Source organism: Pseudomonas sp. GW821-FHT02C04, from assembly GCF_059421845.1.
On the sequence record NZ_JBWKVT010000014.1, the window covers coordinates 1 to 56,663 of the forward strand.

A 56,663-nucleotide genomic window follows, 5' to 3' on the forward strand; every position below is an offset into this window, starting at 1 on the left:
GCGTCCCCTAGGGGACTCGAACCCCTGTTACCGCCGTGAAAGGGCGGTGTCCTAGGCCACTAGACGAAGGGGACACACTACAACATTCACTCCCTGCTTCGTATCGCTGTGTGCTTTACGCTGCAAGTGGCGCGCATTCTATGGATGGATTGGAAGGTCGTCAACCCCCTGATATAAATTTATTTAAATCAATGACTTCGACCTGCTTTACGCGCCGATTCGGACTTTTCCGTCGCCCGACGATTGACGCCTATATTCCGCCACTCGCCAAGGCGTTATAGTCCACGGCACAGGTGATGGCAATCTGCACCCCAAGGGCCAGCATTTATATAAGCAGCCCTGCGGCCGATACAGATTGAGCTTAGCCGATCCAACCCGTCGAGCGGCGCTAGGCTCCTATATGCCAAGCCACTACACTCGCACGTGAACCCTAAAAGAGGTCTTACCGGTGACACCACTCATGATCACCCTGCTAGTCATAGCCGGGATCGCAATCTTGATCGCCATTGGCTACATGAACCATGTGGTGGAAAACACCAAACTGGAGAAGGCCCGCACCAAGGTCGAACTCAACGACCGCCTGCGCCGTTGTGGCGAACTGACCGAAACCTTCCCCGGCCAGTTCATGACCCCGGCCCTCAAGCTGTTGATGACCCGCCTGGAACTGAACGTCTGCCAGCGCCTGCTGAACCTGGAAAAGACCAGCGCCACGACCAAGGCCCGCATCACCGAACTGAGCGCCCTCGTCGCCCAGGGCGAATCGATCCCGGTCAACAACCCGCCGGCCCCGATCCAGACCGAAGCCAAGGCCAAGGACGTCCGCTTCCTGCTCGAAGCCCTGCACGGCCAGATCACCCGCGCCGCTCAGGACGGTTTCCTGCCACCAAACGAAGCCAAACACTGGATTCGTGAAGTGCGCCATATTCTGGTGCTGCTGCACATTGAGTTCTTCAACAACCTCGGCCAGCACGCCCTGCAACAGAACCAGCCAGGCCAGGCCCGCCTCGCCTTCGAACGCGGCGTGCAATACCTGCGCAAACAGCAGGACCCACAGATCTACGCCGAACAACTGCAATACCTGGAAAAACTGCTGGCCCGCGCCAACGCCCAGGTCATGGACAAGATTGCCCCGGTCGAAGGCGAAGAAAACCAGCTGACTGCCGGCCTCAAGGATGTCGAGGCTGATGCGGACTGGAAGAAGAAAGTGATTTACGACTGAGTGCAGTCAGAGAGAGAAGCCACCGAGAGGTGGCTTTTTTATTGGCCGCTGGAAAGATCAAAATCAAAAGCGCCCTCACCCTAACCCTCTCCCGGAGGGAGAGGGGACTGACCGAGGTGTTTGGGAGAGGTACGCCGACGTGAGATACCGAGTCGAACTCGGTTTTTGAAACTCATGCAACTCGACTCCTGCTTTGGCTTTGGCTTTGGCTTTGGCTTTGGCTTTGGCTTTCACCACTCAACACGATGAGCGTTAGCTCGAGTAAGGCTTTTGACGTGCCGGCCCCATCGGAAGGCTGAGTGGAGGGATTTATCCGGGGGTGGGCGCGCAGCGCCGTTCGACGAAGTCGAACACATCGAGAGGAGGTGCAGCGAAGCAAACCGGAGGCGATGCCCCGGGATAAATCCCGTAACGAAGGAACCCCGAGCCCCAGCGAGCGGGCCGAACGCCGGGGCCCAGACCTTTGGTTCCTTTGGGGCGTTTGCCAAAGGGACTCGCCGTAAGGGCGAAACCGCCAGCGGCAGCACCCAAAGAAACGGATATTCACACCAAACAACCAGCAACCTGGTCGGCCCAAAGGCCGCCAAGGTCAAAACAAATCAAAGCCTGAAGTGCCCCACCATCCCCCTGAGCTCACTCCCCAACTGCGCCAGCTCAACACTCGAAGCCGCATTCCCGCGCATCGCAATCGACGACTGATCCGCACTCGCCCGAATACTCGTCACACTGCGATTGATCTCCTCGGCCACCGAACTCTGCTCCTCGGCCGCCGCCGCAATCTGCTGATTCATCTGCTGAATCAACGAAACCGCCGCCGCAATACTCCCCAGCGCGCTTTCCGTCTGTAACGCATCACTCACCGCCAGCTTCACCAGCTCGCCACTGCTCTGAATCTGCTGCACCGACGAATGCGCCGCCGAGCGCAAGGCACTGACCAGTCGCTCGATCTCTTCGGTCGACTGCTGGGTGCGCCGGGCCAGCGCCCTCACCTCATCGGCGACCACCGCAAAGCCCCTGCCCTGCTCGCCCGCCCGGGCCGCTTCGATCGCGGCGTTGAGCGCCAGCAGGTTGGTCTGTTCGGCAACACTCTTGATCACCCCGAGCACCGTGCCGATGTTCTGGATTTCCGCGCTCAGGCTTTCGATGCTCGAACTGGCCGACGTCGCCGAATCCGCCAGTTGCTCGATCCGAGCCATACTCTGACGAACCACCTGCTGGCCACTCTCGACCTTGTCGTCGGCAGTCTGCGCTGCGAGCGCCGCTTCTTCGGCATTGCGCGCCACGTCGTGAACGGTGGCGGTCATCTGGTTCATGGCCGTGGCGACCTGCTCGGTTTCCTCTTTCTGGCTGCTGACTTCAAGATTGGTCTGCTCGGTCACCGCCGACAGCGATTGCGCGGAGCTGGCCAACTGCTCAATGCCCGCCTGCAACCCGCTGACGATGGTGCTGAGGCCCGCGCCCATCTGCTGCATGGACTGCATCAACTGGCCGATTTCGTCACGACGGGTCACCTCTACCGTTGCACTCAAGTCACCGGCAGCGATCCGCTGAGCGACATGCATCACGCTGCGCAACGGCGCGACGATCAACCGGGTGATCACCCACGCCGCAATCAGCCCGACCAGCAGCGCCAGTGCTGACGAGCCAATGATCAGCACCGAGTTCTTCTTCAACTCACCCTGCATCGCGACGTCTTGGGCGACATAGGCCTGATCGACCCGCTCCACCACCTGGGCGGCACGCTGATGCAGTTGTTCGTAGACGGTTTTTTCCTGAGCCAGAAGCCCGGTGTACTCGGCGAGTTTGTCATTGAAACCGGCGATGTGGCCTGAGACCTCATTGAGGACCGTCAGATAACCTTCGTCCTTGACCGTGGATTTCAGTTGTTCGGCTTGCGCCTGGGCCTGGGCGGCCTGTTCGATGTTGCCCTTGGCGCTGTCGTCGCCCTTGCGACTCTGATCCAGCCGCACCCGCGCTTCATTCATGGCCTGCAACATCAGACGCGAGACCTGGCTGACCTGACTGGCCTGCTCGATGAACTGGGCCCCATCCTTGCCCTCGCTGTCTTTCAGCGTATAGGCACCGTCATCGGCAAGCCCGGCCTGCAGGACGTCGAGGTTGTTGGCGACGCTGGACACCGACCAACTGGCCATTTCCAGCGCCAGATCCTTGGCCTGGGTCAAGGACACGAACTCATCGAAGGCTTTGCGGTAAGCGCCCAACGACTGCTGGACGTCGTTCATGACCGACTCATTGCCCGGCGACAAAGTCTTGAGTTGATCGGCCATGGCGATCAGACCATCCACGCCCTCGTGCAGGGCATCGGCGGTTTTCGGATTGCCGTGCAAGGCGTAGTCCTGCTCCAACAGGCGCACTTTGAGCAAGCCGCTGTTGAGCGAGGACATCTGTTTGAGCCCGTCGAAGCGCTGACTGATGGTCTGCAGGGACCAGACGCCGATGGCCGCCACCAGCGCGGTCAACAGCAGTACCAGCACAAACCCGATACCCAGTTTTTTCGCCATACCGAGGTTGGCAAAACGTCCTTGCACGGCCGAAATCATTGCGCGTAGTCCCCTGCCAAAGTCTGTTGCCGAAGAGTCGCAACGGCCATGAACCAGCACAAGACTCTGGCGTCGGAATAATGGCAAAAAGCTAGGCATGCGTCGTTTTCAGAACACTTGAGGTCGATCCACGGCTGTACTGCGGAAGAACTGCCGCGCCCTCGGATCGCAAGCATAGGCCACATTGATCCGCTGCCAGTCACTGGCTTCGCCACTGGGGCTGAATGATGTCGCGCAGGACAGTTGCACACCATGACGCAAGGCCTGCCTGCGCAGGTACTCGTCATTCGCCAGCGGCGAACGGGCCCAGATGAACAGCCCGCCGGTGGGCTTGCCGAATACTTCCCAATCGGCATCCTCCAGCGCCTGCAGGGCCGCCGCGCGATCGGTATTGAGCCGCTGGCGCTGGCGCTGCACCAGTTTGCGATAGGCACCACTGGCCAGCAGCGCCGCCAGAACCGCCTCGCTGAACCTTGAGGTACCCATGCAGCTGATCATCTTGACCCGCGCCAGTTGCTCGATCACCTCAACACTGGCCATCACGAAACCTGCCCGCAACGAGCTGCTCAGCGTCTTTGAAAAACTGCCGACGTAAATCACCCGCCCGTCTTCATCCAGTGCCGCCAGCCGCGTGCCGCTGCCATTGTGCAGATCGGCGTAGACGTCGTCTTCGATCAGCCGCAGGTCGTAGGTTTTGCTCAATTGCAGAATGCCCCGCGCCGCGGCCGGCGCGAGACAGCTTCCTGTGGGATTGTGGTGATGACTGTTGATGAACAGCGCCGCCGGCCGGAATTGCTGCAACAACGCCTCAAGCGCCTCGAGGTCCGGCCCGCCAGGCGTACGGCGCACCTCCAGCATGCGCACGCCGTGCAGCCGCAAGAGATCGAACAGCGGCGCATAACCCGGTGTTTCCACCACCACACAGTCACCGGCCCTGAACAGGGTACGCACGATCAGATCCAGCCCGTGGCTGGCGCCGGCAGTGGTCAGCACCCGTTCGTCGTCAGACTTGATATCGAGCAACCCGAGTCGTTTGACGATTTGCTCGCGCAGCGCGGGGAGCCCGAGGGGGGTGTTGTAGTTGAACAGGCTGGCCATGTCGGTGCGGGCCACCTGACGGATCGCGTAGCTGAGATCATCGGGCTCTCGCCAGCTCTCGGGCAAAACCCCGTCGCCCAGCTTCAGCCCGCCACGCCGTTGCGGATCCGTATCAAAACCGTGGCGCTCGCCCTCGAAAGCCGGACTGTCAAGAGACTTGCAACACTTCGGCAACGTGGTTGCGACCATGAACCCCGCCCCTTGCCGCGAGGCCAGAACGCCCTGTGCCACCAGACGCTCACAGGCCTCCATGACGCTCGACTGGCTGAGCAGGTTCAACCGCGCGATTTGTCGCACCGAAGGCAGGCGCGTGGCTGGCGGCACCTCTCCCTGCACGACCCATTCGATCAATCCATCAACAATCTGCTGCACAACCGGCACCATTGCCTGTCGGTCAATTCTCAATTCCATGAGTACCCAAACTCCTGTCCGTTTTGCCCGCGGCAGTAAATCACAGCCGCGCCGGTCAGGCTGTGCGACAACGCCGTCAAAAGCCACCGTTCTAACTATTTGATACACATTGTTTATCAACGACATGTAACTGACGGCAAGCGAAAAAAAACCCGCCGGCGGGCGGGTCTTTTCCTGCATCAGCGGACGACTTTTCAGAACGCGGTCACGCCACCGTCCACGGCCAGCGAATGGCCGGTAGTGAACGCTGCACCATCGCTGCACAGGTACAGCACGGCGCTGGCAATTTCCTCGACCTTGCCGATGCGACCTACCGGGTGCATGGCGTTGGCGAATTCGCCTTTCTTCGGGTCGGCCTCATAGGCGCGACGGAACATGTCGGTGTCGATCACCGCCGGGCAAACGGCGTTGACGCGGATTTTCTTCTTGGCGTACTCGATGGCGGCCGACTTGGTCAGACCGATCACCGCATGTTTGGAGGCGGCGTAGATGCTCATCTTCGGCGCAGCACCCAGCCCGGCCACCGACGCGGTGTTGACGATCGCCCCGCCGCCTTGGGCCAACAGCAGTGGTAACTGGTACTTCATGCACAGCCAGACGCCCTTGACGTTGACGCCCATGATCGCGTCGAACTCATCCATCGAGCCTTCGGCCAGTTTGCCTTTCTCGATTTCGATGCCGGCGTTGTTGAAGGCATAGTCGAGACGGCCGTAGGTCTTGATCACCTCGTCCATCAGATTTTTTACTTCGCTTTCGACAGTCACGTTGCATCGCACGAAGGTCGCTTCACCACCGGCGGTACGAATCAGCGCCACCGTCCCCTCGCCCCCGGCGGCATCCAGGTCAGCCACCACCACTTTCAGACCTTCAGCGGCGAATGCCTGGGCGGTCGCGCGGCCGATACCGTTGGCGGCGCCCGTGACTACGGCAACCTGACCGGAAAACGTCATGCTCATTGTTATGTCCTCGAATGCGGGGATTGATGAGGGCAGCATAGCCACAGCCACCCCGACAGCGGCAGCACTATCAGAAGGCCGTTTAACCGCCCATGAATCGCAGTGATAAAACAGTGACAGCCACTATCACCCTGTTTGATCGACCTGCATTCGCCTCGTCAGCCAACCTTGCGGCATCACCAAGGAGGGTCTATCAACAAGGCTTCATCCCGTTGAGTGCCTGTCATGACTAACCAGACCAATCGTCAGTTCCTGCTCGCCAAACGCCCGGTGGGCGCCGCCACCCGCGAAACCTTCACGTATCAGCAAGTACCGGTGGGTGAGCCGACGGCGGGACAGATCCTGGTCAAGAACGAATACCTGTCCCTCGACCCGGCCATGCGCGGCTGGATGAACGAGGGCAAGTCCTACATCCCGCCGGTGGGTCTGGGTGAAGTCATGCGCGCGCTGGGCGTAGGCAAAGTCATCGCCTCGAACAATCCGGGGTTTGCCGTCGGCGACTACGTCAACGGTGCCATTGGCGTGCAGGATTATTTCCTCGGCGAGCCAAGAGGTTTCTACAAGGTCGATCCGAGACTGGCACCGCTGCCGGTTTATTTATCCGCACTGGGCATGACCGGCATGACCGCTTACTTCGCCCTGCTCGATGTCGGCGCACCGAAGGCCGGGGACACCGTGGTGTTGTCCGGTGCAGCGGGTGCGGTCGGCAGCATTGCCGGGCAGATCGCCAAGATCAAAGGTTGCCGGGTGGTCGGCATCGCTGGCGGCGCGGACAAATGCAAGTTCCTGATCGATGAACTGGGCTTCGACGGCGCCATCGACTACAAGAGCGAAGACGTGTTGGCCGGCCTTAAACGCGAATGCCCGAAAGGCGTGGACGTGTATTTCGACAACGTCGGCGGCGACATCCTCGACGCCGTGCTGAGCCGTCTGAACGTCAAGGCGCGCGTAGTGATCTGCGGCGCCATCAGCCAGTACAACAACAAGGAAGCGGTCAAAGGCCCGGCCAACTACTTGTCGCTGCTGGTCAACCGCGCGCGGATGGAAGGTTTTGTGGTGATGGACTACGCCGCGCAGTACGCCAGTGCCGCCCAGGAAATGGCCGGGTGGATGGCCAAGGGTCAGCTCAAGAGCAAGGAAGACATCGTCGAAGGACTGGAAACATTCCCGGAGACCCTGGGCAAACTGTTCAGCGGCGAGAACTTCGGCAAACTGGTGTTGAAGGTCTGAAAACAACGAAGGGAGCCATCGGGCTCCCTTCATTGCATCTTCAGCTGTTCGATCAGGCCAGTTCGGCAACCACCGAGGCCAGCGCCTTGGCCGGATCCGCCGCCTGGCTGATCGGACGGCCGATCACCAGATAGTCGGATCCGGCATCCAGCGCCTGACGTGGAGTCAGGATGCGACGCTGGTCGTCCTGGGCACTGCCCGCCGGACGAATCCCCGGCGTCACCAGTTGCAGCGACGGATGCGCGGTTTTCAGCGCCGTGGCTTCCAGCGCCGAGCACACCAGACCGTCCATCCCGGCCTTCTCGGCCAATGCAGCCAGGCGCAGCACCTGCTCCTGCGGCTCGATGTCCAGACCGATACCCGCCAGATCCTCACGCTCCATGCTGGTCAGCACGGTCACGCCGATCAGCAACGGTTGCGGGCCGCTGCGCTTGTCCAGCTCTTCACGGCAGGCCGCCATCATGCGCAGACCGCCGGAGCAGTGAACGTTGACCATCCACACGCCCATCTCGGCAGCGGCCTTGACCGCCATTGCCGTGGTGTTGGGAATGTCGTGGAATTTCAGGTCGAGGAACACCTCGAAACCCTTGTCACGCAGGGTGCCAACGATTTCCGCGGCGCAACTGGTGAACAGTTCCTTGCCCACTTTGACCCGGCACAGTTTCGGGTCCAACTGGTCGGCCAGCTTCAGTGCGGCGTCACGGGTGGGGAAATCCAGGGCGACGATGATAGGAGTCTGGCAGGCGGACATGGGTGGGCTCTCAGGCAAGTCGAAATCGGCGCGCATTGTAGCGGAACCGGCGGCGGCGCGGCACCCGATGATCGGTAAATCGTCGCGCCGGACGTGATCAGCATAGCCTTGCAGGGTATTGTGTCGAAGCCGATACACAGCCGACACGCCGACAACATGCGTCCGCGCTAGCCTCGCCAGCCGCAACATGTCCTTACAGCAGCCCTTCCCGCCTCACGGCCGGACGCCTATGCTGAAACCACAACCTCGCAGCCTATCTTTGTGGTTGGCGGCCTACTGGCAGATGAACAGCCTCATGCACAACTCCCAAGTCTCCGTGAATGAAGAGCAGAAAGACGACAAGCGCTGGAGCATCCGGGCCCTGATCGTCGACGATGATGTGCCGATCCGCGAATTGATGATCGACTACCTGGCCCGTTTCAACATTCACGCCAGCGGCGTCACCGACGGCGCAGCCATGCGCCAGGCGATGCAGGCCGAACATTTCGACGTGGTGGTGCTCGACCTGATGCTGCCCGGCGAAGACGGCCTGTCGCTGTGCCGCTGGCTGCGTGCCGAATCGGACATCCCGATCCTGATGCTCACCGCCCGCTGCGAACCCACCGACCGCATCATCGGCCTGGAACTGGGTGCCGATGACTACATGGCCAAACCGTTCGAACCACGGGAACTGGTGGCGCGGATCCAGACGATTCTGCGTCGGGTGCGCGACGACCGCACCGAACAGCGTGCGAACATTCGCTTCGACAACTGGCGCCTGAACAGCGTCCTGCGCCAGTTGATCGCCGACGACGGCCTGGTCGTGCCGCTGTCCAACGCCGAATTCCGCCTGCTCTGGGTGTTCATCGAACGTCCGCGCCGGGTGCTCAGCCGCGAACAATTGCTGGACGCCGCCCGTGGCCGCTCGATCGAAGCCTTCGACCGCAGCATCGACCTGCTGGTCTCGCGCCTGCGGCAAAAACTCGGCGACGACCCGAAAGCCCCACAGTTGATCAAAACCGTACGCGGTGAGGGTTACCTGTTCGACGCACGGGATATCGGCTGATGCGGGCGCGCTTCGACACGCTGTTCGGCCGCCTGTTTGGCATGCTGTTCGTGGCGATCGTCCTGGCGCACCTGTTGGCTTTCGCCTGGTTCCACCATTACGGCCCGCCACCGCCGCCGCCACCACCGGCGTTTTCCGAGGGTATCGACGGCCAACAGCCGCCGCCGGATCCACGCTTCCCACGGCGCCCCCCACGCCCGTGGTTTGGTGGGCCGCTGGTGCCGCTGACCTTTCAGTTCATCTCGTTGATGATCGCTGCGTGGTACGGCGCCAAACTGCTGAGCCGCCCGATCCAGCGCCTGAGCGACGCTGCCGAACGCCTCAGTGAAAACCTCGACAGCCCGCCGCTGGACGAATCCGGCCCGCGCGAAGCACGCCAGGCGGCGCACACTTTCAACCTGATGCAGCAGCGGATTCGCGAACAGGTGCAGCAGCGCGCACGAATGCTCGGCGCCGTCTCCCACGATCTGCGCACACCGCTGTCGCGGCTGAAACTGCGCCTGGAAAAGATCGACGACGACAAACTTCAGGGCCAGATGCGTCAGGACCTCAACGACATGATCGGCATGCTCGACGCCACCCTCACCTACCTGCACGAACAACGCACCAGCGAAGCGCTGCAACTGATGGACGTGCAGGCGCTGGTCGAGTCCCTGTGCGAGAACGCCCAGGACCAGGGCGCCGACGTACAGGTCAGCGGCCACTGCGCGCCCTTGCAGGTGCAGCCGATGGCGTTGCGTTCCTGCATCAACAACCTGATGGACAACGCCTTGCGCTACGCCGGACAAGCGCATATCGAGCTGCAGGATCAGCGCGAGCAACTGCTGATTCGCGTCATCGACCACGGCCCGGGCATCGCCGCCGACAAGCGCGAAGCAGTATTCGAACCGTTCTTCCGCCTGGAAGGCTCGCGCAACCGCAACTCCGGCGGCGTCGGCCTGGGCATGACCATCGCCCGGGAAGCCGCGCAACGCCAGGGCGGACAACTCAATCTCGAAGAAACCCCCGGCGGCGGCCTCACCGCCGTGATTCGCCTGCCCCGCCACTGAAGCCGACTGTGTACCGCCCGGTACAAAATCCACATACCCACGACACCTGCCACCTTGAGGCTGCATAAGCCGGTACACAAACCGGTTTTCCAGCCCAAGGAGAGAGCCCGATGATCGGTAGCGTGAGCAACTACACGAGCTACACCAGCACCAGCAGCACCACCACGCAAAACGCCCGCAGCCAGCAACTGCAAAAAGAACTGTTCGCCAAACTCGACAGCAACGGCGACGGCGCGGTGGATCAGGACGAACTGAACAGCGCCCTGTCGCAAAAATCCAATGACGGTTTACTGGTCAACCTGAGCAAACAATTCGGCGACCTGGACAGCGACAGCAGCGGCAGCCTCAGCGCCGACGAAATGGCCGCCATGGCCCCACCACCGCCACCCGACCACAACCAGGCCCCCAACACCGACCTGGCCGACGCGCTGATCAAAGCCCTGGACACCGACGGTGATGGCGCCATCAGCGGCGACGAACTCAGCAGCGGCCTGACCAGCGCCGGCAGCACCGCCGACAGCAGCAAAATCTTCTCCGCCCTGGACAAGAACAAGGATGGCATCGTCAGCCAGGACGAACTCACCGCCAGCCTCACCCCGCCACCACCGCCACCACCCCGGGTTTCCAGTGACGAACTGTTCAGCCAGCTTGATGCGGACGGTGATGGAAATGTGACGGCGACCGAATTGAGCAGTGCGTTGCAGGCCAGCGACAGCACCTCGTCGAACAGCAGCGACACCAGCGCGGCGTTGCTCAAGGTGCTGGATAGCGACAGCAGTGGTGGCGTGAGCAGTGATGAATTGAAGGACGCGTTGCAGGCCGGGCGCCAGCGTCCGGGCGATGAACAGACTGCCAGTACTACTCAAACCACGACCGAAGCGTTGAACCGGATGATTGCCAACTTGAGCAAGCAGTATTCGCTCGATAGTGCGGCGTCGGTGGGCAAGTATTTGAATGTGGCGACGTGAGGTAATCCAAAAACAGGATGAGCGTTAGCTCGACAACGCTTTTGATCTTGATCCACCCGCCCCTTCGGAAGGCTGAGTGGAGGTGTTCATCCGGGGATTGGCACGTAGTGCCGTGCGGCGAAGCCGAACTCATCGACGAAGTCGATGCCCCCGGAGGGACACCGGAGCGAAGGAACCCGAGCCTGCGAGGGCCGAACGCCGGGGCGAGCGTTTTTTGCTTACTTTTTTAGGCGCTTGTAAAAAAGTGAGTCGCCGTAAGGGCGAAACCATAAGCCGCCGTTACCGAAGAAACGGATATTCACCCAAAACAACCCAGAGCCTGGCCGGCCCAAAGGCCGCCAAGGCCTACCGTCAACGCCGATCCTCAACCCGAACCTGACTCTTGCTCCAATCCGTCAACAAACTATAAGCAACCGCCAAAAGCGTAGGCCCGATAAACAACCCGATAAACCCAAACGCAATCAACCCGCCAAACACCCCAAGCAACACAATCACCAACGGCAGATTCCCGCCACGGCTGATCAGGTACGGCTTGAGCACGTTATCCACACCACTGATGATGAACGTCCCCCAGATCCCGAGAAACACTGCCATCCCGTACTCACCCTTCCAGGCCAACCACGCCGTGGCCGGAATCCACACCAGCGGCGGCCCCATCGGAATCAGACTGAGCAGGAACGTCACGATCCCCAGCACAAGCGCCCCCGGCACCCCGGCAATCAGGAACCCGATCAGCGCCAGGATCGCCTGCGCTGCCGCCGTGCCGATCACCCCGTTCACCACCCGCTGCACGGTGCCGGCCACCAGCTCGATGTAGTACCCGGCGCGATCACCGATCAACCGCTCCAGCAGGCTGTGCACGAACGCCGCCAGCCGTGGCCCGTCACGATAGAAAAAGAACACGAAGACAATGCTCAGGGTCAGCTCGAGAATCCCGCCGCCGATCTGCGCACTGCGCGCCAGCAACCAGTTGCCGACCTGCCCCAGGTAAGGCTTGATCGACACCATCAGCGCCGCGCCCTGTTGATCGACACTGTTCCAGAACCCGACCAGCCGCTCCCCCACCAGCGGAATAGTGCCGAGCCAGGCCGGCGCTTCCGGCAGACCATCGACCTGCACATCCTTGATGAACACCGTGGCATCGCGCACGTGATCGGCCAGGTTGAACCCCAGCCATACCAGCGGTGCCGCCACCAGCACCATCCAGCCCAGGGTCAGGATACTTGCCGCCAGAGATTCGCGGCCGCCGAGCCAACGGGTCAGCAGGCGCATCAACGGCCAACTGGCGAACGCCAGCACCGCGCCCCAGAACAGCGCCGACCAGAACGGCGCCATCACCCAGAAACTGGCGCCGAACAACACCAGCAACAGGATCTGCACCAGCAGACGATCATTATTGGGCATGTGAAATCTCGAAAAAGTCAGTCAGGCAAAGAGTAGGCGAACACGCAAAACGTGCCCGCCAGAGACACCTTATCGCAACAGATCGATGCGCAGGCCGGTACCTTCAACATTAGCGGTCTCCATGCGTGCCGCACGCACACCTTGCACGATCAACGCCTGACGCCAGGCCTCGGCTTTGGGCCCGGAGACCGTCACCCGCAACGTGGTGTCGAGGTTCAGGCCACGGGACAACAGACGCAGCCAGGTGTCATCGGGATCGCCGGCCAGTTTCGGCAACTTCAGCTCACCGGTGTCCTTCAACTGTCGCAACAGGGTCGCAGACGTCGGCAGCAGATCACCCAATGGCGTGGCGGCTTCAAACTGTTCGACGTGCAGATACGCTTTGCGATTGCCGCGAGTGATGCTGTACAGCGCCACCAACGTGTTGTCGCGAGGCGCCGCCAGCCTCAGCAGCAGATAGGCCTGCTGCTCGTCGGCGCCGTACAGCTTGGCGTTGCCGAACACTTCATTGGCCCACAGGCTGCTTTCGCCGCAATCCCTGGCCTGACACCAGAACAACAGCTCGGCGTCCTGCTTTTGCAAAGCTTCGCGGGCGACGGTGAACGCTTCATTGGCGGAATGTTCGGGCGGTAATTCGTAGGTGACCGAGGTGGTTTGCCCACGGGCGCCGACCTGGCCGTCGAAACGCAACTGGCCGCTGATCTTGCGGATCGAGCCCATCGGGTAAATCCGCTCCAGTTCCACGGGAGGGCGATAGTCGACGATCTGCGCATCGGCCAGACGCGGCACGATCGGCAGATCCTGACTGCCCGGCAGGTCGGCGGCGAGCAACACGGGACTGAAACAGCACAGCGCCAGCAGACTGAAAGATCGCATGGACAGGCTCATCGGATCGGCATGGCCGGGGCGCCTTTCTGGCTATTCGGGTTCGCAGCGGTGTAGAAATCCATTGTGGTTGTCTCCCATTTCAACCCGCCCAGCCTCGACAGTTGCCCGGAGCAAGTCAAGGAATGGCGAAGAACCGATTGAAACAGTCTGCGACAAGAACCGCACCCGACTCGTCGTTCAGGTGCAGATGGTGCCCGCCCGGCAGCTGTTCCCGGTTAAAGGGTAGACGTTCCAGCAGCTCGGGATGTTTGGCCAGCATGCCGTCGGCCGCCACCACCAATTGCGTCGGACAGGCAATGCGCTGGATGAAAGCCATTGCCTGCTCCTGAGTCAGACGCAATGGCGATGGCAGGGTCAGACGGTTGTCGGTGCGCCAGGTGTAACCACCGGGCACTGGCATCAGGCCTCGTTGCGCCAGCAGTTCGGCGGCTTCACGACTGACCGCCACCAGACCTTTCATGCGCGCTTCGATGGCCCGGTCGAGGGTGTTGTAGACCGGTTTGCGTTTTTCCCGAAGATCGAGCTGCGCCTGCAGGGCCATGCCCATGCGTTCGGCAGCGTTTTCACCTTTGTCCGTCGGAGGAATCACCCCGTCGATCAATGCCAGATGGGTGATGCGCTCCGGCAACGAGCCTGCCAGCACCAGCGAAACGATCGCGCCCAGCGAATGCCCGAGCAGGCCGAAGCGCTTCCAGCCCAGTTGCTCGGCGACTTGCAGCACGTCATGGGCGTAATCCCACAACGCATAACCCGCTCCAACCGGACGATGTCCCGAGTGACCGTGGCCGGCCATGTCCAGCGCAACAATGCGCAAGCCTTTCAGTTGCGGGGCCAGACGGGCAAAGCTGTTGGCGTTGTCCAGCCAACCGTGCAGGGCAATCACCGGCAAGCCGTCTTCAGGGCCGAAAAGATGCGCCGCCAGTTCGATATGCGGCAGGCTCATACGCACCTCTTCGACCGCCGGGCTCATGCGCAATCCTTATGCTGGCGGCTTTCCCAGCGAGTGAACAGGCTTTTCAGCAGTTGCGCGGTGTCCTGCGGGCGTTCGAGCGGAAACATGTGGCCGCCGGGCACGGTCAGCGACTCGCCCTGAGGCAGACGACCGACGAATCGGGTGTGATGGTTCATCACCACGCGACTCTTGTGCCCGCGCACCACCGCCAGCGGCACCTGAAGCTGTCGGGTACGTCCGGGACTGGTGTGCGGCACACCGCGATAAATACTGATCTCGGTGGCCGGGTCAAAGCGCAGGCGCAGCTTGTCGCCGACCTTGTGCAAACCGTGCTGCAGGTAGGCGTCGAAGCACTCGGGATCGAAGCTTCGGAACAGAGTCTTGCCGGCAAAGTAGCTGCGGGCACTGTCGAGGTCGGCGAACTCTTCACGTCGTCCCAATGTGCGACCGGCCGGGGTCAGTTTGTCGATGAAACCAAAGCGCTTGGCGGCGCGGATCACCCATTGATCGGTGCGGGTCAGCACCGGCGAATCGAGCATCACTACCCCGCGATACAGCTCCGGGCAACGCAGCGCGGCGTGCAGATGCAGCATTCCGCCGAAGGAATGGCCAACGCCCCATACCGGCTCGTCCTGTTGTTGCAGGTGATGAATGAGTTCGTCGACCAGGTGGTACCAGTTGTCACCCGCCGGAAAACGCGGGTCATGGGCATGCTGCTCCAGATGCGTCACCCGAAACTCGGGCGCCAGCGCCGAGAACAGCTTGCCGTAGGTGCCGGAAGGGAAACCGTTGGCGTGGGCGAAAAAGATCGGTTGCGACATACCGGTAGATCCATGAGCGGTAAACAGGCGTTGATTGTCCGTAAGACGGCGCCCGACAGCAATGACCGTTACTGCCAGGAATGATGACAACGTTGTTTCATCGATGCCTTGCAGTCCGTCGGAAAACAGCCTGAACCTGTTAGTTCTGACAGTTGACGCAATGTTCGACTCGGCACTAACTGCTGCGATACGAAACGCTTCAGGGAAGCTGTTCACATGCACAAGAACACGCCAACTGTCTCGGTATGGGATTCGCGAGGACTGGACATTGCTTCTGTGTCCTACTGCCGTGAGGCGCCCGGGGGGGCAGCGGTGTCGCGTATTCATCGACAAGCCTACAACGCCGCAGGACTGGCGACCGTCAGCTGTGATCCGCGCCTGCACGCCCTGATCGGAACCGATCCGGCTGCCCGACCCAATCTGACTACGGTGCACAGCCTGACAGGTGTGACCCTTCACAGCGACAGTGTCGATTCCGGTCGCCGTTGGACGCTCCCCGGCGTGGCTGGTCAAAGCCTGTCCAGCTGGGACGGTCAACAGACGCAGATTCAAACCGAATACGACCTGTTGATGCGCCCGACCAGAATCATCGAACTCGCTCATGGGATACCTGCGCGCAACCGGGCGTTTTACACCTATGGCGATAGCGACCCGTCATTGGCGTTACACAATCAGTGCGGGCAACTGATCCGCCTGGACGACGACGCCGGCACCCTGCACTTCCCGAGTTTCGCGCTCACGGGCGCAGACACCGCCCAAACCCGACATTTTCTCGAGCAACTCGACGAGCCTGACTGGCCCATGGCCGAGGTGGACCGGGACCTGCTGCATGAAACCGGCAGTGGTGCCACCACACGCACCCGCTACAACGCGCTGGGAGAAAGAATCAGTCTGCAAGACGCATCAGGCAATGTGCAGTTTTCCGATCTGGACGTCGCTGGCCAACTCACCCGGGTTCGCTTGAAACTCGCCGGGCAGTTGGACGAAAGCGTACTGCTGCGGGATATCGAATACAGCGCTGGCGGCCAGATTCAACGGCAACTGGCTGGCAATGGTGTGATCAGCGATAGCCGGTACCACCCGCAGAGCGGTCATCTGATGGAAATCATGGCCAGGGTTGCCGGACAGCCGCCGCTGCAACACCTTACGTACAGCTACGATCGCATGGGCAACATTCTCGGCATCAACGACCTGGCACAGCCCACACGCTTTTTTCGAAATCAGAAAATCGAACCGACCAGCACTTATACCTACAACAGCCTGTATCAATTGATTGCAGCCACCGGCTGGCAGCGAATCAACACCCAGAACGGGCCCCAGGAGCCCGTCTTCGGATCGCCAGCGGATCCCGGACAACTGGAAAACTACCGCCAAAGCTACAGCTACGATCCAGGCGGCAATCTCTCGACGGTAGAGCATGTGGCTGCAAGCCATAGCTGGACACAACGCATGGCGATTTCCCGCTACAGCAATCGAGGACTGGCACAAAAACCCGACGGCGGCTTGCCGAGCGAGACTGAAATCGTTGCCGGATTTGATCCCAACGGCAATAAACGCCTGTTACAGCCCGGTCAGGATCTGACCTGGACTCAGAGCAACCGTCTACGCCAGATCGATCAGGTGGTACGCGAAGATGGACCTTACGACAGCGAGCGCTACATCTACGACATTGGCGGTCAGCGTAGACGCAAGGTTCGTCTTGTTCACAATGGAGCCTCGATACAAACCCGCGAGACGCGCTACCTGCCGGATCTGACCCGACGAGAGTCGCCCGGTGAGTCCATGTCCATCAAACTCGTGCAGGCCGGACGTTGCGCCGTCGAGATGTTGCACTGGACTCGCGGTGGCCCCGGCGCCGATCTGATTCACTACAGTCTGAGCAACCATCTGGGCTCAAGCCTGCTGATGCTCGACCAGCACGCCAACATCATCAGTCAGGAACATTATTACCCCCATGGCGGCACTTGCTGGTGGGCCGGCCCGGACAAGGTGCAGGCCAGCTACAAGACCCGACGCTATGCTGGCCAGGAGCGTGATGCAACCGGTCTGTATTACTACGGACAACGGTATTACGCGCCCTGGTGGATGTGCTGGATAAGCGCCGACCCGGCGGGTGTTGTCGATGGTTTGAATCTGTATGCGATGGTGCGCGGCAATCCGGTCCGGTTCGTCGATCTCCAGGGACTGGCAGGGTTCGACACCGTCGCGGCAGTGGGTGCAACGGCGGCCCGGGACCTTCCCAGCGCCTTGATTGCCGCTGCCGTGCAATATGCCGTCGCCGGGTTCTTGTCACCCATGAGTGTGGCCGTCACGGCAGTCGGCGCCACGGCGGGCGCCATTACCGGCGGCATCAGTGGATATGCGAGTGCCAACTGGGCCAGATCCGCACTGCACATGGATGATCCCGACAGTTGGGCCCCACTGTTGGCGCAAGTCAGCGGCGCCGCAATGGGAGCGGCGCTGGGGGCGGCACCGTCCTTGCTCGGAATGCTCAATCCAAAAGGCAACACCGCAGCCGTCGCACAGATCGGCAGTGCGTTCGGCACAGTCTTTCGCGAATTGACCGCTCAGCATTTCGCCAATGCCGGACCGAGCAATCCGTCCGTGGGTCGTGCCGATTTCGTCACTGGTGCTGCCAGCATGGGAGCGGTGGGGGCAATTGGAGGTGCGGTCGGTTACGGTAGTTCGGCGTTGTTCGGCGCACAGCCGGTGGGCAAAGCCCTGCAATCGATTATTGGCGCCTCGACGTCGACCGGGCTCGGAGCAGGGGGCGCATCTGCCGTGAGGGGGCTGCGGGGCACGCCAACCAAGCCGTCCAAAGGCACGCCGGCAACTTTCGATCACAAGAAAGCCGTTGTCGGCTACAGCAGCCGGCATTTCTTTTCTTCGCTGGGACAAATCGCCAACTTTGCTGCCACGCAAATACCGGGATACAGAACGCTGGATGCAAACACCCAGGCCGCCGTGAGCCGGGCGATCAGTAGCGCCATCGGCGACTTGCGCTCGACGTTCGTGACCACCGCGACTCCCGGCTTGAGTGGTGTGCTGGGACAAAATAATTACGACGTGGAAAAAGCCAAGGCTGACGTCGGCATTACTCAGGAAAGCGTGCCGACCTCAAGCAGTGCGGCCTATGACCCCGCAGCCACCGAGATTTTCTACATCGTCAGCGAAACGACGCGGGGGCAACGTAAATATTCCCGGTCGAATCTGAGCCATCAGATGACGCACATGTGAGACCGCCGCCCCCTCATCGAGCAGGCGGTTGTTCTCCCAGCGGCACCACGGCCATGGTCAGCCGCGACACGCAACTGGCCTTGCCTTCATCGCTGGTCAGGCGAATGTCCCAGACGTGAGTCGTGCGGCCGATGTGGATCGGCTTGGCCACCGCTGTCACCCGTCCACTGCGCAGCCCGCGCAGATGGTTGGCGTTGATCTCCAGCCCCACGCAATAGAATTTGCTGGCATCGATGCACAGGTAACTGGCCATGGAGCCGACGGTCTCGGCCAGCACCACCGAGGCGCCGCCGTGCAGCAGGCCGTAAGGCTGATGGGTGCGATGGTCGATGACCATGCTGGCCGTCAGCGATTCCTCGTCGAAGGACTCGAAACGGATGTCGAGCACTTCGCCGATGGTGTTTTTCTGGATGGCGTTCAACTGCTCGATGTTGGGGATGGTTCGCCACAAGGTCATCGCAGGCTTCCTTTGTTGTTTTGATCGTCGCTCAATCCTGCCACAGCACCGCCTCGCTGCGCTCGCTCCATTCTTCAAAGCGCGCGCCATAGGTGTCTTCGATGACGTTGCGCTTGATCTTCAGGGTCGGCGTGAGGAAACCGTTCTCCACCGCCCAGCTGTCCTTGACCACCACCAGACGGCGCAGCCGTTCGTGCTTGTCGAGAACGGCGTTGACCTCCTCCAGCAACTTTTCCAGGCTCGAATGCAGTTGCGGCCGCGCGTCCTCGTGGCCGGCGGCCGAGATCACACACAGCCCCAGCGGTGCACTCAAACCATCGCCGACCACGCAGACCTGCTCGATCCGCGTATGCACGGCGAGACGGTTTTCGATCGGGGCCGGGGCGACGTATTTGCCTTTGCTGGTCTTGAAGATTTCCTTGAGCCGCCCGGTCAGGCGCAAGCGACCCTCGGCGTCCTGTTCGCCCTTGTCGCCGGTGCGCAAAAAGCCGTCGGCGGTCAGGGTCTCGGCGGTTTTCTGCGGTTCCTTGAAATAGCCGAGCATGTTGGCCTGGCTGCGCACCTGCACCTCGCCGGTTTCGTCGATCCGCACTTCCACGTCCGGGCAGGGTTTGCCGATCCAGCCTTGTTGGTACTGGCCCGGCAGGCAGATGTGCGAGTAACCACAGCTCTCGGTCATGCCGTAGACCTCGAGCACATCCAGCCCGAGCTTCTGATACCAGTCGAGCAACGCCTGCGGCACCGGCGCCGCACCAGACAACGCCACGCGCAAGGCATCCAGCCCCAGCCCGGCCAGGACTTTGTGCCCGACCCGTTTGCCGATGAAAGGCAAACCGAGCAGGAAATCCAGGCGTTTGGCGGGGATCTTCGCGTACACGCCCATCTGGAATTTGGTCCAGATCCGCGGCACGCCAAACATCGCCGTCGGCCGCGCGCGTTTCAGATCGGTGAGAAAAGTATCGAGGCTCTCGGCAAAGAACACCGTCTGCCCGGTATAGATCGACGCCAGTTCGACGAACATCCGTTCGGCCACATGACACAACGGCAGATAGGACAGCAGACGATCGTTTTCATTGAGGCCGAACAACTGCGTGCCACGGGTGGTGGCAAAACCGAGATTGGCGAAACTGTGCATCACACCCTTGGGCAGGCCGGTGGTGCCGGAGGTGTAAATGATGGTCGCCAGTTGATCGGCGGCGGGTCGCGGATCGTCCTGGATCGGTGAGCTCCGTTGCAGATCGTCCCAGTTGAAATCGAAGGTGCCCGGCGGGTGCAGCGGCAGGCTGATGGTCGGCAGATCCGCCGGCACACCGGTCGACATCCCCGGCCAGTCATCCAGTTTGCCGATGAACGCCAGTACGCTTTCGGAATGGGTGAGAACCTGATTGACCGAGTCGGCCGTGAGATTGGGATAGAGCGGCACCGAAACGTGCCCGGCCATCCAGATCGCCAGGTCGGCGATGATCCAGTGGGCGCAATTTTTCGAGATCAGCGCGATGTGGCTGCCTTGGGGCAACTCCCGGGAGCGCAGCCAGTGCGCGGCGCAACGGGCCTGATGACCGACGTCGGCCCAGGTCAGCGTTTCGACCTGCCCGCCGCCGATGGGCTGCACCAGAAAGCGTTGGCGCGGATGCCGGGCCTCGCGCTCGTAGAACACGTCCAGCGGCAATCGAAAAGCAGCAGACATGCGACTCGCTCCTTTCTTTTTGGGATGGAGCAAGCGTAGCCAACCAAGCAAGTGCTTGGTTGACTATTTCATACAAAAAATTTCACGGATGCTTGAGGCTGTTGAGCGTCATCGAGCCGATCAGCAACTCGCTGTGTTCAAGCTCGGCGAGCCCGGCGGTGCTGACCTTTTCCGGCGGATAGCCGGCACCATGCTGCAGGTAGCTGAGCAGGTGCCCGACCAGCGGATTGTGGCTGACCAGCAGCACATTGCTCACCGACACCAGTTGCTCGGCGACGCGGTCCGGATCGACCTCCGGCGTCAACCACTCGACCGTGCGGATCTCTGGCTCGAAACCCAGCGCCTCGCGCACCAGTTGCGCAGTCTGCTGCGCCCGCAAGTACGGGCTGGCGTAGATGGCCGTCAGTGGCTGGCCCATCAATCGGGCGGCGCTGCTGAGCACTTCCTTGCGACCGTGAGCGGTCAATTCCCGCTCCGAATCGGGGCGCGAGCCATAGGGTTCGGCCTCGCCGTGACGCAACACCCAGAGTTTCATAGCTTGGGTTCCTCATCCCGGGCCGGATGCGGTGCTGGCGCGACAACGTGTGGCGCTTCACCTTCCGGGGTACGCGGCGCCGGCCAGTCGGCGAACGGCCAGGGCTTCTGGTCGCTGTGGAAACTGCCGAACCGGCCGATCTGGGCCAGGAACTGGCTCAGGCTGTCGCCGAAATTCATCAGACCGGCGCTCGGGGCGCCGTAGATCAAACGATAGATCAACTGCACCAGCACCACCGCGCCGAGGATGAACTGCGCCACCTGCCAGACCACGATGTAGACGATCATCCACAACACCCGCAGCAGGATGGATTCGTACTTGGCTTCGGTTTTCGGATCGTTCATGTCTAGCTCCCCTGCCCTGAAATAAAAGGCAATCAGTTGAAACCACTGGTGGAAATGAAGTCGACGTCGGTCTTCGGCTCGGCGCGCATCAACAGGCCGATCACCTGCTCCAGCGTGCGCCCTTCGAACAGGATCGCGTGGAGCCCGGCGACCAGCGGCATGTACACGCCGACCTCCTGGGCCTTGGCCTTGAGCACTTTCAGGGTGTTGACCCCTTCAGCGACTTCACCCAGACGCGACACCGCTTCGTCAAGACTCAAACCCTGGCCTAGGGCGAAACCGACCTGATAGTTGCGGCTTTTCGGCGACGAGCAGGTGACGATCAGGTCGCCGACCCCGGCCAGACCGAGGAAGGTCATCGGGTTCGCGCCCTGATTCACCGCAAACCGGGTCATCTCGGCCAGAGCGCGAGTGATCAGCATGCTCTTGGTGTTCTCGCCCATCTCCAGCGCCACCGCCATGCCGGCGATGATCGCATAGACGTTTTTCAGTGCGCCGCCCAGCTCCACGCCGAAACGGTCGGCACTGGCGTAGACGCGGAACGTACAGCCATGCAGCGCGGCCTGCACCTCTTTGCACAGTTCTTCGTCTTCGCTGGCGACCACGGTAGCGGTCAGCGCGTGTTCGGCGATTTCCCGTGCCAGGTTCGGCCCGGACAGCACACCGATGCGCGCCTGCGGGGCGATCTCTTCGAGAATCTGGCTCATCAGTTTGAAGGTGTGAGCTTCGATGCCCTTGGTCAGGCTGACCAGCATCTTGCCGCTCAGGCGCTCGGCATGCGCCGCCAATACCGTGCGCAGCGCGCTGGACGGCAACGCGACGAAACACAACTCGCAGGCATCGAGGGTTTCCTGCAGGTCGGTGACCGCCGTCACGCCGGGCAGAATCTTGATGCCTTTGAGATAACGCGGGTTCTCGCGATTGACCCGGATGGCCTCGGCCTGTTCGGGGTCACGCATCCACTGCCGGACTTGATGGCCGTTCTCGGCCAACAGATTGGCCACGGCGGTACCGAAACTTCCGCCTCCCAGGACCGCAATCGGGCGCTGTTCAGTCATATGTAATCCGTTAATCCATACCAGTGGCGATGCGGGCATTATACGGAGCGGCCCCTTCTCGGACAGCCCCGACGTCAATTACCGGCACTTGTAGGAAGAAGACCGATAAAACCGAGGAAAATGCCCGCAACGTGACTGGAAAACTCACTGTCCTCGGTTAACATGCGCGCCAATTCTTTGCTATCAAGGCTGCGTCGTGTTTTCTGGCACTCCCTCCCCGCGTTCGTCCCTGCTGCTGGCGCTGCTGTTCAGCCCGATGTTGCTGGCGGACGACCTGTTTCTCGACAGCGAGGCCTTGCCGCAAATCCTCACGGCCACGCGCTTGAAACAGTCGCCGGCGGAAGTCCCCGGCAGCATGACCGTGCTCGACAGCGAACTGATCAACGCCAGCGGCGCCCGGGATATCAGCGAACTGCTGCGCCTGGTGCCGGGGATGATGGTCGGCAACATCAGCGGCAATCAGGCGGTGGTGAACTATCACGGCACCAACGCCACCGAAGCACGGCGCATGCAGGTACTGATCGACGGCCGCTCGGTGTACCGCGCCGGCCTGGCCACGGTGGACTGGAGCGACATCCCGGTGGCCATGGAAGACATCGAGCGCATCGAAGTCTTTCGCGGCCCGAACACCGTCAGCTATGGCGCCAACGCGCTGATGGCGGTGGTCAACATCATCACCCGCAACCCGGCCGACAGCCACGGCACACGGTTGAAAATCACCCGTGGCCAACGGGGCATCAACGACTTCTATGCCAGCCAGGGCACAGGCTGGAATGGCGGCGACCTGCGTCTGTCGCTGTCCGGCCAGGAAGATGACGGCTTCGACAGCGACCGCACCGGCGCCGATTACCGCGACAGCCGCCGCTTGAACCGCTTCAGCCTTGCGGTCAGCCAGACCCTCAGCGACAACCAGAGCGTGGACTGGCAACTCAACGCCAAGGACGGGACCAACCAGCGGCCTTACACCTATCGCCCTGTGTTCTCGGGGATTACCGCCGCCGGGAACAATTCCGACGTGATCGCCAAGGATTACGCCGGCTCGGTGCGCTGGAATCTGGACATCAACCCCGATCACAGCCTTTATGTACAAGGCTCGGCGCAACACTGGGATCGCCAGCAGACCTGGCGCGCCTGCGATGCCGAGGTGTCGTTCAGCCCCCAGCTTACGCAGTTGTGGCAACTCAACCCGAACTACACCGAGCAACTGGCGCGCAATATCACCCGCTTCATCGGGCCCGGTGCTGCACCCGGCACACCCACGGAAATGGCCCTGGCCAATCAAGTGCTCGATCAATGGCGCAATGGTGCCAGCCGGACTTTGTGCGGCGACATCGACCAGAGCGCCCGGGAATCGCGCTATGACCTGGAATTACAGGACACCCTCAGCCTGTCCGACAATCTGCGTCTGGTCAGCGGCCTGAACTATCGTTACGACCGGGCCGATTCCGAGACCTATTTCAACGGAACGCTGGACGACACCACGTGGCGTGCGTTCGGCCAACTGGAATGGCGCGCCAGCGAACACTGGCTGTTGCAGGGTGGCGCCATGTTTGAAAACACCCAGTTGATCGGCAGTTCGCTGACACCCAGGTTTGCCGTCAATTACCTGATCAACCCGCGCCACAGCCTGCGTGCGGTGTACTCGGAAGCGATCCGTTCGCCGGATATGTTCGAGAACAACGTCAACTGGAGTTATCAGGTGACCAACCTGCGCCCGTCCGCCTTCGGCCAGTCTTCGGCCCGCTACTTCGTCAAGACCCGGGGCCCCGGCGATCTGGACCAGGAGCACATGCGCTCGCGGGAACTGGGCTACAACGGCTTTTTCCCTGAATGGAGCCTGGCGCTGGACGTGAAGCTGTTCTACGACGAAATCACCGGGATGATCAGCGAGCCGTTGCGCAACAATCAGTACATCGCCAGCAACGCCAACGACTCGCGCTTTCGCGGCACCGAGACCCAGGTGGATTGGCGCCTGAGCGCGGCCGATCGGCTGCGCCTGACTTACGCCTACGTCGACGCCGAGGCGAGCAACCCCCTGGACCAGCAGTTCACCGCGCGCAACAGCGGCTCGGCCGGTTGGCTGCGCGACTGGGGTCAGGGCTGGAACAGCGCCCTCTTCTATTACGGTGACAACGCACTCAACGGCTATCGCTTCGAGCGGGTCGACACGCGCATCGCCAAACGCATCCCGCTGGGCAAGGCCCAACTGCAACTGGCCGGGGTGCTGCAACAGCGTCTGGACAATGAGCCGACCACCTTCGTCGACAACAATTACGACGAACGCCGGGTGATGTATTTCAGCGCCGAGCTGGAGTTCTAGATGCGCTACGCCCTGTCGCGGAAGATGCCAACGGCCGCCCAATGGCTGGCCGGGCTGTGCCTGTTCCTGACAGCCTGGCTGCACGGCGTGGCGGTGCAGGCGGCCGACATTCTGCTGACCGGCGCCGAGGAAAGCCCCGGCGTGCAATCGTTCGTCCAGGCCCTGAGCGAACTGCGCCCCACCGACCGCGTACATTTCCAGCCACTGGCGAGCCTGCCGGCGCCGGGCAAGCTGCCGTCCAGCCTGCGCCTGATTCTGCTGGATCTGCCGAGCCTCGACTGGCGCATGCAGGAACCCCAGGGGCCGGCGACGCTGGTCCTGCGCATCAGCCGCTTGCAGGCCCGACAACGCTTCGGCACTGCGCAACCACCGCACTTGAGTCTGCTGTGGAGCGATCCGCCGCTGAGTCGCCAGTTGCAGTTGATCCGACGGATCCTGCCCCAGGCTCAGCGAGTCGGCGTGCTGTTCGATCAGCACAGCGAGTTCCTGCTCAAGGAGCTGCAATCGGCCGCCCAGCCGCTGAATCTGCAAATCGTCCCGCAGCGCTGGGACAACACCCACGACAGTCGCCCCTTGCAGACTGTGCTGAAAAACAGCGATGTGCTGCTGGGCCTTGACGATCCCGACCTGTACAACCCGAAAACCGCGAAGAACCTGCTGCTCAGCAGCTATTCGCGGCAACTGGCGTTGATCGGCCCGAACGTCTCGTTCGTACGCGCCGGCAGCCTTGCCAGCACTTACAGCGACCAGAGCGATTGGCTGGCGGTGCTCGACGAATTGCTCGACCGCCCACCGGCCACCTGGCCGAGAGCGCTCTATCCCGAGCGTTTTAAAGTATCAAGCAATGCGCAGGTGGCTCGTTCATTAGGGATAGAACCGATGAATGAAGCGTCTGTTGCCGAAGAGCTGGCCCAAGGAGAGCGCCGCCCATGATTTTCCGCCGTTGGGACATCAATACCCGCACCCAGTTGATCAGCCTGGGTCCTGCGCTGTTGCTGACCTTGCTGCTGATCAGTTTTTTCACCTTCGTGCGCATCCAGGATTTGCGTCAGGAGCTGAACCACACCGGTCAACTGATCGCCAACCAGCTCGCACCGGCCACCGAGTACGGGGTGATTTCCGGCAACAACGAAGTGCTGGAAAGCCTGCTCAAAGCCACACTGGCCACGCCGAACGTGCGCTTTCTTGAAGTACAGGACAGCGCCAACCGCATTCTGGCGTATGTCGAACAACCGTCGGACACGCACAAACGCCCACATCAGGTCGAGGTGTTCCAGTCACCGGTGCGGCTGCAGCGGATTGCCCTGCACAATGATTTCTTTCAGGACGGCAAGAGCAGCAACGGCGGCGCCAGCGAGGATTATCTGGGGCGGGTGATCGTCGGTCTGTCCAACGATGCCTTCAGTCAGCGCCAACAGGAAATCCTGCTCAAGGCCGGGATTCTGGCGCTGTTCGCCCTGCTCTTCACGTTTGTCCTCGCACGTCGACTGGCCGGCAGCCTTTCGCAACCGATCCGCGATATCGGCGATGCGGTCAAGGCGATTCAGGACGGCGACTACAAGACCCCGCTGCCAATTGTCGATGACACCGAGCTGGGCGCCCTTTCGCAACACATCAACAATCTGGCCCAGGCGCTGGAACAGGCCAGCCGCGAACAGCATCAGGCCATGGCGCAACTGATCCAGACCCGCGAAGAGGCGGAAAAGGCCAACAACGCCAAATCGGATTTCCTGGCAATGATGAGCCATGAACTGCGCACCCCGATGAACGGTGTACTGGGCATGCTGCAACTACTCGAAACCACCGACATGACCGAGGAGCAGATCGAGTACGCGGCGCTGGCCTCCGAGTCCACCGAGCATTTGCTCAAGGTGATCAACGACATTCTGGATTTCTCGCGCATCGAGCGTTCGGAACTGGAGCTCGAACACATCCCGTTCAATCTCGCCGACCTGATCGGCGCGTGCGCGCAATCGTTCCAGCACAGTGCGGCGCAGCGAGGCCTGGAGTTGCAACTACGGATTCCCGAGGACCTGCGCGGCTTGCAGGTGCAGGGCGACCCGACGCGGATCCGGCAGATTCTGGTCAACCTGGTGGGCAATGCGCTGAAGTTCACCGAACAGGGACGCGTCAGCATCGAGGCGCAGTGGCAGTCGCTGGATCACGAACTGCTGTGGTTCACCTGCTCGGTGCGCGACAGCGGCATCGGGATTTCCTCCGAGAGCCTGGAATTGATGTTCAACGCGTTCCAGCAGGCCGACAGCTCAATTTCGCGTCGCTATGGCGGAACCGGCCTGGGCCTGCCGATCGCCCGCACCCTGGCCGAACGGATGGGCGGCACCTTGCGCGCGCAAAGCGAAGAAGGTCGCGGCTCGGTGTTCACCCTGGAAATTCCGCTGGCTCTATATAAGCAGGCATTGCCTGCACTGGCGGCGCCGCGTGCAATCGATGGCAATGCGCACGGCGAAGGTCGCAATGTCTTGCTGGTGGAGGACAATCCGGTCAACCAGACCGTGATCGAGGCAATGTTGCGCAGTCTGGGCTTCACTGTGAGCGTCGCCACCGATGGCATGCAGGCTGTGCGCAGTGCCGGGGGCAGTCGTTATGAAGCTATCCTGATGGATTGCCGTTTGCCGATCATCGATGGTTACGAGGCGACCCGACAGATCCGGCGCCTGCCCGGCTGTGGTCATGTACCGATCATCGCCCTGACCGCCAACGCGTTGCAGGGTGACCGGGAAAACTGTCTGTCGGCGGGGATGAATGATTACCTGGCCAAGCCGTTCAAACGTAATGACCTGCAGCAGATTCTGCAGCGCTGGGTGCAGTAGGAAGGCCCTTTCGAGCATCTGCGACTGGCGTGAAAAGCGAAAGTGCGGCAGTCTTAGGCACCCGAACGAGCCTCAAAAGGGGCTTGAATAAAAATTTCAGTGCACAAGTGTACATTCATGTCCTTGGTGCTGTGACTTTCACCACAACGCAATAGTCTATGAGTAGGCTGCCGGTTCGAGGCATGAACGCGTCGATCGGTCGGGAAGATTTGCCCCACCTGCCGCATGGGATTATTGAGGAGCTCGCATGACCAAACAAAACGCCTTTACTCGGGAAGACCTGCTGCGCTGCAGTCGCGGTGAGCTGTTCGGCCCAGGTAACGCGCAACTGCCCGCCCCGAACATGCTGATGGTGGATCGCATCACCCTGATCAGCGAAGAAGGCGGCAAGTACGGCAAAGGTGAATTGGTCGCCGAGCTGGATATCAACCCTGACCTGTGGTTCTTCGCTTGCCACTTCGAGGGTGATCCGGTAATGCCGGGCTGCCTGGGTCTGGACGCCATGTGGCAACTGGTCGGTTTCTTCCTGGGCTGGCAAGGCCTGCCGGGCCGCGGCCGTGCGCTGGGTTCGGGCGAAGTGAAATTCTTCGGCCAGGTTCTGCCGACCGCCAAGAAAGTCACCTACAACATTCATATCAAGCGCGTCCTCAAAGGCAAGCTGAACCTGGCCATCGCCGACGGTTCGGTGACTGTCGACGGTCGCGAAATCTACACCGCCGAAGGCCTTCGCGTCGGCGTGTTCACCTCCACTGACAACTTCTAAGGGTTATTCGCATGCGCCGCGTCGTTATCACTGGTCTGGGCATTGTTTCGTGCCTGGGCAATGACAAAGAGACCGTCTCCGCTAACCTGCGTGCAAGCCGCCCTGGCATCCGGTTCAACCCGGAATATGCCGAAATGGGTCTGCGTAGCCAGGTTTCCGGCTCCATCGACCTCAACCTTGAAGAACTGATCGATCGCAAGATCTATCGCTTCGTCGGCCACGCAGCGGCTTACGCCTACCTGGCCATGAAAGACGCCATCACCGATTCCGGTCTGACCGAAGAGCAGGTGTCCAACCCGCGTACCGGCCTGATCGCAGGTTCCGGTGGTGCGTCGACCCTGAACCAGATGGAAGCGCTGGACATCCTGCGCGAGAAAGGCGTCAAGCGCGTCGGCCCATACCGCGTCACGCGGACCATGAGCAGCACCGTTTCGGCGTGCCTGGCCACTCCGTTCAAGATCAAGGGCCTGAACTACTCCATCGCTTCTGCCTGCGCCACCAGTGCTCACTGCATCGGTACCGCCATGGAACAGATCCAGATGGGCAAGCAGGACATCGTGTTCGCCGGTGGCGGTGAAGAGGAGCACTGGAGCCAGTCGTTCCTGTTCGACGCAATGGGCGCCCTGTCCAGCAAGCGCAACGACACCCCGGAAAAAGCCTCCCGTGCCTACGACGCCGACCGTGACGGTTTCGTCATCGCCGGTGGTGGCGGCATGGTCGTGGTCGAGGAGCTGGAGCACGCTCTGGCCCGCGGCGCGAAGATCTACGCGGAAATCGTTGGCTACGGCGCGACGTCCGACGGCTACGACATGGTGGCTCCAAGCGGCGAAGGCGCCATCCGCTGCATGCAGATGGCAATGTCCACCGTCGACACCCCGATCGACTACCTGAACACCCACGGCACCTCGACTCCGGTCGGCGACGTCGCGGAAATGAAAGGTGTGCGTGAAGTGTTCGGCGACAAGGCCCCGGCCATCAGCTCCACCAAGAGCCTGTCGGGTCACTCCCTGGGCGCCGCCGGCGTTCACGAAGCGATCTACTGCATGCTGATGATGGAAGGCAACTTCATCGCCGGTTCCGCCAACATCGACGAGCTGGACCCTGAAGTGGCCGATCTGCCGGTGCTGACCAAGACCCGCGAAAACGCCACCATCAACACCGTGATGAGCAACAGCTTCGGCTTCGGTGGCACCAACGCCACCCTCGTGCTGAAGCGCTGGGAAGGCAAGTAATTCCCTTCCGCTGAGCCTCACATGAAAACGCCCCGACTGGTTCGGGGCGTTTTTTTTCGCCTGGAGAAAAGTGTTTTTCAGCCGCGCCAAGATGAAACTTCTGTCATGCAACTTACTGCCCTGCGACCGAATGTCGCGTATTTGGCGGGCTCCAGGACTGTTGCAGATTTCGCAAGGATACATTGCACGAATCAAGCGTTTACTTAGCAGGCTAACAAATTCTATAACAGAGCCCTGCACACGCCTTGCTGCAGATAACAGAGATTGGAGCTAGCAGATGACTGTAAAAGTAACTGAACGCGACGATTCACACATGTCCCATGAAGGCGTAGCCGCCGGTGTACGGATCTGGGATGTGCATCAACAAGACTTGCTGGTCGGCATGTTCCATAACGAGATCGACGCCCACAACTACAAGGCCGAACTGGAACTGCTCGAACGGCAACGTGACCAACGCTCTGCCTGAATCAAACCACAGCATTGAAAACGACAAACCCCGCCATGAGCGGGGTTTGTCGTTATTGGGTGCTTCAGGGCCGCGTCGCGGCCCGACGGAGCCCGATTACCACATCAGATCATCAGGGATCACATAAGCCGCGTACGGATCGTCCTCGGCATTGACCTCTTCAACCTTCTCGTTGAGCTGCACGATGCGCTGCGGATCACGCTCCTGAATCTTCAGGGCCGCCTCACGAGGAATCACTTCGTAGCCGCCTGCATGGTGCACGATCGCCAGCGAACCGCTGCTGAGCTTGTTGCGCATCAGCGTGTTGACCGAGATGCGCTTGACCTTCTTGTCGTCGACGAAGTTGTAGTAGTCCTCGGTGGTCAGCTTCGGCAGACGCGAGACTTCGATCAACTGCTTGACCTGCGCGGCGCGGGCCTTGGCCTCGGCCTTCTCCTGCTGCTGACGGTTCAGCTCCTGGTCGCGCTTGACCTTCTCGGCCTGAGCTTCCTGGGCAGCGCGCTGCTGGGAGTCGTCCAGTTCGATCTGGCCTTTGTGGGCCAGACGCTGTTGTTTCTGCTTGTCTTTGCTGACCTGTTTGGCCTGCTTTTGGTTGACCAGTCCTGCCTTGAGCAACTGGTCGCGAAGGGAAAGGCTCATTGATGCTTACTCACTTGGGCAACGGCTCAGCCGCAGCTGGGCAAATTCTTTTCCTGACGTTTGGCTTCACCCCACAGGGCGTCCAACTCTTCGAGGGTGCAATCTTCTATGGGTCGGTGGGTGTCGCGCAATGCCTGTTCGATAAATCGGAAACGTCTTTCGAACTTGCCGTTGGCGCCACGCAGCGCGGTTTCCGGATCGACCTTCAGATGCCGGGCCAGATTGACCACGGAAAACAGCAGGTCGCCGATCTCGTCCGCCACCGCTTGCGGGTCATTCTCGGACATGGCTTCGAGCACTTCATCGAGCTCTTCACGCACCTTGTCCAGCACCGGCAAGGCATCCGGCCAGTCGAAACCGACCTGCCCTGCGCGCTTCTGCAACTTGGCCGAGCGGGACAGTGCCGGCAATGCGGCGGGCACATCGTCGAGCAGCGACAGTTGCTGCGGCGCGGCGGATTTCTCGGCACGCTCTTCGGCCTTGATCTCCTCCCAGCGCTGCTTGACCTGCTCTTCGTTCAGGCGCGGCACGTCCAGCGGCGCATACAGATCGCCAGTGGGGAACACGTGCGGATGACGACGGATCAGTTTGCGGGTGATGCTGTCGACCACCCCGGCAAACTCGAACCGCCCTTCTTCCCGCGCCAGCTGGCTGTAATACACCACCTGGAACAGCAGATCGCCCAACTCACCCTGCAAGTGATCGAAGTCGCCGCGCTCGATGGCGTCGGCGACTTCGTAGGCTTCCTCGAGAGTGTGCGGGACGATGGTCGCGTAAGTCTGCTTGATGTCCCACGGGCAACCGAACTGCGGGTCGCGCAGGCGGTTCATCAGGTGCAACAGGTCTTCAAGGCTGTAGATCGATTTCATGGAGTCCGGTTACGCCGCGTCTCGATGATGTTCGGCAACTGGGAAATCCGCCCCAGCAACCGCCCCAGTGCGTCCAGCCCCGGAATCTCGATGGTCAGGGACATCAGCGCCGTGTTGTCCTCCTTGTTCGAGCGGGTGTTGACCGCCAGCACGTTGATCCGCTCGTTGAGCAGCACCTGCGAAACGTCGCGCAGCAGACCGGAACGGTCGTAGGCGCGGATGACGATGTCCACCGGATAGGTGAGCACCGGCACCGGGCCCCAACTGACCTGGATGATCCGCTCCGGCTCGCGACCGGACAGTTGCAGCACCGAGGCGCAGTCCTGGCGGTGAATGCTCACGCCGCGACCCTGGGTGATGTAACCGACGATCGCATCGCCCGGCAACGGCTGGCAGCAGCCGGCCATCTGGGTCATCAGGTTGCCGACGCCCTGGATCTGAATGTCGCCGCGCTTGCCCGGCTTGTAGCCGGTGGCCTTGCGCGGAATCAGTTCCAGCTGTTCGTTGCCACGTTCCGGCTCGACCAGTTGTTGCGCCAGGTTGACCAGTTGCGCCAGACGCAGGTCGCCGGCACCGAGGGCGGCGAACATGTCTTCGGCGGTTTTCATATTGGCCTTGTCGGCCAGCTTGTCGAAATCCACCGCCGGCAGACCGAGGCGATTGAGTTCGCGCTCGATCAGGGTCTTGCCGGCTGCGACGTTCTGATCGCGAGCCTGCAACTTGAACCAGTGAACGATCTTCGCCCGCGCCCGGGACGTGGTGACGTAACCGAGGTTCGAGTTCAGCCAGTCGCGGCTCGGCGTACCGTGCTTGCTGGTGATGATCTCGACCTGCTCGCCGGTCTGCAGGCTGTAGTTGAGCGGTACGATCCGCCCGTTGATCTTGGCGCCACGGCAGTTGTGACCGATTTCGGTGTGCACGCGGTAAGCGAAGTCCAGCGGGGTCGCGCCCTTCGGCAAATCGATGGCGTGACCGTCCGGGGTGAAGATGTAGACCCGGTCCGGTTCGATATCGACCCGCAACTGTTCGGCCAGACCACCGATGTCGCCCAGTTCTTCGTGCCACTCGAGCACCTGACGCAGCCAGGAGATTTTCTCTTCGTAATGGTTCGAGCCGGATTTGACGTCAGTGCCCTTGTAGCGCCAGTGCGCGCAGACGCCGAGTTCGGCTTCTTCGTGCATCGAATGGGTACGGATCTGGACTTCCAGCACCTTGCCTTCCGGGCCGATCACCGCCGTGTGCAACGAGCGGTAGCCGTTCTCTTTCGGGTTGGCGATGTAGTCGTCGAACTCTTTCGGAATGTGCCGCCACAGGGTGTGGACAATGCCGAGCGCGGTGTAGCAGTCGCGCATTTCCGGCACCAGCACGCGCACTGCGCGCACGTCGTAGATCTGGCTGAACTCCAGACCCTTGCGCTGCATTTTGCGCCAGATCGAATAGATGTGTTTGGCGCGGCCGCTGATGTCGGCGTCGACGCCGGTGGCCTGCAATTCGTCCTTGAGCTGGGTCATCACGTCGGCGATGAAACGCTCACGGTCTAGTCGCCGCTCGTGCAGCAGCTTGGCAATCTGTTTGTATTGGTCGGGTTCCAGGTAACGGAAGGACAAGTCCTCCAGCTCCCACTTGATATGGCCGATGCCGAGTCGGTGGGCGAGCGGCGCATAGATGTCGAAGACTTCCCGGGCGACCCGGTTGCGCTTTTCGTCGTCGGCGGTTTTCACCGCGCGGATCGCACAGGTGCGTTCGGCGAGTTTGATCAGTGCGACGCGTACGTCGTCGACCATCGCCACCAGCATCTTGCGCAGGTTTTCCACCTGGCCCTGAGTGCCCATCACCATCGATTGGCGCGGACTGAGACTGGCGCTGATCGCGGCCATGCGCTGCACGCCGTCAATCAGTTTGGCGACCACCGGGCCGAAGCGCTGGCTGACCGCTGCCAGCTCGATCTGGCCTTCGCGCACGCCACGGTAAAGTACCGCCGCGACCAGCGAATCCTGATCCAGCTTGAGATCAGCAAGAATCTCGGCGATTTCGAGGCCGGTGCTGAAACTGCCGCTGCCTTCGGTCCAGAGATTCTTCGCTGCATTGGACTGTTGCTCGGCCTGTCGAGCGAACTCACAGGCTTCTTTCAAGGCTTCGCGATCCAGTGCCAGATCGACACTGACCGCATGATCGAGCCAAGCCTCGAGATTGATACTGCCGTCGGTGTTGATCGGCTGGTGTGCTCTCACCTGTACCATCTTGCTTTACCTTCCCTACGACGCAGATTCAATGCGTCAAATCACTGACCTGTATTGCCCGTTCGCACTCGCGGGGCTAAGACGAGCGCTGCACGGGCGGACCAGTCGGATCAGACGAGCCATCCTAGCTCGCTTCAAATAACGCCATGGCCTCGACATGTGCCGTCTGAGGAAACATATCGAGAATCCCGGCACGTTTTAACCGGTAGCCCTGCTTGATCAATTCGACCGTATCGCGCGCCAGAGTTGCAGGGTTGCACGACACATACACCAACCGCTCGGCACCCAGGGTCGCGAGCTTGCGCACCACCTCGAAAGCACCGTCACGCGGTGGGTCCAAGAGTACCGCAGAAAAGCCGTTTCCGATCCACTCGGCATCGGTCAAAGGCTGGGATAAATCGGCCTGAAAAAACTTTGTGTTATGCAAATTGTTGCTAGCGGCATTCGCCGCAGCGCGATCGACCATGGTCTGCACGCCTTCGACCGCTACAACTTCGCGCACGGCCTTGGCCAGCGGCAAGGCAAAATTGCCGAGCCCGCAGAACAGGTCGAGCACGCGCTCATCAGCGGTCGGTTTCAACCACTCCAGGGCCTGGGCAACCATGGCTTCGTTGACCCCGGCGTTGACCTGGATGAAATCTCCCGGCCGCCAATCCAGTTCCAGATCCCACGGCTCCAGGCGATAGCCCAGCGCCTGCGTGGCATCGACCGGTTGCGGCCCGTCTTCGCCGTGCAGCCACAACTGCGCCTGATGGAATGCGCAGAAATCCTTGAGGATCGTCAGGTCAGCCTCGGACAGCGGCGCCATGTGACGCAGCAAAACCGCCAGGGACGAGCCACTGAACAATTCGACATGCCCCAGCGCCTGAGGTTTGCTCAGGCGACGGAGCATCTCCGGCAAACGGGTCATGATCGGTTGCAAGGGCTGTACCAGCACCGGGCATTCGCTGATCGCCACGATGTCCTGACTGCCGGCGGCGCGGAAACCGACTTCAAGCGTTTTGGCCTTGCTGTCCCAGCGCACGGCCACCCGGGCGCGGCGACGGTAGCCGAATTCCGGACCGGTCAACGGTGCAGCCCATTCTTCAGGCTCGGCACCGGCGACGCGTGAAAGCTGTTCGGCGAGCATGCGCTGTTTCAGGGCAAGCTGTTCGTCGTGGGGCAAATGCTGAACGCTGCAACCGCCGCAACGACCGGCGTGCTGACAAGCTGCCGGGCGGCGCAATTCGCTGGCGGTGAACACACGTTCGGTACGCGCCTCGACCACTTTGCCGTGGGCGCCGAGCACCCGCGCCTCGACCTCTTCACCCGCCAGGGCGCCGAGTACGAACCAGGTTTTTCCTTCAAAAAACGCGATGCCGCGACCGTCATTGGCCAGGCGCTCGATCTTCAAGCGCTGCTTTTTGCCGGTCGGGATTTGCGGAGCCTTGCTGCCGCCGGTGGGCTGGAAGCGCAGGCCTCTCTCGTGCTTGGCCATCAGTTGGGCGCGTCGAAAATGCCGGTCGACAGGTATCGGTCGCCACGGTCACAGATGATCGCGACGATCACCGCGTTTTCAACTTCTTTGGACAGGCGCAGCATCGCTGCCACCGCACCGCCCGAGGACACGCCGCAGAAGATGCCTTCTTCGCGGGCCAGACGACGGGTGACGTCTTCGGCTTCGCTTTGCGCCATGTCGACAATGCGATCGACCCGATCGGCCTGATAGATCTTCGGCAGGTATTCCTGCGGCCAGCGGCGGATACCGGGAATGGCCGAGCCTTCCATCGGTTGCAGGCCGATGATCTGCACGTTGTCGCTCTGCTCTTTCAGGTAGCGCGACACGCCCATGATGGTCCCGGTGGTCCCCATGGAGCTGACGAAATGCGTGATGGTGCCCTGGGTCTGACGCCAGATTTCCGGGCCGGTGGTGGTGTAGTGCGCTTCAGGATTGTCGCCGTTGGCGAACTGATCCAGCACCTTGCCACGGCCTTCGGCTTCCATCCGCTGAGCAAGATCGCGAGCGCCTTCCATGCCCTCTTCCTGGCTGACCAGAATCAGCTCCGCGCCATAAGCGGTCATCGCCGCTTTACGCTCGGCGCTGGAGTTGTCCGGCATGATCAGGATCATCTTGTAACCCTTGATCGCGGCAGCCATTGCCAACGCGATCCCGGTGTTGCCCGAGGTCGCTTCGATCAGCGTATCGCCGGCGTGGATCTGCCCGCGCAACTCGGCACGGGTGATCATCGACAGCGCCGGACGATCCTTCACCGAACCCGCAGGGTTATTCCCTTCGAGCTTGAGCAATAGGGTGTTGCTGGTGACACCGGGCAGGCGCTGCAAACGCACCAGCGGCGTGTTGCCGACGCAATCGGCGATGGTTGGGTACTGCAAGGTCATGGCGTTTTTCGCAATCCGGACAGCGGGGGCGCCTATCATACCGGCAAACCTGCGCGGCCCATATCACGCAAAGTGTGGTGCTTATGGTTTCTTGGAATAAGCAGTAAAAGTCTTACCAGTGGTGAGACTTTTGTGCCGCTCACACAATTTGCGGGCGACACACATCTACGGTGGGAGCCGGCTTGCCAGCGAAGGAGTCGGAATGGGCGGCGCTATCATCGGCCACCAACCGCAAATTCAAGCGCAATCCCGACGGGCCGTTCTCAGCCCAAAGGCTCCCGCCCTGCCGCTGCACCGCATTCCTCGCAATGCTCAGCCCCAAACCAAATCCACCGTCCCCCGGCCGCGAGCCGTCGAGTCGGGTGAACGGCGAGAAGATCCGTTCCAGATCCGCCTCGGCGACACCGCCGCCCTCGTCCTCCAGCCATAGATGCCAGTAGTCCCCGTCACGCCGACCATCCAGCCGCACGATGCCGTCCGGTGGCGAATGACGAATCGCATTGCGCAGGATGTTTTCCAGTGCCTGGGCCAGGGTATTGAGATTGCCGCGCACCCAGCACGATGCATCCACCGCACATTGCAACTGGCCCACCGGACAGCAACTTTCGTAACAGGCATTTTCCGTGAGCATTTCCCACAGGGCCTGGATCTGGATCGCCTCGTCCGGCAGCGGTGCGCGTTCGGTTTCGAGCCAGGCCAGTTGCAGGGTGTCTTCCACCAATCGCTGCATGCCATCGACTTCGCGGCCAATGCGTTCGCGCAACGGCAACAGATCCTGTTCGCTTTCGCTGGCCACTCGCAGGCGACTCAGGGGGGTGCGCAATTCGTGGGACAGGTCGCGCAACAATTGCTGTTGCAGAGCAACGGTCGATTGCAGCCGTTCGGACATCGAGTCGAAGGCCCGGGCCAATTCACCGAGTTCGTCCGGGCGCTGGGTGATGCCGCTCGACAGGCGCACATTCAATTGATCGGCACGCCATGCGTTGGCCTGCTCGCGCAGGTTGTTCAGCGGCACCACCAGCAAGCGATACAGGCCCACGCACAGCAGCAGGGTGAACAGACCGGGAATCACTCCGTTGGTGATCACCCGCCAGAACACTCGGTATTTGCCCGGCAGGAATCGTTCAGGCAGCTCGATGACCAGGCTGCCGGCGGAGGGTTCTGCGGGAAAGGGAACACGCAGCCACGGCCGGCCTTTCTTGTGAATCGGCCAGTCGAGCCCGCGCAGAAAGGTCAGGTGCTGGATTTCCTGTTCGTTCAACGGATCGTTGCTCAACGACTGCAGGTTGCCGTCGATCACGCCGACCCAACCGGCTTCGCGCAATTCCATGCTCTGCAACCAACGGTCGACACCGTCTCGCCGATCGCGCCGCCATGCTTCTTCGGCTTCGGCGGCATAACGCGTGAGCGTGCCGCGAGCCTCGTCGGAGAGGAACTGATTGCGCTCCTCCATATAACGGCCCCAGGACCAGCTCAGCCAGATCATCAACAAACAGAACGCCACCAGCAGACAGGCCAGTTTCCAGAACAGTGAATGCCGGCCCGGCAGGTCAGACACCTTCATCGATGGCGCTCAGAACATAGCCCTTGCCCCACACCGTGCGCACTTCCCGCTCGGTGTAGCCGATCGATTTGAGTTTGCGGCGGATCTGGCTGATGTGCATGTCGAGGCTGCGATCGTGGGCCGCGTAGCCACGCTGAAGAACATGCTGATAAAGGAAGGCTTTGCTCAGCACCTCTTCATCATTGCGATTGAGGGTTTCCAGCAAGCGGTATTCGCTACGGGTCAGGCCGGCCGGTTGATTGTGATAGGACACTTCGCACTGCTCATCGTCGAAATGCAGACCACCCGCCACAACCGGCTCAACGCTGACGGCCGGACGCCGATCGAGGGCGACCCTGCGCAGGATCGCTTCGATCCGCACATGCAGCTCGGCCATGCTGAACGGCTTGGGCAGATAGTCGTCAGCCCCCAGGCGAAAACCGCTGATGCGATCGGCCTCGGCCCCCAGCGCCGACATCAACAGCACCGGCGTGGAATGACTCTGGCGCAGCTGCGTCAGCACGTTCAGACCGTCGAGGCCCGGCAACAGAATGTCCATCAACACCACATCGAATGGCTGGCGCCGGGCGATGCTCAGGCCCTCGCTGCCGTTCTGGCACCAGGTGACCTGGAAGCCGCTGCGTCCCAATTGTTCGTGAACATAGGCACCGAGCACAGGATCGTCCTCGATGGAAAGAATGCGTGGCTGGCCAACAGAGACAGGAGTCATGACTATCTGCAAATAATTCTCAGTTGGGCGATTATTCAAGATTGCCCGCCGCCCGGCAACCCAAGGTTGACCTGTCGGACAAATGACCGGTGCCGAAACGACGGATCACGACATGATTTTTCCCGGGAATGCCCGCAAGCAAATCGCTACACTGCGCCCATGCCGCGTGCCGGAAGCACGCGAGAGTCAACGATCAGCGGGATGCAGGAGATAGGCGTGCTCAAGAAACTGGGAATCAAAGGTCGCGTATTGTTGCTGACCCTGTTGCCGACCAGCCTGATGGCACTGGTGCTGGGCGGCTATTTCACCTGGACGCAACAGTCCGACCTGCAGGCCCAATTGATGCAGCGCGGCGAAATGATCGCCGAGCAACTCGCTCCGCTCGTGGCGCCAGCCATGGGCCACGGCGATTCAGATCTGCTCGAGCGCATCGCCACCCAGTCCCTTGAACAGCCGGACGTGCGCGCAGTGACCTTCCTCGCGCCCGACCGCTCGCCGCTGGCCCACGCCGGCCCGACCATGCTCAATCAGGCCCCCAGCGGCGACAGCACACAACTGCTGCGGCGCAGCGGCAACGACGCCACCCGCTATCTGCTGCCGGTGTTCGGCAAGCATCGCAACCTCGCTGGCGAACTGATCCCTGAAGAGTCCGACCGCCTGCTCGGCTGGGTTGAACTGGAGCTGTCGCACAACGGCATGTTGCTGCGCGGCTACCGCAGCCTGTTCGCCAGTCTGCTGCTGATTGCGGCGGGACTGGCCGGCGCCGCACTGCTGGCCCTGCGCATGGGCCGCACGATCAATCGCCCGATCAGCCAGATCAAACAGGCGGTCGCGCAACTCAAGGACGGTCATCTGGAAACCCGCCTGCCGCCCCTCGGCAGTCAAGAGCTGGATGAACTGGCGTCCGGCATCAACCGCATGGCCGGCACCCTGCAAAACGCCCGGGAAGAATTGCAGCACAGCGTCGATCAGGCCACCGAAGACGTGCGCCAGAACCTGGAGACCATCGAGATCCAGAACATCGAACTGGATCTGGCCCGCAAGGAAGCGCTGGAAGCGAGCCGGATCAAATCCGAGTTCCTCGCCAACATGAGTCACGAAATCCGTACGCCGCTCAATGGCATTCTCGGTTTCACCCACCTGTTGCAGAAAAGCGAGCTGACCCCGCGCCAGCTCGACTACCTGGGCACCATCGAAAAGTCCGCCGACAGCCTGCTGGGGATCATCAACGAAATCCTCGATTTCTCGAAGATCGAGGCCGGCAAACTGGTGCTCGATCATATTCCGTTCAACTTGCGCGACCTGTTGCAGGACACCCTGACCATCCTCGCCCCCGCTGCCCACGCCAAGCAGCTGGAACTGGTGAGTCTGGTCTATCGCGACACGCCGCTGTCGCTGGTCGGCGATCCGCTGCGGCTCAAGCAGATCCTTACCAACCTTGTGAGCAACGCGATCAAGTTCACCCGCGAGGGCACCATCGTCGCCCGCGCCATGCTCGAAGAAGAACACGAAGACAGCGTGCAACTGCGCATCAGCATTCAGGACACCGGCATCGGCCTGTCGAACCAGGACGTGCGCGCCTTGTTCCAGGCCTTCAGCCAGGCTGACAACTCGCTGTCGCGTCAGCCCGGCGGCACCGGTCTGGGGCTGGTGATTTCCAAGCGTCTGATCGAACAGATGGGCGGCGAGATCGGCGTCGACAGCACCCCGGGCGAAGGCTCGGAGTTCTGGATCAGCCTGAGCCTGCCCAAGACCCGCGACGACGCCGAAGACTTGCCCGCCGCGCCGTTGCTCGGCCGCCGGGTAGCGGTACTGGAAAACCACGAACTGGCGCGTCAGGCGTTGCAGCATCAACTGGAAGACTGCGGGCTCGACGTCACGCCGTTCAATACCCTCGAAAGCTTGACCAATGGCGTCACCGGCGCCCATCAGACCGATCAGGCCATCGACCTGGCCGTACTCGGTATTACCAGCAATGACATGCCGCCGGAACGACTCAACCAGCACATCTGGGACCTCGAACACCTCGGCTGCCGGGTACTGGTGTTGTGCCCGACCACCGAACTGACGCTGTTCCATCTATCGGTACCCAACCCGCACAGCCAGCTCCAGTCCAAACCGGCCTGCACGCGCAAACTGCGCCGGGCACTGTCGGACATGGTCAACCCGCGCCAGACGCGCAGCGAACCCGGCGAACCGCTGTCGAGCCGTGCACCGAAAGTGCTGTGTGTCGACGACAACCCGGCCAACCTGTTGCTGGTGCAGACCCTGCTCGAAGACATGGGCGCCAAGGTGCTGGCCGTCGAAAGTGGCTACGCGGCGGTCAAGGCTGTGCAGAGCGAAACCTTCGATCTGGTCTTGATGGACGTGCAGATGCCGGGCATGGATGGACGTCAGAGCACCGAGACGATCCGTCAGTGGGAAAGCGAACGCCATTGCACACCGCTGCCGATCGTCGCCCTCACTGCCCACGCCATGGCCAACGAAAAACGCGCACTGCTGCAAAGCGGCATGGACGACTACCTGACCAAACCGATCAGCGAACGGCAACTGGCCCAAGTGGTACTGAAATGGACAGGACTCGCACTGCGCAATCAGGCACCGGACCGCAACAGCGAAAGCCTGGCGGGCCATCAGGACCTGCCGGTACTCGACCAGGAAGAAGGCCTGCGCCTGGCCGCCGGCAAGGCGGATCTGGCGGCGGACATGCTGGCCATGTTGCTGGCGTCCCTTGAGGCCGACCGCGAAGCGATCCGCAGCGCCCGCGACAGCCACGACCAGACCGGCCTGATCGAACGGGTGCATCGCCTGCACGGCGCCACCCGCTACTGCGGCGTTCCGCAATTGCGCGCGGCCTGCCAGCGCAGCGAAACCCTGCTCAAACAGGAAGACCCCAAGGCCTCCACCGCTCTGGATGAACTGGAGCGGGCGATCAATCGTCTGGCGGCGCAGGCGAAGATCAGCGCCTGATCCACGGCAATGCCGATCAACGCCGACGCGGCTAAAGTTGTCGCGGGTGATTCGCTCCCGCGTCGATGCTTCAGGAGGATTGCATGCGCACGATCGTTTTCAGCAGCCAGACCTACGACCGCGACAGTTTTCTCGCCGCCGACTGCCCGGCCGGCATCGAGCTGCACTTTCAACCGGCCCGACTGAGTCTCGACACGGCACCGCTGGCCGACCGGCACGAAGTGGTCTGCGCCTTCATCAACGATGACCTCAGTGCTCCCGTGCTGGAACGTCTGGCGGCCGGCGGAACCCGGCTGATCGCCCTGCGCTCGGCGGGTTACAACCATGTCGACCTGAGCGCCGCCAAACGCCTGGGACTGGTCGTCACGCGCGTACCGGCCTACTCGCCCCACGCGGTGGCCGAGCATGCGGTGGCACTGATTCTTGCGCTCAATCGCCGACTGCACCGAGCCTACAACCGCACCCGCGAAGGCGATTTCAGCCTGCACGGCCTGACCGGTTTCGATCTGGTCGGCAAGACCGTCGGCATTGTCGGCACCGGCCAGATCGGCGCGACGTTCGCGAAAATCATGCACGGATTCGGCTGCGAGCTGCTGGCCTTCGACCCGTATCCGAACCCGGCCGTCGAAGCCTTGGGCACGCGCTACCTGAGCCTGCCGCAATTGCTCGAACAATCGCAGATCATCAGCCTGCACTGCCCGCTCAACGAGCAGAGCAAACACCTGATCAACCGTGATTCGCTGGCGCACATGCAGCCGGGCGCAATGCTGATCAACACCGGCCGCGGTGGTCTGGTAGACACCCCGGCGCTGATCGACGCGCTGAAGGACGGTCAACTGGGTTATCTGGGGCTGGACGTTTATGAGGAGGAAGCGCAGCTGTTTTTCGAAGACCGCTCCGACCTGCCGTTACAGGACGACGTGCTGGCGCGGCTGCTGACTTTTCCCAACGTGATCATCACCGCGCATCAGGCGTTCCTGACCCGTGAGGCGCTGGGCGCGATTGCCGCCACCACCCTGCACAACATCGCGACCTGGGCGGCAGGAGCGCCGCAGAACCAGGTCGAGGGCTGACAATCGATCGTCAGGCCGGAGGCGGAGTCGGGGTAATCGCCACGCATAAAATCAGTAGCGCCAACCAGCCGAAGCCAAACAGTCGCTGCTTGAGGGAATGGCCTCGACGCAGCAGGAACCAGACAAAGATGATCGGCATCAGGAACGCCATGACCTTCAGCCAGCCCTCAACCGGGCGAGAGCCATCGGCATTCAACTGAAGTTCGACCGCTTGTTCGGCCTGTTGCCGGCGCCGGCGTCCAGCGGCGGCGGGCATTACTTTCGGCGCCGGGGCTGGAGTGGAAGCGGAATCTGCGACGAAAGCTTCGGTAACCGCCTTGTTCCGGGGCAGACTGCCAAAGGAAATCGTTGATGTCGCGGTGGCCGGTCGGGTCGCCTGCAGCGGTGCATGTTTACCCGTCATCGGAGCCCCGCAATGAATGCAGGTCTTCGCTTCGGGGCTGATGCTGCGCTTGCATTCATAACATTCGATCAGCGCCATGTTCCGTTCCTTAGAGATGAAGGCGGCAGTTTGCCACGACTGCAGTGTCGATTTGAACCGGATCGAAGGTCGCAAGCGCGCGTTATTCTGCAATCAAGCCCGTGCTAGCATGTCGCGCATATTTGGAGGACCCATGGTCGAACACGATTTCCGCTACACCCTGATGAACCCGCAACACACCCTCACCGAATGCCGCGCCCTCGTACCGGGCCGTTATCAGGTTACCGGCAACGGTGGCTCGATCCGTATCGGCGACGTGCTGGTCGTGACCCTCAAAGGCAGCAAGGACTTGTCCATGCGCCTGACCGTCGACACCGTCCGCCACCTGATCAACCCGCCGGGTCAATGGACCGCGATGACCACCGGCCCGGTGTTCGGCGAACTGGCGATCCACACCTGGCAGGTCAACTGCGACAGCTGCGCCAAGGAACTGAGCTTCGAATTCGCGGTAGACGCCAAGCTTGGCAAACCGGCGGAAAAACCGGCCGCCACGGCGCGTATCGCCGAACTGGGCTGGAAAGCCGTCGATGACAAGCACCTGTGCCCGAAATGCCAGGAGCCGGCGTGATGAAACACCTGGCCCTGACCGCCGCTGTCGGCGCCGGCCTGATGGGTTGCGCCGCGGAGCCTGTGCAACTGCAACAGAACCGCAGCTACATTCTGGAGTGGATCGGCGAGCGGCCACTGATGGACTACAGCCACCTGACCGTGACCCTGGGCGATGATGGCCGGGCGTATGGCAACGGCGGCTGCAACCATTGGTTCGCGCCTTACACCCTGGAAGGCGACAAGCTCAGCTTCGGCAAGATCGGCAAGACCCGCAAACTGTGTGCTCCGGCGCTGATGGAGCAGGAGCAACGCTTCCTCCAGGCGCTGGAGCGTGTGGAGCGCTGGGATATCTCGCCAATCGAGCAGATGCGTTTCTGGCCTGCCGAGGGCAAGCCATTACGCTGGTGGCTGGAAGAAGGCTGAGCCTGCTGCATGAATGATCGTTCCCACGCTCTGCGTGGGAATGCATCCCGTGACGCTCTGCGTCACAGCGGACGCGGAGCGTCCGGGGCGGCGTTACCACGCGGAGCGTGGGAACGATCAGCCAAGGCAAATCAGTTGGCTGCCTTCAACGCCTCAAGCTTCGCCATCACCCCCGCCGCCGTCTGCTCGCCCATCAACTGTTCCCGCACCTTGCCCTTGTTGTCGATGATATAGGTCACCGGCAAGGCCTCGCTGCGCGGCAGTTCGAACAAGTCCGCCGGATCCTGCGCCAGCACGGTGAACTTGATGCCGAGTTTCTCGCTGGCACCTTTCAGTTCTTCGCCCTGCACGTTGTCGAAGTTGACCCCGAACACACCGATCTTCTTGCTCTTGAGCTCGTCGGCCAGGTGATTGAGTTCCGGGATTTCCGTGCGGCACGGACCGCACCATTCGGCCCAGTAGTTGAGCACGACCCATTGTTTGTCCAGACGCTCGGACACCACCTTCTGCCCGTTCTGGTCAATGCCGTAGTCGTTACCGCAGCCCCCCAGCATCAACGCCCCGATGATCGTCAATGCCGCTGCCAGTCGCCGTGTCATGTCATGTTCCTTGTCAAAAATTGAATGCGCCTGCGACCCATCGCCTCCCAAGGTTCTGGATTGCGCGCTGCACAGTTAGAATAGCCGCCACTCTACGCAAGAAGCGACCCGCCCATGACCGATCTGACGCTTTATCACAACCCGCGCTGCTCGAAATCCCGCGGTGCGCTCGAACTGCTCGAAGCCCGAGGCCTGACGACGAACGTGGTGCGTTACCTCGAAACGCCGCTGGACGCCGCGCAAATCAAGGCGTTGCTCGGCAAGCTGGGAATCAGCGCACGGCAACTGCTGCGCACCGGCGAAGACGAATACAAAACGTTGAACCTGGCCGACGCCAGTCTCACCGAGAAACAATTGATTGAAGCCATCGCGGCGCATCCCAAGTTGATGGAGCGACCGATTCTCGAAGCCGGCGACAAGGCCGTCATCGGCCGTCCACCGGAGCAGATCCTGGAGCTGCTGCCGTGAGTGCGCCATACATTCTGGTTCTGTATTACAGCCGCAGCGGCTCGACCAACGAGATGGCCCGGCAGATTGCCCGGGGGGTTGAACAGGCCGGCCTCGAAGCGCGCCTGCGCACCGTGCCGGCGATCTCCACCGAGTGCGAAGCCGTGTCGCCGGACATTCCCGATGAAGGTGCGTTGTACGCCACGCTGGACGACCTGAAGAACTGCGCCGGTCTGGCCCTCGGCAGCCCGACCCGTTTCGGCAACATGGCCGCGCCGCTCAAGTACTTCCTCGACGGCACCAGCAACCTGTGGCTGACCGGCGCGCTGGTCGGCAAACCGGCCGGCGTGTTCACCTCCACCGCCAGCCTGCACGGCGGTCAGGAAACCACGCTGCTGTCGATGATGCTGCCGCTGCTGCACCACGGCATGCTGATCACCGGCCTGCCCTACAGCGAATCGGCGCTGCTGGAAACCCAGGGCGGCGGCACGCCTTACGGTGCCAGCCATCACGCCGGGGCCGATGGCAAAAGCGGTCTCGATCAGCACGAAGTGGCGCTGTGCCGCGCATTGGGCGCACGCCTGGCCAAGACGGCTTTGAAGCTGGGGAACTGACATGGCGAAAAAGCCGAAAATCCTGCCCGCCGTCGAATGGCTGGAGCCACGGGTGCGGGCAATGCGGGTCGTCAGTCTGCTGTGTTTCTTTGGTCTGGCCGGACTGCTCGCCGCTTATTACCTGGTGTTCGCCGACCTGCACGGCGCACGGCCGTGGGTGATTCTGCTGATCGAACTGATCCCGTGGCTGGTGTTGGCGCCAGGCATGATCATGGGCAGCGCCCGCGGGCATTCGTGGATGTGCTTTGTGGTGAACCTGTATTTCATCAAGGGCGCACTGGCGGCGTATGACCCGAGCCGACAACTGTTCGGCGTGCTGGAGATGATCGCCAGTCTGGCGGTGTTCTGCTCGGCGCTGCTGTATGTGCGCTGGCGGTATCAGTTGAACCGCAAGCTGGCCGGCGAAGGCGAAATCTCCGTCGCCTGACAGCTGTCCCGAGATCGTTCCCACGCTCTGCGTGGGAACGATCACTCGGTCTCAATGATTGACGGTATACGCCAGCATCATCGATATCTGGCTCATCGGTCGCCCGCCGCTTTCTTCATGCCACTGGTTGAACGCGCTCTGCACCGTCGCCAGATCCCGCAAACTGCTCGGCACCTTGTCGACGATCTTCTGTGCATTCAACGCCGCGACCACGTCGTAGCTCGGCACGAAGGTGTCCTTTCCTACCATCCGCAGGAAGCGTGGCGCCGACAGCCCGCCCAGTTGATGGCCGTGCTTTTTCAGGTAGGTCCACAGGCCAACGATATCGGTCACCGGCCAGTCGGCCAGCAATGCGCCGAAACTGCCCTTCTCTTTCTCGACGTCCAGAATGAACTGCGCATTGCGCGGCACGCTTTTGAGCTTGCCCAGATGGCGGATGATCCGCGCATCCTGCATCAGCCGCTCAAGGTGTTCGGCACTCATCAGCACGACTTTTTCCGGGTCGAACTTGAAGAACACTTCCTCGAAGGCCGGCCACTTGGCGTCCACCAGACTGTGCTTGAGCCCGGCGCGAAATACCCGCAGGGCCATGGTCGAGAGATAACGATCGTCGCTGATCTGGCGCAGTTGCGCCGGGGTCTTGGGAACGGGCAGATGGGCTTCCAGTTCAGCCGCCGAACCGAAGCGGTTCAGACAGTATTCGTGCAGCCACTTGTAATCGCGCATGCCCTCTCCTAAAAAACGAATTGAAAACGGCGCCCGCGAGCGCCGTTTTTTTCAAGCGATCAGATCGCTTACAGGTTCACCACGTTGACGAATCGCGAAGCGGCGGTTTCATCAATCTTCAGGCTGGTGAAGTCGAACAGATTACGGTCAGCCAGTTGCGACGGGATCACGTTCTGCAGGCTGCGGAAAATGCTTTCGGTACGGCCCGGGGTCTTGCGCTCCCAGTCCAGCAGCATCTCCTTGACCACCTGACGTTGCAGGTTTTCCTGGGAGCCGCAGAGATTGCACGGAATGATCGGGAATTGCTTGAAGTCCGAGTAGGCCTGGATGTCTTTCTCGTTGCAGTAGGCCAGCGGACGGATCACCACGTTGCGCCCGTCGTCGGCGCGCAGCTTCGGCGGCATGGCCTTGAGGCTGCCGTTGAAGAACATGTTGAGGAAGAACGTCTCGACGATGTCGTCGCGGTGATGACCGAGGGCCATTTTGGTCGCGCCGATTTCATCAGCGAAGGTGTACAGCGTGCCGCGACGCAGGCGCGAGCACAGCGAGCAGGTGGTCTTGCCTTCCGGGATCAGTTCCTTGACCACCGAGTACGTGTCTTTCTCGACGATGTGGTACTCGATGCCCAGCTCTTTCAGGTAGGCCGGCAGTACGTGCTCGGGGAAGCCCGGCTGCTTCTGGTCCATGTTCACGGCGACGATCTCGAACTTGATCGGTGCAACCTTCTGCAGGTGCATCAGCACGTCGAGCATGGTGTAGCTGTCCTTGCCCCCGGACAGGCAGACCATGACCTTGTCGCCGTCTTCGATCATGTTGAAGTCGGCGACCGCTTCGCCGGCCAGGCGGCGCAGGCGCTTTTGCAGTTTGTTCTGGTTGACCGTAAGAGTGCCCATGACGCGAAATCCGTGAGGTGTGACGAAAGGCGGGCATTTTACGCAAAAACACCGGGGTTGTGGCCACAGGTTGTCGCCCCTTCGATTGCCCGTTTGCACAGACCCCGACGCGATTACCCCGCCGGTTTACAGCGCGATTTGCTCTAAGACCCTATCACCTGTGCGGTTAAGACCTTTCTATACTGCGACATAAGGTCGCACACAATCTGAAGACCTGTATTTGCTCGGCCACATTGGCCCGTAGGCGCTCCGCTGGGGGGCGATGGCAATAACGAGAGGAGTGACTGGCATGATCCATCACGTAGTGGGACTTTTTACCCACCCCGATCAGGAATGGAAGGAAATCCGTGGCGACCAGGAAGAAAGCATCAGCCACATGTACCTGACGCACACGCTGATTCTGGCGGCGATCCCCGCTGTTTCGGCTTTTATCGGCACGACTCAGGTCGGCTGGGTGATCGGTAACCGCGCGCCGGTGATGCTCACCGTCGAAAGCGCGATCTGGATGACCATCATGTCGTACCTGGCGATGCTCGGCGGGGTCGCGGTCATGGGGGCCTTCGTGCACTGGATGGCCCGTACCTATGACGCCAACCCGAGCCTGGCCCGCTGCGTCGCGTTTGCCACCTACACCGCGACGCCGTTGTTCGTCGGCGGGCTGGCAGCGTTGTATCCGCATATGTGGCTGGGGATGATCGTCGGCACGGCGGCCATCTGCTACACGGTGTACCTGCTGTATGTGGGGCTGCCGACCTTCATGAACATTCCGTCTGACGAGGGATTCCTGTTTTCCAGCTCGGTGCTGGCGGTGGGTCTGGTGGTGCTGGTCGCCATCATGGCGTTTACCGTGATTGTCTGGGGACTGGGCGTGGGGCCCGTCTACACCAACTGACGACCGATCCAACCCGAGAAGAACAAGATCCGCCAACACAGGCCGCCGCAAGGCGGCCTTCTCATGCCTGAAAGAGACGTCGCGACCATTCGGCAGTCTGGTGATTCGCAAGACTGGACGGTTGCGGCATACTCCAAATCTCTGGAGATCCATCAAGCATGCCCGAGCAACTCAATACCCGCGTCGAAGACTGTTTCCAACTCGCTGAATCCTTTTTCAAACGTCCTTTCAAACGCCCCGTGGTGAGCCTCAAGCTGCGCGGACAAAAAGCCGGGGTCGCGCATCTGCACGAGAACCTGCTGCGCTTCAACCCGCAGCTGTATCGGGAGAACGCCGAACACTTCCTCAAGCAGACCGTGGCCCACGAAGTCGCGCACCTGATCGCCCATCAACTGTTCGGCGACCGTATCCAGCCCCATGGCGAGGAGTGGCAACTGATCATGCGCGGCGTCTACGAATTGCCGCCGGACCGCTGCCATACCTACGCCGTCAAACGCCGCAGCGTGACCCGCTATATCTACAAATGCCCGTGCGCCGACAGTGATTTTCCGTTTTCAGCCCAGCGCCATAGCCTGGTCAGGCAAGGTCGGCGCTATTTGTGCCGTCGCTGTCGCAACACCCTGGTGTTCAGTGGCGAGATGCGGGTCGAGTAAGTCCCCACCTCGTTCCCACGCTCTGCGTGGGAATGTATCCCGTGACGCTCTGCGTCACAGTGGACGCTCTGCGTCCATGGCGGCATTCCCACGCAGCGCGTGGGAACGATCTGCTAACTGGGAGCTGCGAGCTACGCGACGACTTTCGCGGCACGTAATTCGGCAATTCGCTCCGGGCTCAACCCCAACTCCGCCAACACCTGATCCGTATGCTGCCCCAGCGCCGCCCCGATATGCCGCGGCGCCGGCAATGCCTCGGTGAACTTCAGCGGGCAAGCGATCTGCGCCTGCGAAGAGCCATCCTCACGGGGCACCTGTGCCACCAGCTCCCGCGCCTGCAACTGCGGATGCTGCACCGCCTCGCCCAGGTTCAACACCGGTTCGACGCAAGCATCCACCCCGGCGAACAGCTGGCACAGCTCGGCAAAGTCATGCTTCTCGAACTCGACCTTCAACGCCTCCTTGAGCGCCCGCTGCTGCTCAGGCTTGGGTGACAAACCCTGGGCCGCCAGTTCCGGCTGGCCCAACGCTGCGCACAGTTGCTGCATGAAGGCCGGCTCCAGACTGCCCACCGACATCCAGCGTCCGTCGCGGGAGCGGTAATAGTCATAGAAACTGCCGCCATTGAGCATCTGATCCTCCCAGCCCGGTTCTTCACCGCAGGCCAGATACCCGGCGCCAGCCATGGCGTTCAGGCTGAACGCACAGTCGGTCATGCTCACGTCCAGGTGCGTGCCCTGCCCGGTTTGCTGTCGCGATATCACCGCCGCCAGCAGGCCGATCACACCGTGCAGCGAGCCGCCGGCGACGTCCGCCACCTGCATGCCCAGCGGCAACGGCCCGCTGTCGGCGCGGCCGGTGTAGCTGGAGAGCCCGGCCAGTGCCAGATAGTTGATGTCGTGTCCGGCGCGATCCTTGTACGGCCCGGTCTGGCCGTAACCGGTGATCGACACGTAAATCAACTTCGGATTGATCGCCTTCAGCGCCTCATAACCCAGCCCCAGGCGCTCCATCACACCGGGGCGAAACTGTTCCAGCACGATGTCGTAGTCCGCCAGCAACTGCTTGACCAGCTCCAGCGCCTCGGGCTGTTTGAGATCCAGCGCCAGGCTGCGCTTGTTGCGGTTCAGATAGGCATGACTGGCCGAGATGCCTTGATCGTGGGGCGGCAAGACCCGCAACAGATCGAGGCGGGTCGGCGATTCGATGCGCAACACCTCGGCGCCCATGTCCGCCAGCAACAGTGAGGCGAACGGTCCCGGCAGCAGGGTCGAGAAATCCAGAATCTTCAGTGAGGCCAGCGGTGCAGACATGGGCGATCTCCATCAACGATGCTTGCAGCCTAGGCAGCCATCGACGCTGGGGCAATTACCGGATCCATCAGTTGCGCTGACCGTTGCGCTCAAACAGCAGGCAAGAAAAAACCCGCCGAAGCGGGTTTTTCCATTCAAGCGATGCTTACTTCACATTGCTCGGGGTTGGGCCTTCGGCCACACCCAGGTCGTCTTCGTGACGCTGGTCAACGATACCGCGACCGCCCGAGGCCAGCTCGGTTTGCAGCACATCGGTGTCCAGTTCCTTGACCCACTTGGCCACAACGATAGTTGCAACGGCGTTGCCGACCAGGTTGGTCAGGGCGCGGGCTTCGGACATGAAGCGGTCGATACCCAGGATCAGCGCCAGACCGGCCACCGGCAGGTGACCTACCGCCGACAGGGTGGCGGCCAGCACGATGAAGCCCGAACCGGTCACACCGGCTGCGCCTTTGGAGGACAGCAGCAGCACCACCAGCAGAGTGATCTGGTGAGTGATGTCCATGTGGGTGTCGGTCGCCTGAGCGATGAACACGGCCGCCATGGTCAGGTAGATCGCGGTACCGTCGAGGTTGAACGAGTAACCGGTCGGGATCACCAGACCCACTACCGATTTCTTCGCGCCCAGACGCTCCATCTTGATCAGCATGCGTGGCAGTACCGATTCCGACGAGGAAGTGCCGAGTACGATCAGCAGTTCTTCACGGATGTAGCGGATCATCTTCAGCACGCTGAAGCCGTGCATGCGGGCGATCCCGCCGAGCACGATCAGGATGAACGCCAGGCAAGTGATGTAGAAGCAGATCATCAGTTGACCCAGCTGCACCAGCGAACCGACACCGTAGGCACCGATGGTGAACGCCATCGCACCGAAGGCACCGATTGGCGCGAGCTTCATGATCATGTTGATGATGTTGAACATCACGTGGGCGAAGCGATCGATGAAGTCCAGGATCGGCTTGCCGTAGGCACCCAGGCGATGCAGGGCGAAACCGAAGATCACCGAGAACATCAGCACTTGCAGGATGTCACCGGTGGCGAACGCGCCGACGATGGTGGTCGGGATCACGTTGAGCAGGAAGCCGACGACGCTCTGGTCAGCGCCCTGTGCCACGTAGGTAGCGACTTTCGAGGCGTCGAGGGTGGCGACATCGATGTGCATGCCGTTGCCCGGCTGCACGATGTTGACCACGACCAGACCGACCAGCAGGGCGATGGTCGAAACGATTTCGAAGTACAGGAGTGCATAGCCACCGGTCTTGCCGACCGATTTCATGCTCTGCATGCCGGCGATGCCGCTGACCACGGTGCAGAAGATGATTGGCGCGATGATCATTTTGATCAGTTTGATGAACCCGTCACCCAGCGGCTTTACGGCCACGCCGAACTGCGGGTAGTAGTGGCCGAGCGCAATACCGATACAGATTGCGACGATCACCTGGAAATACAGGGATTTGTACAGTGGCTGACGAGTCGTCATTGCAAAGTTCCTCAAGAGTCCCGCGTAGCAACATCCATCTGTTGAACGCGACACTTGAATTGCGAACCCTCCTGCACTGGAGGGATTTGTTGTGTCGAACGACGCTTTCCCGGACTGGCTCGGCGCACGCTTCTGTCGCTCTTATCGCAAACCTCGTGCCACTTTGGTGCAATTCGCTGCAAGCCTTTTGATATCAGGGGATGCAGGTTTTTCTGTGTCACCATTCGGTTACCCAAGTATGGCGGATTTCCGCCAACGCACCGGGTCTCGTCCTACAATTTGGCGGAAATCCGCCTTGTTGCCGATCGAAGCCGCCAGCTACCATCGGTCGCCAGAGGAAGGATTTGCCGCTTATGCGCGAACGCACCATCGCCAGTCATTTCGCCCGCGCCGCCCTCGGTGGCGCACGCCGACGCGGGTTCGATTATTCGGGCCTGCTGCTGCAGCTGGGCATCAGTCCCGAACTGCTCGACGAGCCGCGTGCGCGGATCGCCCCGGAACAATTCACCCAACTGATCCAGAACCTGTGGCTGGCCCTGGACGACGAATGCCTGGGCTTCGGCAACGCACAAAGCAAACCCGGCAGCTTCGCCATGATGTGCCACGCCATCATTCATTGCCGTAGCCTGGAAAAGGCTCTGCAACGTGGCTTATTGTTTTATAGCCTATTCCCCGACGCCCCGCGCCTGACCCTGACCCATGAAGACGAATGGGTGCGTCTGAGCCTCGACGATGCGCAATGGTGGGATCCGGATCACTTTCTCAGCGAGAGCCTGCTGGTGATCTGGCATCGCCTCGGCAGTTGGCTGATCGGCCAGCGGATTCGTCTGGAACAGGCCACTTTCAGCTATCCGAAACCGGCGCACGGGGCCGAATACGATCTGCTGTTTTCTTGCCCCCTGGAGTTTTCCGCATCCCAGAGCAGCCTGGTATTTCACAGCCGCTATCTGCACATGCCGCTGTTGCAGGACGAACGAACCCTCAAGCATTTCCTCGAACGCTCCCCCGCCGACCTGCTGTCACGCCCGGATGACGGCAACAGCCTCAGCAGCCGATTGCGCCGTTTGCTCAGCCATGACAGCGCGCGCTGGCCGGACCTGGAAGCCGTGGCCGCGCACCTGCACATCAGCCCGCAAACCCTGCGCCGGCATTTGCGCGAGGAAGGCACCAGTTTTCAGGAATTGAAGGATCAGTTGCGGCGGGACATCGCGATTTATCACCTGGGACGGGCAGATCTGTCGTTGCAACAGATCGCCGAACAGCTCGGGTTTTCCGAGCCGTCGGCGTTTCATCGGGCGTTCAAAAAGTGGACGGGGCTGACACCGGGGGCTTATCGGGCGCAGGAACAATAGGCGGTCACACCGCCGGGAAATGAATCCTGAACGCCGCCCCGCCCATCGGTGAATCGCCCAGCGTCAGTTTCGCGCTGTAGCTTTCGATGATGTCCTTGACCACCGCCAGACCAATCCCCTGCCCCGGATGCTGGCGATCCAGACGCTCACCGCGCTCAAGGATCCTCGCCCGCTGATGCTGCGGAACACCGGGGCCGTCGTCTTCGATGCACAACTCGATCCCGGCGAGGCTTTCGCGCACGCTGATGCGTACTTCGCCCAGACACAGGCGATAGGCGTTTTCCAGCAAATTGCCCATCATTTCCAGCAAGGCGCCCTGCTCGATCGGCACGTAGCAGTGTTCCGGCAGGTCGAACGCCACGCGTACGCGCTTGTCGCGGTAGACCTTGTCCAGCGTGTCGCACAGGCTTTTGAGCACCGGCCGCAGGCGCACCTGATGGCGTACCAGACCACTTTTGCGCAGACTGGCGCGCTGCAACTGATAGCTGATCTGCTGGCTCATGCGTTCGATCTGGGTTTGCAGCACCCAGGCCTGATCGCGATCTTCGGGACGCTGGGCCATGTCTTCGCTGACGCCTTGCAAGACCGCGAGCGGCGTTTTCAGGCTGTGGGCCAGATCGTCGAGGGAGTCGCGATAACGGCTGCGCTGCTGGCGTTCACTGTGCAGCAAGCGGTTGAGCGAGCCCGTCAGGCGCAGCAGTTCACGGGGGTGCTGCTCGCTGAGGCTTTCGAGGGTGCCGCCTTCGATTTCGTCCAGCTCCTGACTGAGCCGGCGCAAGGCTTTCAAGCCCCAGGTCAGACCGATCCACAGCAGCGAGAGCAGCACCAGCAACGCGGCGCCGAAACCGAGGTAGAGGTTTTCCCGCAGGCCTTCGAGGGTGGTTTCGTATTCGCGTACCGGTTGCAGCGCGACGATGCTGAACGCCGCATTCTTGCCGCCGAGCAGTTTGACTTCAACGTCGTAGACGAAGAACTCCTGTCCGCTGGCCTCGCGAATCCGCGCGAACTCGTTGCCCATCCCGTCGTAGCGCGGTTTGTAGTTGATCTGTTCTTCCTGGGTCGCTTTCGAACGCCAGACCAGATGACCTTCACGGTCGTAGATGTAGCCGAGCAGACGGAAATCGGCGAGGTTGAAACGCTCGTCCGGCAACTGCATCGGCATCACCAGACGACCGTTTTCAATGCGTGCAGCAGAAATCAGTGTGGTGACGTCCGAGGCCAGGCGCTGCTCGATCGAATCCTGCAGCGCCAGGCTGAACGCACCTTGCATCGCCGGGAGCAAGGCGAGCATGAACAACACCGCCAACGTCGTGGCGGCCAACATCAAACGAACACGAAGCGAACGGATCAAGTGCAGCGCTCATTGAACAGGTAGCCGAGGCCGCGCACCGTGTCGATCGGCTTGAATCCGGCCGGGCCTTCCAGCTTGCGACGCAGGCGCCCGACCAACACTTCGATCACGTTCGGATCACGCTCGTCGTCGTCCGGGTACAGCTGCTCCATCAGGCGATCCTTGGGCACCACTTGCTGGTGGTGGCGCATCAGGTATTCGAGGATCCGGTATTCGTAGGCGGTCAGCGCCAGCGGCTGCTCATCGAGGGTCGCCTGCTTGCGATTAAGGTCGAGCAGCAGCGGCCCGGCGACAATGGAAGACTGGGTGAAACCGCTGGAACGACGCAGCAGCGCATTGAGCCGTGCTTCGAGTTCTTCGAACTGGAACGGTTTGACCAGGTAATCGTCGGCGCCGGCGGCCAGGCCTTCGACCTTGTCCTGCCAGTTGCCACGGGCGGTGAGGATCAGGATCGGGAAGCTCTTGCCGTCCTGGCGCAACTGGCGGATCAGGTCGAGCCCGCCCATGCCCGGCAGGCCGAGGTCGATCACCGCCAGGTCAAAGTTGAATTGCCCGGTCTGGTACAGCGCTTCTTCGGCATTGGCCACGGACTCGACCACGTGACCGCTTTCCGTCAGGCGGGTTTGCAGGTGATGGCGCAACAGCGCTTCATCTTCGACGACCAACAGTTTCATGACGCTCTCCCGGGTAAATCAGAATCTCCAACAGCATACCTGCGACTACGGTGTACTGCCGCTTTTGAGGGTCCTGTTCATTTCGCCCCTCGGACGTGATTCAAGCTTACTGAACCCGGCCTGTACCTGCCCTGAACGCACCCTGAACCCGAGGGCAATCAAATGAACTAGGCTGTTTTGACCTTTTATTGTCAGGAGACCCGATCATGCGCCTGTTCCTTGCCCTCACCCTGCTCGCCTTCAGCAGCCTCAGCGCGGCTGCGATCAAGACCGAGGAAATCCCTTACCAGAGCGCCGACGGCACGAAACTGATCGGCTACTACGCCTACGACGATGCCATAAAAGGCCCGCGCCCGGGCGTTGTAGTGGTGCATGAATGGTGGGGCCTCAACGACTATGCCAAGCGCCGCGCCCGGGATCTCGCCGGGCTTGGCTACAGCGCGCTGGCCATCGACATGTACGGTGAAGGCAAGAACACCGAACACCCGAAAGATGCCATGGCATTCATGCAGGCGGCCACCCAGAATGCCGATGCCGCCAGCAAACGCTTCCAGGCCGGCCTTGATCTGCTGAAGAAACAACCGCAGACCGACACCGGCAAACTGGCCGCCATCGGTTATTGCTTCGGCGGTGGCGTGGTGTTGAATGCCGCTCGCCAGGGCGTACCGCTGGCGGGTGTCGTGAGTTTCCACGGCGCACTGGCCACCAACACCCCGGCGACACCCGGCAGTGTCAAAGCCAAAGTCCTCGTCGAGCACGGCGCGCTGGACAGCATGGTCACCGCCGACAACGTCACGGCGTTCAAGTCTGAAATGGACAAGGCCGGCGCCGACTACAAGTTCGTCAGTCTCGACGGCGCCAAGCATGGCTTCACCAACCCCGACGCGGATCGCTTGAGCCATGGCGATCACGGTGGCCCGGATATCGGCTACAACAAGGCAGCAGATGAAAAGTCCTGGGCTGACATGCAGGTATTCTTCAAGAAAATCTTTGGCTGAGCCGGAGTATGCTGATCGCTCCCACGTTCTGCGCGAGAGCGATCTGCACCAGCGCACTATTCAGC

General features: G+C 61.4%; 51 protein-coding genes, 1 tRNA gene and 1 pseudogene. 23 read left to right on the top strand and 30 right to left on the bottom strand.

Annotated features, from left to right (window positions below; all coding sequences use genetic code 11):
- Window position 1 precedes the first annotated feature (1 nt).
- A tRNA-Glu gene (locus AC07VV_RS30020) sits at window positions 2-74 on the bottom strand.
- 386 nt (window positions 75-460) lie between these two features.
- Here AC07VV_RS30020 and AC07VV_RS30025 point away from each other — a divergent pair.
- Window positions 461-1,219 (top strand): hypothetical protein, encoded by a 759-nt coding sequence (locus tag AC07VV_RS30025; RefSeq protein ID WP_065261849.1) that lies wholly within the window; start codon window positions 461-463, stop codon window positions 1,217-1,219.
- Between the two features lie 599 nt (window positions 1,220-1,818).
- Here AC07VV_RS30025 and AC07VV_RS30030 read toward each other — a convergent pair.
- From AC07VV_RS30030 to AC07VV_RS30045, 4 genes and pseudogenes are all read right to left on the bottom strand, one after another.
- Window positions 1,819-2,700, bottom strand: coding sequence for a methyl-accepting chemotaxis protein (locus AC07VV_RS30030; RefSeq protein ID WP_425220391.1), 882 nt, complete (start codon window positions 2,698-2,700; stop codon window positions 1,819-1,821).
- A 27-nt stretch (window positions 2,701-2,727) separates the two neighbouring features.
- Window positions 2,728-3,879: pseudogene (locus AC07VV_RS30035) on the bottom strand (methyl-accepting chemotaxis protein); the annotation flags it as partial.
- Window positions 3,880-3,888: 9 nt separating this feature from the next.
- A complete protein-coding gene (locus tag AC07VV_RS30040) occupies window positions 3,889-5,289 on the bottom strand; it encodes an aminotransferase-like domain-containing protein (protein WP_495038304.1) in 1,401 nt (466 codons plus the stop codon).
- Between the two features lie 194 nt (window positions 5,290-5,483).
- The gene (locus AC07VV_RS30045) at window positions 5,484-6,245 is read right to left on the bottom strand and encodes an SDR family oxidoreductase (protein ID WP_085710959.1); all 762 of its coding nucleotides are present in this window, start codon (window positions 6,243-6,245) and stop codon (window positions 5,484-5,486) included.
- Between the two features lie 225 nt (window positions 6,246-6,470).
- On the opposite strand from AC07VV_RS30045, the gene AC07VV_RS30050 reads away from it, so the two are divergent.
- Window positions 6,471-7,475, top strand: coding sequence for an NADP-dependent oxidoreductase (locus tag AC07VV_RS30050; RefSeq protein ID WP_495038305.1), 1,005 nt, complete (start codon window positions 6,471-6,473; stop codon window positions 7,473-7,475).
- 52 nt (window positions 7,476-7,527) lie between these two features.
- Here AC07VV_RS30050 and pyrF read toward each other — a convergent pair whose 3' ends face one another.
- Window positions 7,528-8,226 (bottom strand): orotidine-5'-phosphate decarboxylase, encoded by a 699-nt coding sequence (gene pyrF / locus AC07VV_RS30055; RefSeq protein ID WP_007960372.1) that lies wholly within the window; start codon window positions 8,224-8,226, stop codon window positions 7,528-7,530.
- A 295-nt stretch (window positions 8,227-8,521) separates the two neighbouring features.
- Here pyrF and AC07VV_RS30060 point away from each other — a divergent pair, with 295 nt between their 5' ends.
- The 3 genes from AC07VV_RS30060 to xopAW all read left to right on the top strand — a co-directional run bounded on the left by AC07VV_RS30060 (window position 8,522) and on the right by xopAW (window position 11,288).
- On the top strand, window positions 8,522-9,271 hold the full coding sequence (locus AC07VV_RS30060; protein ID WP_085710962.1) for a response regulator: 750 nt from the start codon (window positions 8,522-8,524) through the stop codon (window positions 9,269-9,271).
- The gene (locus tag AC07VV_RS30065; RefSeq protein WP_102620991.1) at window positions 9,271-10,320 is read left to right on the top strand and encodes a sensor histidine kinase; all 1,050 of its coding nucleotides are present in this window, start codon (window positions 9,271-9,273) and stop codon (window positions 10,318-10,320) included. Before AC07VV_RS30060 ends, AC07VV_RS30065 begins: the two co-directional genes overlap by 1 nt.
- A gap of 110 nt (window positions 10,321-10,430) precedes the next feature.
- On the top strand, window positions 10,431-11,288 hold the full coding sequence (gene xopAW / locus AC07VV_RS30070) for a XopAW family type III secretion system calcium-binding effector (RefSeq protein WP_495038306.1): 858 nt from the start codon (window positions 10,431-10,433) through the stop codon (window positions 11,286-11,288).
- 351 nt (window positions 11,289-11,639) lie between these two features.
- On the opposite strand, the gene AC07VV_RS30075 is transcribed toward xopAW, so the two are convergent.
- From AC07VV_RS30075 to AC07VV_RS30090, 4 genes are all read right to left on the bottom strand, one after another.
- Window positions 11,640-12,692 carry an AI-2E family transporter gene (locus tag AC07VV_RS30075; RefSeq protein ID WP_495038307.1) on the bottom strand — a complete coding sequence of 351 codons (1,053 nt, stop codon included), beginning with the start codon at window positions 12,690-12,692 and terminating at the stop codon, window positions 11,640-11,642.
- 69 nt (window positions 12,693-12,761) lie between these two features.
- Window positions 12,762-13,568 (bottom strand): DUF4892 domain-containing protein, encoded by an 807-nt coding sequence (locus tag AC07VV_RS30080; RefSeq protein ID WP_493065942.1) that lies wholly within the window; start codon window positions 13,566-13,568, stop codon window positions 12,762-12,764.
- A 127-nt stretch (window positions 13,569-13,695) separates the two neighbouring features.
- The gene (locus tag AC07VV_RS30085) at window positions 13,696-14,550 is read right to left on the bottom strand and encodes an alpha/beta hydrolase (protein WP_495038308.1); all 855 of its coding nucleotides are present in this window, start codon (window positions 14,548-14,550) and stop codon (window positions 13,696-13,698) included.
- A complete protein-coding gene (locus AC07VV_RS30090) occupies window positions 14,547-15,353 on the bottom strand; it encodes an alpha/beta fold hydrolase (RefSeq protein WP_495038309.1) in 807 nt (268 codons plus the stop codon). Before AC07VV_RS30090 ends, AC07VV_RS30085 begins: the two co-directional genes overlap by 4 nt.
- Window positions 15,354-15,665: 312 nt before the next feature.
- On the opposite strand from AC07VV_RS30090, the gene AC07VV_RS30095 reads away from it, so the two are divergent.
- Window positions 15,666-18,590, top strand: a complete 2,925-nt coding sequence (locus AC07VV_RS30095) for an RHS repeat-associated core domain-containing protein (protein ID WP_495038310.1) — start codon at window positions 15,666-15,668, stop codon at window positions 18,588-18,590.
- A gap of 13 nt (window positions 18,591-18,603) precedes the next feature.
- Here AC07VV_RS30095 and AC07VV_RS30100 read toward each other — a convergent pair whose 3' ends face one another.
- The 5 genes from AC07VV_RS30100 to AC07VV_RS30120 form a co-directional block, all read right to left on the bottom strand.
- Window positions 18,604-19,047 carry a hotdog fold thioesterase gene (locus AC07VV_RS30100; protein ID WP_495038311.1) on the bottom strand — a complete coding sequence of 148 codons (444 nt, stop codon included), beginning with the start codon at window positions 19,045-19,047 and terminating at the stop codon, window positions 18,604-18,606.
- Between the two features lie 31 nt (window positions 19,048-19,078).
- A complete protein-coding gene (locus AC07VV_RS30105) occupies window positions 19,079-20,734 on the bottom strand; it encodes an AMP-binding protein (protein ID WP_495038312.1) in 1,656 nt (551 codons plus the stop codon).
- A gap of 82 nt (window positions 20,735-20,816) precedes the next feature.
- Window positions 20,817-21,269: a phosphohistidine phosphatase SixA gene (gene sixA / locus AC07VV_RS30110; RefSeq protein WP_085710970.1), complete on the bottom strand. Its 453-nt coding sequence runs from the start codon at window positions 21,267-21,269 to the stop codon at window positions 20,817-20,819.
- The gene (locus AC07VV_RS30115; protein WP_085710971.1) at window positions 21,266-21,613 is read right to left on the bottom strand and encodes a DUF4389 domain-containing protein; all 348 of its coding nucleotides are present in this window, start codon (window positions 21,611-21,613) and stop codon (window positions 21,266-21,268) included. Before AC07VV_RS30115 ends, sixA begins: the two co-directional genes overlap by 4 nt.
- A 32-nt stretch (window positions 21,614-21,645) precedes the next feature.
- A complete protein-coding gene (locus tag AC07VV_RS30120) occupies window positions 21,646-22,671 on the bottom strand; it encodes an NAD(P)H-dependent glycerol-3-phosphate dehydrogenase (protein WP_495038313.1) in 1,026 nt (341 codons plus the stop codon).
- Window positions 22,672-22,927: 256 nt separating this feature from the next.
- Between AC07VV_RS30120 and AC07VV_RS30125 the strand changes: the two genes are divergently transcribed.
- The 6 genes from AC07VV_RS30125 to AC07VV_RS30150 all read left to right on the top strand — a co-directional run bounded on the left by AC07VV_RS30125 (window position 22,928) and on the right by AC07VV_RS30150 (window position 30,283).
- Window positions 22,928-24,991, top strand: a complete 2,064-nt coding sequence (locus AC07VV_RS30125; RefSeq protein ID WP_495038329.1) for a TonB-dependent receptor plug domain-containing protein — start codon at window positions 22,928-22,930, stop codon at window positions 24,989-24,991.
- On the top strand, window positions 24,992-25,924 hold the full coding sequence (locus AC07VV_RS30130) for an ABC transporter substrate-binding protein (RefSeq protein ID WP_192558734.1): 933 nt from the start codon (window positions 24,992-24,994) through the stop codon (window positions 25,922-25,924).
- Complete coding sequence (locus tag AC07VV_RS30135; RefSeq protein ID WP_495038314.1) at window positions 25,921-27,822, top strand: ATP-binding protein; 1,902 nt, start codon at window positions 25,921-25,923, stop codon at window positions 27,820-27,822. The genes AC07VV_RS30130 and AC07VV_RS30135 overlap by 4 nt, the downstream gene beginning before the upstream one ends.
- Window positions 27,823-28,069: 247 nt before the next feature.
- Window positions 28,070-28,585: a 3-hydroxyacyl-[acyl-carrier-protein] dehydratase FabA gene (fabA, locus tag AC07VV_RS30140; RefSeq protein ID WP_003227150.1), complete on the top strand. Its 516-nt coding sequence runs from the start codon at window positions 28,070-28,072 to the stop codon at window positions 28,583-28,585.
- 11 nt (window positions 28,586-28,596) lie between these two features.
- Window positions 28,597-29,817, top strand: coding sequence for a beta-ketoacyl-ACP synthase I (fabB, locus tag AC07VV_RS30145; protein ID WP_096818004.1), 1,221 nt, complete (start codon window positions 28,597-28,599; stop codon window positions 29,815-29,817).
- A gap of 277 nt (window positions 29,818-30,094) precedes the next feature.
- On the top strand, window positions 30,095-30,283 hold the full coding sequence (locus AC07VV_RS30150; RefSeq protein WP_096818006.1) for a hypothetical protein: 189 nt from the start codon (window positions 30,095-30,097) through the stop codon (window positions 30,281-30,283).
- 96 nt (window positions 30,284-30,379) lie between these two features.
- Here AC07VV_RS30150 and AC07VV_RS30155 read toward each other — a convergent pair whose 3' ends face one another.
- The 7 genes from AC07VV_RS30155 to AC07VV_RS30185 all read right to left on the bottom strand — a co-directional run bounded on the left by AC07VV_RS30155 (window position 30,380) and on the right by AC07VV_RS30185 (window position 38,683).
- A complete protein-coding gene (locus tag AC07VV_RS30155; RefSeq protein ID WP_007957793.1) occupies window positions 30,380-30,922 on the bottom strand; it encodes a DUF2058 domain-containing protein in 543 nt (180 codons plus the stop codon).
- A gap of 26 nt (window positions 30,923-30,948) precedes the next feature.
- On the bottom strand, window positions 30,949-31,782 hold the full coding sequence (gene mazG / locus AC07VV_RS30160) for a nucleoside triphosphate pyrophosphohydrolase (protein WP_493158116.1): 834 nt from the start codon (window positions 31,780-31,782) through the stop codon (window positions 30,949-30,951).
- A 5-nt stretch (window positions 31,783-31,787) separates the two neighbouring features.
- Window positions 31,788-34,031: a GTP diphosphokinase gene (gene relA / locus AC07VV_RS30165; RefSeq protein ID WP_096818008.1), complete on the bottom strand. Its 2,244-nt coding sequence runs from the start codon at window positions 34,029-34,031 to the stop codon at window positions 31,788-31,790.
- A 124-nt stretch (window positions 34,032-34,155) separates the two neighbouring features.
- Window positions 34,156-35,508, bottom strand: coding sequence for a 23S rRNA (uracil(1939)-C(5))-methyltransferase RlmD (gene rlmD, locus AC07VV_RS30170; protein ID WP_495038315.1), 1,353 nt, complete (start codon window positions 35,506-35,508; stop codon window positions 34,156-34,158).
- On the bottom strand, window positions 35,508-36,410 hold the full coding sequence (cysM, locus tag AC07VV_RS30175; protein WP_495038330.1) for a cysteine synthase CysM: 903 nt from the start codon (window positions 36,408-36,410) through the stop codon (window positions 35,508-35,510). Before cysM ends, rlmD begins: the two co-directional genes overlap by 1 nt.
- A 139-nt stretch (window positions 36,411-36,549) precedes the next feature.
- Window positions 36,550-37,974: a histidine kinase sensor domain-containing protein gene (locus tag AC07VV_RS30180; RefSeq protein WP_495038316.1), complete on the bottom strand. Its 1,425-nt coding sequence runs from the start codon at window positions 37,972-37,974 to the stop codon at window positions 36,550-36,552.
- Window positions 37,961-38,683 carry a response regulator transcription factor gene (locus AC07VV_RS30185; protein ID WP_495038317.1) on the bottom strand — a complete coding sequence of 241 codons (723 nt, stop codon included), beginning with the start codon at window positions 38,681-38,683 and terminating at the stop codon, window positions 37,961-37,963. Before AC07VV_RS30185 ends, AC07VV_RS30180 begins: the two co-directional genes overlap by 14 nt.
- Before the next feature lie 216 nt (window positions 38,684-38,899).
- On the opposite strand from AC07VV_RS30185, the gene AC07VV_RS30190 reads away from it, so the two are divergent.
- Window positions 38,900-41,653, top strand: coding sequence for a response regulator (locus tag AC07VV_RS30190; RefSeq protein WP_096818639.1), 2,754 nt, complete (start codon window positions 38,900-38,902; stop codon window positions 41,651-41,653).
- An 83-nt stretch (window positions 41,654-41,736) separates the two neighbouring features.
- On the top strand, window positions 41,737-42,726 hold the full coding sequence (locus tag AC07VV_RS30195) for a 2-hydroxyacid dehydrogenase (RefSeq protein WP_495038318.1): 990 nt from the start codon (window positions 41,737-41,739) through the stop codon (window positions 42,724-42,726).
- Window positions 42,727-42,736: 10 nt separating this feature from the next.
- Here AC07VV_RS30195 and AC07VV_RS30200 read toward each other — a convergent pair whose 3' ends face one another.
- On the bottom strand, window positions 42,737-43,207 hold the full coding sequence (locus AC07VV_RS30200; protein ID WP_495038319.1) for a hypothetical protein: 471 nt from the start codon (window positions 43,205-43,207) through the stop codon (window positions 42,737-42,739).
- Window positions 43,208-43,340: 133 nt separating this feature from the next.
- On the opposite strand from AC07VV_RS30200, the gene AC07VV_RS30205 reads away from it, so the two are divergent.
- Window positions 43,341-43,775 (top strand): hypothetical protein, encoded by a 435-nt coding sequence (locus tag AC07VV_RS30205; protein WP_192558738.1) that lies wholly within the window; start codon window positions 43,341-43,343, stop codon window positions 43,773-43,775.
- Complete coding sequence (locus AC07VV_RS30210) at window positions 43,775-44,179, top strand: META domain-containing protein (protein WP_096818024.1); 405 nt, start codon at window positions 43,775-43,777, stop codon at window positions 44,177-44,179. Before AC07VV_RS30205 ends, AC07VV_RS30210 begins: the two co-directional genes overlap by 1 nt.
- A 131-nt stretch (window positions 44,180-44,310) precedes the next feature.
- Here the strand turns inward: AC07VV_RS30210 and AC07VV_RS30215 are convergent, their stop codons facing one another.
- Window positions 44,311-44,778, bottom strand: coding sequence for a TlpA disulfide reductase family protein (locus AC07VV_RS30215; protein WP_495038320.1), 468 nt, complete (start codon window positions 44,776-44,778; stop codon window positions 44,311-44,313).
- Window positions 44,779-44,892: 114 nt separating this feature from the next.
- Here AC07VV_RS30215 and arsC point away from each other — a divergent pair, with 114 nt between their 5' ends.
- The 3 genes from arsC to AC07VV_RS30230 are packed head-to-tail and all read left to right on the top strand — an operon-like array spanning window position 44,893 to window position 46,266.
- Complete coding sequence (arsC, locus tag AC07VV_RS30220; protein WP_495038321.1) at window positions 44,893-45,246, top strand: arsenate reductase (glutaredoxin); 354 nt, start codon at window positions 44,893-44,895, stop codon at window positions 45,244-45,246.
- The gene (wrbA, locus tag AC07VV_RS30225; protein WP_096818028.1) at window positions 45,243-45,839 is read left to right on the top strand and encodes an NAD(P)H:quinone oxidoreductase; all 597 of its coding nucleotides are present in this window, start codon (window positions 45,243-45,245) and stop codon (window positions 45,837-45,839) included. Before arsC ends, wrbA begins: the two co-directional genes overlap by 4 nt.
- A 1-nt stretch (window position 45,840) precedes the next feature.
- Window positions 45,841-46,266 (top strand): DUF2069 domain-containing protein, encoded by a 426-nt coding sequence (locus AC07VV_RS30230; protein ID WP_495038322.1) that lies wholly within the window; start codon window positions 45,841-45,843, stop codon window positions 46,264-46,266.
- 51 nt (window positions 46,267-46,317) lie between these two features.
- Here the strand turns inward: AC07VV_RS30230 and AC07VV_RS30235 are convergent, their stop codons facing one another.
- A complete protein-coding gene (locus AC07VV_RS30235; RefSeq protein WP_096818031.1) occupies window positions 46,318-46,992 on the bottom strand; it encodes a DNA-3-methyladenine glycosylase I in 675 nt (224 codons plus the stop codon).
- Between the two features lie 68 nt (window positions 46,993-47,060).
- On the bottom strand, window positions 47,061-47,885 hold the full coding sequence (ttcA, locus tag AC07VV_RS30240) for a tRNA 2-thiocytidine(32) synthetase TtcA (RefSeq protein ID WP_249482712.1): 825 nt from the start codon (window positions 47,883-47,885) through the stop codon (window positions 47,061-47,063).
- Between the two features lie 289 nt (window positions 47,886-48,174).
- Between ttcA and AC07VV_RS30245 the strand changes: the two genes are divergently transcribed.
- A complete protein-coding gene (locus AC07VV_RS30245) occupies window positions 48,175-48,777 on the top strand; it encodes a Yip1 family protein (protein ID WP_495038323.1) in 603 nt (200 codons plus the stop codon).
- Window positions 48,778-48,935: 158 nt separating this feature from the next.
- Entirely contained in the window at window positions 48,936-49,430 is a 495-nt protein-coding gene (locus AC07VV_RS30250) for a SprT family zinc-dependent metalloprotease (protein WP_096818035.1), read from the top strand.
- 131 nt (window positions 49,431-49,561) lie between these two features.
- On the opposite strand, the gene AC07VV_RS30255 is transcribed toward AC07VV_RS30250, so the two are convergent.
- Together AC07VV_RS30255 and AC07VV_RS30260 are read right to left on the bottom strand one after the other, a co-directional pair.
- The gene (locus tag AC07VV_RS30255; RefSeq protein WP_495038324.1) at window positions 49,562-50,743 is read right to left on the bottom strand and encodes a CaiB/BaiF CoA transferase family protein; all 1,182 of its coding nucleotides are present in this window, start codon (window positions 50,741-50,743) and stop codon (window positions 49,562-49,564) included.
- Window positions 50,744-50,888: 145 nt separating this feature from the next.
- Window positions 50,889-52,223, bottom strand: a complete 1,335-nt coding sequence (locus tag AC07VV_RS30260) for a dicarboxylate/amino acid:cation symporter (RefSeq protein WP_096818039.1) — start codon at window positions 52,221-52,223, stop codon at window positions 50,889-50,891.
- Between the two features lie 353 nt (window positions 52,224-52,576).
- Between AC07VV_RS30260 and AC07VV_RS30265 the strand changes: the two genes are divergently transcribed.
- Window positions 52,577-53,575 carry an AraC family transcriptional regulator gene (locus AC07VV_RS30265; RefSeq protein WP_493158101.1) on the top strand — a complete coding sequence of 333 codons (999 nt, stop codon included), beginning with the start codon at window positions 52,577-52,579 and terminating at the stop codon, window positions 53,573-53,575.
- A gap of 4 nt (window positions 53,576-53,579) precedes the next feature.
- On the opposite strand, the gene AC07VV_RS30270 is transcribed toward AC07VV_RS30265, so the two are convergent.
- Window positions 53,580-54,926 carry an ATP-binding protein gene (locus tag AC07VV_RS30270; RefSeq protein ID WP_493065951.1) on the bottom strand — a complete coding sequence of 449 codons (1,347 nt, stop codon included), beginning with the start codon at window positions 54,924-54,926 and terminating at the stop codon, window positions 53,580-53,582.
- Window positions 54,923-55,600 carry a response regulator transcription factor gene (locus AC07VV_RS30275; protein ID WP_085710996.1) on the bottom strand — a complete coding sequence of 226 codons (678 nt, stop codon included), beginning with the start codon at window positions 55,598-55,600 and terminating at the stop codon, window positions 54,923-54,925. The genes AC07VV_RS30270 and AC07VV_RS30275 overlap by 4 nt, the downstream gene beginning before the upstream one ends.
- A 206-nt stretch (window positions 55,601-55,806) precedes the next feature.
- Here AC07VV_RS30275 and AC07VV_RS30280 point away from each other — a divergent pair, with 206 nt between their 5' ends.
- The gene (locus AC07VV_RS30280) at window positions 55,807-56,598 is read left to right on the top strand and encodes a dienelactone hydrolase family protein (protein WP_495038325.1); all 792 of its coding nucleotides are present in this window, start codon (window positions 55,807-55,809) and stop codon (window positions 56,596-56,598) included.
- The last annotated feature ends 65 nt before the right edge of the window (window positions 56,599-56,663 follow it).

What these genes read in the sequence shown, in the direction of transcription:
- AC07VV_RS30025 (WP_065261849.1), top strand. Translation starts at nt 461, where the DNA reads ATGATCACCCTGCTAGTCATAGCCGGGATCGCAATCTTGATCGCCATT.
- AC07VV_RS30030 (WP_425220391.1), bottom strand. Translation starts at nt 2,700, where the DNA reads ATGCAGTCCATGCAGCAGATGGGCGCGGGCCTCAGCACCATCGTCAGC.
- AC07VV_RS30040 (WP_495038304.1), bottom strand. Translation starts at nt 5,289, where the DNA reads ATGGAATTGAGAATTGACCGACAGGCAATGGTGCCGGTTGTGCAGCAG.
- AC07VV_RS30045 (WP_085710959.1), bottom strand. Translation starts at nt 6,245, where the DNA reads ATGAGCATGACGTTTTCCGGTCAGGTTGCCGTAGTCACGGGCGCCGCC.
- AC07VV_RS30050 (WP_495038305.1), top strand. Translation starts at nt 6,471, where the DNA reads ATGACTAACCAGACCAATCGTCAGTTCCTGCTCGCCAAACGCCCGGTG.
- pyrF (WP_007960372.1), bottom strand. Translation starts at nt 8,226, where the DNA reads ATGTCCGCCTGCCAGACTCCTATCATCGTCGCCCTGGATTTCCCCACC.
- AC07VV_RS30060 (WP_085710962.1), top strand. Translation starts at nt 8,522, where the DNA reads ATGCACAACTCCCAAGTCTCCGTGAATGAAGAGCAGAAAGACGACAAG.
- AC07VV_RS30065 (WP_102620991.1), top strand. Translation starts at nt 9,271, where the DNA reads ATGCGGGCGCGCTTCGACACGCTGTTCGGCCGCCTGTTTGGCATGCTG.
- xopAW (WP_495038306.1), top strand. Translation starts at nt 10,431, where the DNA reads ATGATCGGTAGCGTGAGCAACTACACGAGCTACACCAGCACCAGCAGC.
- AC07VV_RS30075 (WP_495038307.1), bottom strand. Translation starts at nt 12,692, where the DNA reads ATGCCCAATAATGATCGTCTGCTGGTGCAGATCCTGTTGCTGGTGTTG.
- AC07VV_RS30080 (WP_493065942.1), bottom strand. Translation starts at nt 13,568, where the DNA reads ATGCGATCTTTCAGTCTGCTGGCGCTGTGCTGTTTCAGTCCCGTGTTG.
- AC07VV_RS30085 (WP_495038308.1), bottom strand. Translation starts at nt 14,550, where the DNA reads ATGAGCCCGGCGGTCGAAGAGGTGCGTATGAGCCTGCCGCATATCGAA.
- AC07VV_RS30090 (WP_495038309.1), bottom strand. Translation starts at nt 15,353, where the DNA reads ATGTCGCAACCGATCTTTTTCGCCCACGCCAACGGTTTCCCTTCCGGC.
- AC07VV_RS30100 (WP_495038311.1), bottom strand. Translation starts at nt 19,047, where the DNA reads ATGACCTTGTGGCGAACCATCCCCAACATCGAGCAGTTGAACGCCATC.
- AC07VV_RS30105 (WP_495038312.1), bottom strand. Translation starts at nt 20,734, where the DNA reads ATGTCTGCTGCTTTTCGATTGCCGCTGGACGTGTTCTACGAGCGCGAG.
- sixA (WP_085710970.1), bottom strand. Translation starts at nt 21,269, where the DNA reads ATGAAACTCTGGGTGTTGCGTCACGGCGAGGCCGAACCCTATGGCTCG.
- AC07VV_RS30115 (WP_085710971.1), bottom strand. Translation starts at nt 21,613, where the DNA reads ATGAACGATCCGAAAACCGAAGCCAAGTACGAATCCATCCTGCTGCGG.
- AC07VV_RS30120 (WP_495038313.1), bottom strand. Translation starts at nt 22,671, where the DNA reads ATGACTGAACAGCGCCCGATTGCGGTCCTGGGAGGCGGAAGTTTCGGT.
- AC07VV_RS30125 (WP_495038329.1), top strand. Translation starts at nt 22,928, where the DNA reads ATGTTGCTGGCGGACGACCTGTTTCTCGACAGCGAGGCCTTGCCGCAA.
- AC07VV_RS30130 (WP_192558734.1), top strand. Translation starts at nt 24,992, where the DNA reads ATGCGCTACGCCCTGTCGCGGAAGATGCCAACGGCCGCCCAATGGCTG.
- AC07VV_RS30135 (WP_495038314.1), top strand. Translation starts at nt 25,921, where the DNA reads ATGATTTTCCGCCGTTGGGACATCAATACCCGCACCCAGTTGATCAGC.
- fabA (WP_003227150.1), top strand. Translation starts at nt 28,070, where the DNA reads ATGACCAAACAAAACGCCTTTACTCGGGAAGACCTGCTGCGCTGCAGT.
- fabB (WP_096818004.1), top strand. Translation starts at nt 28,597, where the DNA reads ATGCGCCGCGTCGTTATCACTGGTCTGGGCATTGTTTCGTGCCTGGGC.
- AC07VV_RS30150 (WP_096818006.1), top strand. Translation starts at nt 30,095, where the DNA reads ATGACTGTAAAAGTAACTGAACGCGACGATTCACACATGTCCCATGAA.
- AC07VV_RS30155 (WP_007957793.1), bottom strand. Translation starts at nt 30,922, where the DNA reads ATGAGCCTTTCCCTTCGCGACCAGTTGCTCAAGGCAGGACTGGTCAAC.
- relA (WP_096818008.1), bottom strand. Translation starts at nt 34,031, where the DNA reads ATGGTACAGGTGAGAGCACACCAGCCGATCAACACCGACGGCAGTATC.
- rlmD (WP_495038315.1), bottom strand. Translation starts at nt 35,508, where the DNA reads ATGGCCAAGCACGAGAGAGGCCTGCGCTTCCAGCCCACCGGCGGCAGC.
- cysM (WP_495038330.1), bottom strand. Translation starts at nt 36,410, where the DNA reads ATGACCTTGCAGTACCCAACCATCGCCGATTGCGTCGGCAACACGCCG.
- AC07VV_RS30180 (WP_495038316.1), bottom strand. Translation starts at nt 37,974, where the DNA reads ATGAAGGTGTCTGACCTGCCGGGCCGGCATTCACTGTTCTGGAAACTG.
- AC07VV_RS30185 (WP_495038317.1), bottom strand. Translation starts at nt 38,683, where the DNA reads ATGACTCCTGTCTCTGTTGGCCAGCCACGCATTCTTTCCATCGAGGAC.
- AC07VV_RS30195 (WP_495038318.1), top strand. Translation starts at nt 41,737, where the DNA reads ATGCGCACGATCGTTTTCAGCAGCCAGACCTACGACCGCGACAGTTTT.
- AC07VV_RS30200 (WP_495038319.1), bottom strand. Translation starts at nt 43,207, where the DNA reads ATGGCGCTGATCGAATGTTATGAATGCAAGCGCAGCATCAGCCCCGAA.
- AC07VV_RS30205 (WP_192558738.1), top strand. Translation starts at nt 43,341, where the DNA reads ATGGTCGAACACGATTTCCGCTACACCCTGATGAACCCGCAACACACC.
- AC07VV_RS30210 (WP_096818024.1), top strand. Translation starts at nt 43,775, where the DNA reads ATGAAACACCTGGCCCTGACCGCCGCTGTCGGCGCCGGCCTGATGGGT.
- AC07VV_RS30215 (WP_495038320.1), bottom strand. Translation starts at nt 44,778, where the DNA reads ATGACACGGCGACTGGCAGCGGCATTGACGATCATCGGGGCGTTGATG.
- arsC (WP_495038321.1), top strand. Translation starts at nt 44,893, where the DNA reads ATGACCGATCTGACGCTTTATCACAACCCGCGCTGCTCGAAATCCCGC.
- AC07VV_RS30230 (WP_495038322.1), top strand. Translation starts at nt 45,841, where the DNA reads ATGGCGAAAAAGCCGAAAATCCTGCCCGCCGTCGAATGGCTGGAGCCA.
- AC07VV_RS30235 (WP_096818031.1), bottom strand. Translation starts at nt 46,992, where the DNA reads ATGCGCGATTACAAGTGGCTGCACGAATACTGTCTGAACCGCTTCGGT.
- ttcA (WP_249482712.1), bottom strand. Translation starts at nt 47,885, where the DNA reads ATGGGCACTCTTACGGTCAACCAGAACAAACTGCAAAAGCGCCTGCGC.
- AC07VV_RS30245 (WP_495038323.1), top strand. Translation starts at nt 48,175, where the DNA reads ATGATCCATCACGTAGTGGGACTTTTTACCCACCCCGATCAGGAATGG.
- AC07VV_RS30250 (WP_096818035.1), top strand. Translation starts at nt 48,936, where the DNA reads ATGCCCGAGCAACTCAATACCCGCGTCGAAGACTGTTTCCAACTCGCT.
- AC07VV_RS30255 (WP_495038324.1), bottom strand. Translation starts at nt 50,743, where the DNA reads ATGTCTGCACCGCTGGCCTCACTGAAGATTCTGGATTTCTCGACCCTG.
- AC07VV_RS30260 (WP_096818039.1), bottom strand. Translation starts at nt 52,223, where the DNA reads ATGACGACTCGTCAGCCACTGTACAAATCCCTGTATTTCCAGGTGATC.
- AC07VV_RS30265 (WP_493158101.1), top strand. Translation starts at nt 52,577, where the DNA reads ATGCGCGAACGCACCATCGCCAGTCATTTCGCCCGCGCCGCCCTCGGT.
- AC07VV_RS30275 (WP_085710996.1), bottom strand. Translation starts at nt 55,600, where the DNA reads ATGAAACTGTTGGTCGTCGAAGATGAAGCGCTGTTGCGCCATCACCTG.
- AC07VV_RS30280 (WP_495038325.1), top strand. Translation starts at nt 55,807, where the DNA reads ATGCGCCTGTTCCTTGCCCTCACCCTGCTCGCCTTCAGCAGCCTCAGC.